The following is a 55,962-nucleotide window of genomic DNA, read 5'->3' on the forward strand; positions in this document are numbered from 1 at the left end:
CCGTTACCAATATCCAGCGTGTCGCCGGTTTTCACGGTGTGGAAATTCCACTCCGGATGGTGATGGTGACCATTGATGGAGTCGATGGCGTTGGTGGTGCAGTAGATCGGGGTATCCGGAATGTGGGACATCAACTCGGTCAGCGCCCCGGCGTGATCCTCTTCCGCGTGGTTGATGATGATGTAGTCGATATCGTTCAGATCGATTTCGCTGCGCAGGTTCTGCACGAACTCGCGGCTGAATTTGTGATCGACGGTATCGATCAGCACGTTTTTACCTTCTCGGATGAGATAGCTGTTGTAGCTGCTGCCGCGCAGCGTTTTGTATTCCGTCCCGTGGAAATCACGCACTTCCCAGTCACGTTGACCGACCCAATGAATGTTATTTTTAACCAGAATAGACATAGCAACCTCAAATAATACGGCGTGTTGAATAAGATGTTTTGTCTATATCAACTTGCGTGCCAACTTTTATTTTATTGATTTTTATGGGTTAAAATTTTTATTCCCCGGAATGGGTAGTCATTATGACTATTGTTAAAGATGTCAATATGACACTATGTATTGTCAAAATGACAGCGAGGCAGACATGAGCTTTTCCGTAGACGTGCTGGCGAAGATCGCCATTGAACTGCAAACCGGCATCGGGCATCAGGATCGTTTTCAGCGGCTGATTTCCACGCTGCGCCACGTGCTGGACTGCGATGCATCGGCGCTGCTGCGCTATGAAGGACGACAGTTTATACCTCTGGCTATCGACGGGCTGGCGCAGGACGTTCTTGGAAGGCGTTTTACCCTGGAAGGCCACCCGCGGCTGGAGACCATCGCCCGGGCAGGTGACGTGGTGCGTTTTCCGGCTGACAGCGATCTGCCCGACCCGTACGACGGCCTTATACCGGGGCAGGAGAGCCTGAAGGTGCACGCCTGTATCGGGCTGCCGCTGTTTGCCGGACAAAACCTGATTGGGGCGCTGACCCTTGATGGGATGTCGCCTGACCAGTTCGATACCTTCAGCGACGAAGAGTTGCGCCTGATTGCGGCCCTCGCCGCCGGGGCGCTGAACAATGCCCTGCTGATTGAACAGCTGGAGAGCCAGAATATTCTTCCTGGCAGCCCGGCGGCGTTTGAACAGGTCGCGCATACGGAGATGATTGGCCTCTCGCCAGGCATGGTACAACTCAAAAAAGAGATTGAGATCGTCGCGGCATCCGATTTGAACGTGCTCATCTTCGGTGAGACCGGCACCGGTAAAGAGCTGGTGGCGAAATCCATTCACGAAGCTTCACCTCGTGCGGCCAACCCGCTGGTCTACCTTAACTGCGCCGCACTGCCGGAAAGCGTGGCGGAAAGCGAGCTGTTTGGTCATGTTAAAGGGGCATTTACCGGCGCCATCAGCAACCGCAGCGGTAAGTTTGAAATGGCCGATAACGGCACGCTGTTCCTCGATGAAATAGGCGAGCTTTCGCTGTCGCTGCAGGCCAAGCTGCTGCGCGTATTGCAGTACGGCGATATTCAGCGCGTGGGGGACGACCGCAGCTTACGGGTCAACGTGCGCGTGCTGGCGGCAACCAACCGCGACCTGCGCGAAGCGGTGCTTAACGGCAATTTCCGCGCCGATCTGTTCCATCGTCTGAGCGTTTTTCCGCTTACCGTGCCGCCGCTGCGCGAGCGTGGGGACGATGTGGTGCTGCTGGCGGGTTTTTTCTGCGAACAGTGTCGGCTCAAAATGGGCTTGTCGCGCGTGGTATTGAGCCCGGGGGCGCGGAGCCATCTGCTGACTTACGGCTGGCCGGGTAACGTACGCGAGCTGGAGCACGCCATCCATCGCGCGGTGGTGCTGGCACGGGCGACGCGCTCAGGGGATGAAATCGTGATTCATGCGCGGCATTTTGCGCTGCATGAGGAAAGTGCCCCGTTCGTGAAGCCCGCAACGCCTGAGAGCGTGAACGAGAACCTGCACGAGGCGACAGAAGAATTTCAGCGCCAGATGATTACCCGCGCGCTGGAACAGAACAACCGCAGTTGGGCGGCGTGCGCGCGGGCGCTGGAAATGGACGTCGCCAACCTGCACCGGCTGGCGAAGCGCCTGGGACTGAAGGGTTAAATAATGCCTGCCTGGTAGAAATCCTGCAGGTTGATGGCGCCGCACAGGCGGCCAGCGTCATCCACCACCGGTGCGGCGGTGATTTTACGTTTCATCAGCACCTCTTTGGCTTCAATGGCGCGGCTGCTGGCATTCAGCGTTAACCCGCCCGGGGTCATCGCTTCTGACACGCGTGCCTCCAGCTTGCCGCCGCCCACCAGCCAGCGGCGCAGGTCGCCGTCGGTAAAGACGCCTTTCACCTGACGCATATCGTCGCAGACGGCGACCAGTCCCAGCCCGGTGCGGCTCAGTTCCAGCATCGCGTCCATCACGCTGGTGTCGAGTTTGACCTGCGGGATGGCATCGCCGGTACGCATCAGATGGTGAACGTTATTCAGCAAGCGGGCGCCGAGTGCCCCGGCAGGGTGTGAACGGGCGAAATCTTCTTCATTGAAACCGCGCGCCTGCATGACCGCCATCGCCAGCGCGTCGCCCATCATCAGGGTGTTGACGGTGCTGGAGGTGGGGGCGAGGTGCATCGGGCAGGCTTCGCGCTCCACGGCAATATCCAGCACCGCTTTGGCCGCCAGTGCCAGCGGCGAGCGGGATTTACCGGTCATGGCCAGCAGGGCGATCGATTTTTCCTGCAGACGCGGGATGATGAGATCCAGCTCTTTGGCCGAGCCGGAGTAAGAAATAAACAGCATTACGTCGCGGCTTTCGATCATCCCCAGATCGCCATGCAGGGCTTCAGCCGGGTGCACGAAGAACGCCGGTGTCCCGGTGCTCGCCAGCGTCGCGGCAATTTTCTTGCCGATGTGGCCGGACTTGCCGATCCCGGAGACAATCACTTTGCCTTTGCACTCAATAATAATATTGGCGGCGCGCACAAAATCTTCACCCAGCCGTTCCGGCAGCCGGCTGGCCTCCTGCAGTTCCAGCATCAGGGTCTGACGGCCAGCGTTTAACAGAAAATCACTCATCTTTCTCTCCAGTTACGATTACATCGATGCCTTTCTCTTCCAGCGCTTTTTTGAACGCCGGATCGATCCCTGCGTCGGTGATCAGCTTATCGACGCTTTCAAGGCTACAGACTATGTTGGGGCTTTTACGGCCAAACTTCGAGGAGTCCGCCATTAAAATCACTTCCCGGGCGGCGTTGCACATGGCTTTACTGACGCTGAACACTTCGTTGAAGGTGGTAACACCGGCATTCAGGTCGATGCCGTCGGTACCCATAAACAGTTTGTCAAAGCTGAAGTGCTCGAAGGCATTTTCTGCCAGCTGGCCGTGAAATGACGCTGATTTTTTACGGAAAGTCCCGCCGGGCATGAGAATGGTTTGTTCACTGTCAAACTCCGAGAGAGCGTTGACGATATGCAGGCTGTTGGTCATCACCGTGATGTTGTTAAAGCGGCTGAGCAGCGGGATCATCTGCAGGACGGTACTGCCCGCATCAAGAATAATAGAGTCGCCATCATGGATAAATTTCACGGCGGCTTCGGCAATCAGCGCTTTCTGGTGGGTGTTGATCAGCGTTTTGTGATCGATAGGCGGGTCGGCTTCGTCTTTGTTGAGCATCACCCCGCCGTAGGTTCGAATGACTGCGCCAGCGTTTTCGAGCAATACCAGGTCCTTGCGTATTGTTGTGCCGGTGGTGTCAAAGTAGTGGGCCAGCTCCTCTACCGAGCATTTTCCCTGCTTTTGCAGATGCTCAAGAATGGCCGCCTGCCGCTGACGTGGTTTCATAGGCGCTTCGTTCCTTAGGTTGCGAAATGATAATTTCGCAAGTCTATAGCTTTCACAACGAAATTATCCATGTTTCAGATTAAGCGCTAATGATAGTGCATTCTGACAGAGTGGATCATGGGGAAAGATCACATTAGGCCGCAATTCCTGCAAAGAAATGCCGTTGATTGCCCGGATTTTCACCGGTCGGGCAAAGACGGTCATGCCGCGCATGATCAGGGAATCGCAGACGTTATTGTTTTCATCCAGCGCAACGGCGACAACGACGCGTGGTTTGAAGCGTCCACCGGAACGCCCGACGCCCACGCGACCTTGATGACACAGAGCGTCAAACGCGCGGTTAAACTGGTGGATTTGCCAGCCGCCAAACGCCAGCTGGCAGAGCCAGGCGAGGGCGGCGACGGTGATGAGTGCGGTTACCATATCGGCTCCTTGTTATATTCCCTCTCCCTGTGGGAGAGGGGTAGGGTGAGGGCATCAGCCTGCTCGATCAGAACATCACCTGCCCACCGGTGACGTTAATCGACTGCCCGGTGCAGTAAGAGGCTTTCGGGCTGGCATAGAACAGCAGGATATTCAGCACATCCTGATAGTCGCACCCGCGCTTCAACGGCACTTTGTCGATGTAATACTGCTCCACTTCATCTTCTTTGATGCCAAGCTTGGTGGCGTACTGCGGCAGAAGCGACTGGAACATTGGCGACTTCAGCAGGTTGCCCAGCATCAGCGAGTGAACGGTAATTCCGTATTCGGCCAGATCCAGCGCCAGAGACTGCGTCAGCCCTACGCCGCCAAACTTCGCCGCGCTGTAGCCGGAGTTGTGTTTGCTGCCCACTTTTCCCGATTTGGAGTTGATCTGAATGATGCGCCCCTGAATGCCGTCGCGGATCATCAGACGGGAAAACTCACGGGCGCAGAGGAAGTAGCCTACCAGATTGACCTGCAGGGAACGGTCAAAATCCCCCAGCTCGACATCGCTGATAAACGCCGCTTTGGCAATCCCGGCACTATAGACCAGCAGGTCGGTACGGCCAAAAATCTCGTCTACCCCGCGGGCCAGCGCCATGACGCTCTGCTCGCTGGTGGCATCGGCACCAAACCCGTATGCCATTCCTTCACCAAATTCGGTGTTGATGGTATCCGCCACGCGGGCGGCTTTCTCACTCTGAATATCCACTACCGCCACGCGGTAACCTTCTGCGGCAAGCCCACGGCAGAGAAACTCTCCTAAGGTTTGTCCTCCACCAATGACAACGGCAACCTGACTCATAACGCTCTCCTTAAATTACGCAACAAATTTTAATGTGCAGCCTGGGGTAACAGCCTGCGGAACTGGGCCATCCACGTGAACCGTGCCGGGATATTCCGCCTGCGCCTGGCCATCGAACCGCAGGGTGATGTGGCCCAGCTCGCGCAGATTTTGCTCGGCCACGTCGCCCACGGCGGTGACGGCATAGCGGGTATCACCCAGCTCCAGCTGGCTTCCCGCTTTCAACTCTCCGTGCAGTTCGCCGTGGCAGTGGATAAAACAAAACTCTTCGATATCTGCCGGGGCGCCTTCGCGGAAAGTGATCAGCATCTGGTCGCTTAAGGCATCGGCCGCGCTCTGGCCGATGCGGGTAATGGTGGTCTGGTAAATCACGGTCATTGCAGGCACCTCTTATTGATAAATAAAGCCGGAAACAAACCAGGCAATCAGCACCGTCGGTGCGCCTGTCAGGAAACGGCTGACCAGCACAGACGGGACACCCACGCGCACGGTGTCCTGACGCGCTTCGGCAAGTGACAAGCCAACGGGAATGAAGTCGCATGCTGCCTGGGCGTTAATGGCAAACAGCGCAGGCAGGGCCAGATGCGGAGGAATGTTACCCAGACCAATCTGTACGCCAATCAGCACGCCGATGACCTGAGCAATCACCGCCCCCGGGCCGAGGAACGGCGACAGCAGCGGGAAGGAGCAGATCAGCGCCAGCGTCACCAGACCGAGTGCGTGGCTGGCAAGCGGGGCGAGGCCGTGGGCGATCCAGTCTCCCAGACCGGACGCCATGATGATGCCGATTAACGCGGAGACGAAGGCCATAAACGGCAGGATGGTTTTCAGCACCGTGTCGATGGTGTCGCGCCCGGACTGGAACAGTACCGCCACGGCGGAGCCCATTCCCATGCCGACCTTCGCCAGCAGGCCGTCGCTCTGCTCGGTGATCTTCTTACTGGTGTCGTAGTCGCGCGGTGCGGTTTTTTGCGGGGCGGAAGTCCCATTCACCAGCGTGATGTTCTCCTCCTTCACGCCTGACACATAAATGTCTTCAAGGATGTACTGCGCCAGCGGGCCTGATTTCCCGGTGGAGTGAATATTCACCGTCGGAATGCGACGCTTCGGATAGATACCGCAGCGCAGCGTGCCGCCACAGTCGATGACCGCCACGCCGATTTCCGCCTCCGGTGGTTCGCCTTCTTTGAAGCCGTCCACCGCTTCCCAGCCGGTCAGATCGCGTAGCTTGTCGACAATTGCCGGACGTGTGCCTGCGGTGATATAGACGATTTTTTTGCCTTCGGTGGCGTCGAACTCCAGCGGGCCGCCCCAGCCGCCCGTGCCTTTCTCAATGCGGATCCGGCTCATGCTGTTGCTCCTGACAGGTGAACATTTTGCTCAAGCTGGATGCCCATTTTTTTCTCGAAAATGGTGGTGGTGAGATCGGTCACCCAGCCACGGAAGAAATTGGTGACCAGGCCGACCAGCAGATAGCTCACCGCCAGGGGGCCAAGCGGCAGGCCAAGCGTGGTCAGGCCGCTGGCAATACCGAGATAAACAAACAGCTCACCCGGGTTGATATGGGGGAACAGGCCGTTCATGGAGTGGCAGCTATATGAGGCGGCGGCGTAGTAACTCGGTTTGTACTTTTCTGGCATAAAGCGGCCGAGGCTTAAGGTCATGGGGTTACAGAAAACGAAGGTACCAATGCAGGGCAACAGCAGGTAACGGGATAACGGGTTCCCGGCACAGCGTTGGGCGAAGCGTTCAATGCGTTGCTGGCCGATAAAGTTAATCAGCGCATTCATGATCACCAGCAGGCTGATCAGCAGCGGCAGGATCCCGGTCACCATACCGGTGAAGACCTCTCCGCCTTTCTGAAACAGCCCGATGAACCACTCGGCGCCGTGGGTGATGGTTTCTATCATTCTTCTCTCCTGTGGGGCTTTTTTGTTTTGTATTACCTGGACTAATAATAATCACTTTGAAAGGTTTTAAAGTGTTAATCAGATCTCACAATGAAAGAAAAATGGATTATTTTGAAAGTTAATGGGTGAGAGTGGCGCATTTTGGTTGAAAAAAGCGCAGATTTGCGTTGAGGAGCGTAAAGATTTGGTGGGGAAGGCGCGTACCGCTTCCTTGAGGTGTTGCGGATGCTTTACCATACTGGGTTCTTATCGAACCCGTTAAATGGATGCCCCATGTTCAAGCGTCGTTATGCAGCGTTGTTACCTGCGCTTATTCTGCTGTCCGCCTGTAGTAGTAAACCCAAGACTGAAGCCGCTGTGCAGACGGCTGGCGCGCCTTCCGGAGGATTCCTGCTGGAGCCGCAGCACAATATGATGCAGATGGGTGGCGACTTCGCGAATAACCCGGCGGCCGAACAGTTCATCGATAAAATGGTGAGCAAACACGGCTTTGACAGACAGCAATTGCATGAAATTTTGTCGCAGGCGAAACGTCTGGACTACGTGCTGCGCCTGATGGACAGGCAGGCACCGACAGCGCAAGTGCCAACCGGGCCAAACGGTGCGTGGTTGCGCTATCGCAAACAGTTTATTACCCCGGACAACGTGCAAAATGGCGTGGTGTTCTGGAATCAGTATGAAGATGCCCTCAATCGCGCGTGGCAGGTTTACGGCGTGCCACCTGAAATCATCGTCGGCATTATCGGTGTGGAAACCCGCTGGGGTCGCGTGATGGGCAAAACCCGCATTCTCGATGCGCTGGCCACGCTCTCGTTTAACTACCCGCGTCGTGCCGAATACTTCTCTTCCGAGCTGGAAACCTTCCTGCTGATGGCGCGTAACGAACAGGATGACCCGCTCGATCTGAAAGGCTCGTTTGCCGGTGCGATGGGCTATGGTCAGTTCATGCCGTCTTCCTACAAGCAGTATGCCGTCGACTTTAACGGAGACGGACACATCAATCTGTGGGATCCGGTCGATGCCATCGGCAGCGTGGCGAACTACTTCAAGGCACACGGCTGGACGCCGGGTGGGCAGGTAGCCGTACAGGCCAATGGCGAGGCGTTTGGTCTGGAAAACGGCTTTAAAACCAAATACAGCGTTGCGCAGCTGACGGCGGCAGGTTTAACGCCAACGCAGCCGCTGGGTAATGTCGATCAGGTGAGCCTGCTGCGTCTGGATGTAGGAACCGGGTATCAGTACTGGTACGGTATGCCAAACTTCTACACTATCACCCGCTATAACCACAGCACGCACTATGCGATGGCCGTATGGCAACTGGGCCTGGCGGTATCGCAGGCGCGTGTCCCTGCGGCGTCACCGTTTAGTCAGTAAGTCGCTTTATTCCTCCCTCTCCCTGTGGGAGAGGGTTCCCCACAAAATAATGCCTGCACGGAGGACTCCCTCTCCCTTGAGGGAGAGGGCTGGGGTGAGGGGGAACATATGGCTGTAGAGGTCATTCCGTTCACTTTATGTTCCTTGCTACTCTGTAACAACATGACCCGTGAACGTGCCAGGGCGGCTCAATCGCCGCCGCCCTGGCGACCCGGGCTCCCGGCGGTAAATCGCCGCTTCGCGGTGCCCTCGGCTTATTCCTTCCGGCTTATCGGGGACGGGCGGATGTAACGTCCCTGTAAAGCCGCCCTCTCGGCGCATCCATGCGCCTCGCCCCGGCCTGCAGGAAACGCCTCAGCGATTTACAGCCGGACCAGGGCGTCGCTGTAAATCATTTATTTTCCTGAAGCAACATTCATCGCTTTCGGTAAATAATTACTGGGGATCCCTCAGCCCTGTGGGAGCGGGCCCCCCGCAGAAACATTTCGCCACACTCCCTTTGCAAACGCGCCATTTACATCTCAATCGCCTTTCATTATTGTTACGTTATAACATTTAATGTGGTGTCAAAATGTCAACGACCCTTTTCTCTTTGTCTGCGGCAGTTAGGTTTCTGCTGGCGCTGGTCATTATCGTGTTTATCGGGCTGGCCGTGCGCTGGGCGGTGGCATTGCCATGATCGTCATGGATGAACTGATTGCGGGTTACGACCGTGTCCCCGTCACGCGTGCGATATCCGGCGTGATTGAACGCGGAAGCATGACCGCCATTATCGGGGCCAACGGATGCGGAAAATCCACGCTGCTGAAAACGCTCGCCGGGTTTATTCCGCCCGTGAGCGGCCATTTTCGCTGGCAGGGTAAACGCCCGGTCATTGGCTGGCTGGCGCAGCGTCACGCGCTGGAGGCGCAATTCCCGCTGACGGTTCAGGATGTGGTGAGCATGGGCTGCTGGCCGCGTGTGTCGCTCTTTTCCGGCTTTCGTCGGGAAACACGCTCGCGCATTGCCAGCGCGCTGGAGCGTGTCGGGCTGGACGCCATGGCGTTATCTACCATCGATGCACTCTCCGGCGGCCAGTTTCAGCGCATGCTGTTTGCCCGGATCCTGGTGCAACAGGCGCCGCTGGTCATGCTTGATGAGCCCTTTACCGGCGTCGATGAAGCCACCTGTAACGTGTTGATGGATCTGATGCTTGAGATGTACATGCAGGGCCAAACCCTGCTCGCGGTATTGCATGACAGCGAGCGCGTTTCGCGTCATTTTCCGCAAACCCTGCGGCTGGATACGGCTATTCCCCACTGGAAAACCGAGCGGGTGAGGGTGGCATGATCTGGCATCTCTTCTTTCAGCCGTTTATCGAATACGGCTTTATGCGTCGCGCGCTGGTGGTGTGCCTGGCGCTGTCCGTCAGCACCACGGCACTGGGTGTTTTCCTGCAACTGCGCCGGATGAGCCTGATGGGCGATGCCCTTTCACATGCCATTTTACCCGGCGTTGCGGTGGGCTATCTGCTGAGCGGTATGTCACTGCTGGCGATGAGTATCGGCGGGTTTATCGCCGGGATCGCCGTGGCGCTGGTGGCGGGGTTGGTCAGTCGCCGTACGCCGCTCAAAGAGGATGCCAGTTTTGCCGGGTTCTATCTCGGCTCGCTGGCGCTGGGCGTGACGCTGGTGTCGCTGCGCGGTTCGAACGTCGATCTGCTGCACCTGCTGTTTGGTTCCATTCTGGCGGTGGATAACGACGCCGCGCTGTTTGTGGCTGGCGTGTGCATCTTCACGCTGGTGACGCTGGCAGTTTTCTATCGTGGGCTGGTGACCGAGGCGTTCGATACCGCCTGGCTACAGGTTAACGCCCGCTGGCTGCCCGGCCTGTTGCACGGACTGTTTCTGGCGCTGCTGGTGCTTAACCTGGTGGCCGGATTTCAGGTTCTCGGCACGCTGATGGCCGTCGGGCTGATGATGTTGCCGGCAGTGGCGGCACGCTGCTGGGTGCGCACCCTTCCGGGGTTGCTCTGCCTGGCGGGCATCAGCGGCGTTTTTTGTGCATGGCTGGGGTTAAGCCTCTCCTGGGCGGTGAGTTTACCCGCCGGGCCGTCCATCGTGCTGACCGCCAGCGTGCTGTTCTTTATTTCGGTTTTATTTGGCACACGAAGCCACCTGGCTGGCAGCCTGCGTGCGCTTTTTTAACGCAAGGGGAAATGATGAAACGTACAGGGTTAATAATGGCGCTCGCGCTCGGGATGATGTCACAGGGCGTGATGGCAAAAACGCTTAATGTGGTCACCAGTTTTTCCATTCTGGGAGACATCACCCGGGAGGTGGGGGGCGATCGGGTCAACGTGACTACGCTGGTAGGGCCGGACGGTGATCCGCATACCTTCGAACCGTCCCCAAAAGACAGTGCGGCGCTCAGCAAGGCCGATGTGGTGGTGGTAAACGGTCTGGGGCTGGAGGGCTGGCTCGACCGGCTGGTGAAGGCCTCCGGATTTAAAGGCCAGCTGGTGGTGGCCTCGACCGGGGTGAAAACCCATACGCTTGAAGAGGACGGGAAAACCGTGACCGATCCGCATGCCTGGAACAGTGCGGCGAACGGAGCACGGTATGCGCAAAATATCCTCGCCGGGCTGGTAAAAGCCGATCCTGATGATAAGGCGGCGCTGGAGGCGACAGGTAAACCTTATATTGCGCAACTGACTCAACTGGATAGCTGGGCCAAAACGCAATTCAGCCAGATCCCGCAGGCAAAACGTAAAGTACTCACCAGCCATGACGCCTTCGGCTATTTCAGCCGCGCCTATGGCGTGACCTTTATTGCGCCGCAGGGCTTGTCGTCAGAGAGCGAAGCCAGCGCGGCGCAGGTGGCTGAGATTATCAATCAGATAAAAGCGGACGGGGTGAAAACCTGGTTTATGGAAAACCAGCTCGACCCGCGCCTGGTTAAACAAATTGCCACGGCCACCGGTGCGCAGCCGGGGGGCGAACTTTATCCGGAAGCACTGTCGGCCAAAGGCGGCGTGGCGGATACCTACGTGAAGGCGTTTCGCCATAACGTGAATACCCTCGCCAGGAGCATGAAGTAACCTTCTTCTCAGCCGGTGCCTTCGCATCGGCTTTTTTCTGAAGCCCCCTCGTAAAACATGATCCACATCTCCATATCTGACGAGAAAGTGCTATCTTGTGCTGCACGTTTTTCTGATGCCCGGAGCGAGAATGACTGACCATGAATTGATGCAGCTTAGCGAAGTCGTAGGACTGGCGCTTAAGCAACGTGGCGCGACTATCACGACTGCCGAATCCTGTACCGGTGGCTGGGTTGCTAAAGCGATTACCGATATTGCAGGCAGTTCCGCCTGGTTTGAACGCGGCTTTGTGACCTACAGTAACGAAGCTAAAGCGCAAATGATTGGCGTGCACGAATCCACACTTGAACAGCATGGTGCGGTCAGTGAGCCGGTGGTGATTGAGATGGCAATTGGTGCGCTAAAAGCGGCGCGCGCGGATTATGCCATTTCTATTAGCGGTATCGCGGGCCCGGACGGCGGCAGTGACGTGAAGCCTGTCGGCACCGTCTGGTTTGGTTTTGCCACCTCTAAAGGTGAGGGGATCACTCGCCGGGAGTGCTTTAGCGGCGATCGTGAAAGCGTGCGTCGTCAGGCCACCGTTTATGCGTTAAAAACGCTCTGGCAACAATTTCTACAAAACACTTGATACTGTATGACCATACAGTATAATTGCACCAACAGAACAGAAATCCACGGTGAAGCACAGTCGCTTCTCCCGGCATGACAGGAGTAATAATGGCTATCGACGAAAACAAACAGAAAGCGTTGGCGGCAGCACTGGGCCAGATCGAAAAGCAATTCGGTAAAGGCTCCATCATGCGCCTGGGTGAAGACCGTACCATGGATGTGGAAACGATCTCCACCGGTTCGCTTTCTCTGGATATCGCGCTGGGCGCGGGCGGTCTGCCAATGGGCCGTATCGTAGAGATCTACGGGCCAGAATCCTCCGGTAAAACCACCCTGACGCTGCAGGTGATTGCCGCGGCGCAGCGCGAAGGTAAAACCTGTGCCTTTATCGATGCCGAGCACGCGCTGGACCCTGTTTATGCTCGTAAGCTGGGCGTGGATATCGATAACCTGCTGTGTTCTCAGCCAGACACGGGTGAGCAGGCGCTGGAGATTTGTGACGCGCTGGCGCGTTCCGGTGCGGTTGACGTTATCGTGGTCGACTCCGTTGCTGCGCTGACGCCAAAAGCGGAAATCGAAGGCGAAATCGGCGACTCTCACATGGGCCTCGCGGCACGTATGATGAGCCAGGCAATGCGTAAGCTGGCCGGTAACCTGAAGCAGTCCAACACGCTGCTGATCTTCATCAACCAGATCCGTATGAAAATTGGCGTGATGTTCGGTAACCCGGAAACCACCACCGGTGGTAACGCGCTGAAATTCTATGCTTCTGTCCGTCTGGATATCCGCCGTATCGGGGCGGTGAAAGAGGGTGAGAACGTGGTGGGGAGTGAAACCCGCGTGAAGGTCGTGAAGAACAAGATCGCCGCGCCGTTCAAACAGGCTGAATTCCAGATCCTCTACGGTGAAGGTATCAACTTCTTCGGCGAACTGGTTGACCTGGGCGTGAAAGAGAAGCTGATCGAAAAAGCAGGCGCATGGTACAGCTACAACGGCGACAAAATTGGTCAGGGTAAAGCGAATGCGATCTCCTGGCTGAAAGAGAACCCGGCTGCAGCGAAAGAGATCGAGAAGAAAGTGCGTGAGCTTCTGCTGAACAACCAGGACTCTAAACCTGATTTCGTGGTTGATGGTGCGGATGCTGAAGAAACTAACGAAGACTTTTAAGGCTTTCGTTTAAAAATGAAGGGCTGCTGATGCGGCCCTTTTTGCATTTCTGAACCAGCAGGTTTTTTATGAGTGAATCCACAACGCGTCGACCCGCTTATGCGCGATTACTGGACCGCGCGGTGCGGATCCTTGCCGTGCGTGACCACAGTGAACAAGAGCTGCGGCGTAAACTGTCGGCCCCGGTGATGGGTAAAAATGGGCCGGAAGAGATTGATGCCACCGCGGAAGATTATGACCGGGTGATTGCCTGGTGCTATGAGCATCACTATCTGGATGATGACCGTTTTGCTTCCCGGTTCCTGGCCAGCCGTGGCCGTAAGGGATACGGTCCGGCGCGTATCCGTCAGGAGTTGAACCAGAAGGGCGTTGCCCGTGAGTCCATTGAAAAAGCGATGCGCGACTGTGACACGGACTGGTGTGCGCTGGCAAAAGAGCAGGCGATTCGTAAATACGGTGAACCGCTGCCGCGTGAATTTTCAGAAAAAGTCAAAATCCAGCGCTTTTTGCTCTACCGCGGCTTTCTGATGGAAGATATTCAGGATATCTGGCGTAATTTTGCCGATTGAACGCATGCGGGATTTTACTTCCCACCAAAGAAAACTTATCTTATTCCCACTTTTTCCAGTAGCAGGTCTGTCCAGGGGTTTACCGATACCGGCTTGCTACGACATTTCGTTAGCTTGATTTCAGGATAATTATGAGCAAGAGCACCGCTGAGATCCGTCAGGCGTTTCTCGATTTTTTCCATAGTAAGGGACACCAGGTTGTTGCCAGCAGCTCCCTGGTACCGAACAACGACCCAACTCTGCTGTTTACCAACGCCGGGATGAACCAGTTCAAGGATGTGTTCCTTGGTCTCGACAAGCGTAATTATTCCCGCGCCACAACCTCACAGCGTTGCGTGCGTGCGGGCGGTAAACACAACGACCTGGAAAACGTCGGTTACACCGCACGCCACCATACCTTCTTCGAAATGCTGGGTAACTTCAGCTTCGGCGACTATTTCAAACACGATGCGATTCAATACGCGTGGGAACTGCTGACCGGTGAAAACTGGTTCAACCTGCCGAAAGAGCGTCTGTGGGTTACCGTCTATGAAACCGATGACGAAGCCTACGAAATCTGGGAAAAAGAAGTCGGTATCCCGCGCGAACGTATTATTCGCATCGGTGATAACAAAGGCGCACCGTACGCGTCTGACAACTTCTGGCAGATGGGTGACACCGGTCCTTGCGGTCCGTGCACCGAGATCTTCTACGATCACGGCGACCACATCTGGGGCGGCCCTCCAGGCAGCCCGGAAGAAGACGGCGATCGCTACATTGAGATCTGGAACATCGTCTTCATGCAGTTCAACCGTCAGGCCGACGGCACCATGGAGCCGCTGCCGAAGCCGTCCGTGGATACCGGTATGGGCCTGGAGCGTATTGCGGCTGTTCTGCAGCACGTTAACTCCAACTACGAAATTGATCTGTTCAGCACCCTGATCAAAGCCGTTGCAGAAGTGACCGGCGCGACCGATCTGAACAACAAATCACTGCGCGTAATCGCAGACCATATCCGTTCCTGTGCGTTCCTGATTGCGGACGGCGTTATTCCGTCGAATGAAAACCGTGGCTATGTGCTGCGTCGTATCATTCGTCGTGCTATCCGTCACGGCAACATGCTGGGCGCGAAGGACACCTTCTTCTATAAACTCGTTGGGCCACTGATTGGCGTAATGGGTTCTGCAGGTGACGAGCTGAAACGCCAGCAGGCGCAGGTTGAGCAAGTTCTGAAGACTGAAGAAGAGCAGTTTGCACGTACACTGGAGCGCGGTCTGGCGCTGCTGGATGAAGAACTCGCTAAGCTTAAGGGCGACACGCTGGATGGCGAAACTGCTTTCCGCCTGTACGACACCTACGGTTTCCCGGTTGACCTGACGGCGGACGTTTGCCGTGAGCGCAACATCAAAGTGGACGAAGCGGGCTTTGAAGCGGCGATGGAAGAGCAGCGTCGTCGTGCGCGTGAGTCCAGCGGTTTTGGCGCAGACTACAACGCGATGATCCGCGTAGACAGCGCGTCTGAATTCAAAGGCTATGAAGCACTGGAACTGACCGGCAAAGTGACCGCCCTGTTTGTTGACGGCAAAGCCGTGGAGAGCATCAGCGCAGGTCAGGATGCGGTTGTCATTCTGGATAAGACCCCGTTCTATGCGGAATCCGGTGGTCAGGTTGGTGATAAAGGCGAACTGAAAGGCAACGGTTTCAGCTTCAGCGTGAGCGACACCCAGAAATACGGCCAGGCGATTGGTCATCTGGGTAAACTGGTTTCAGGCTCCCTGAAAGTGGGCGAGGGCGTTCAGGCTAATGTCGACGAAGCGCGTCGTGCACGCATCCGTCTGAACCACTCGGCAACGCACCTGATGCACGCTGCACTGCGTGAGGTTCTGGGAACGCATGTTGCACAGAAAGGTTCTCTGGTTAACGACAAAGTGCTGCGTTTCGACTTCTCGCATTTTGAAGCGATGAAACCGTCTGAAATCCGTGCGGTGGAAGATCTGGTGAACGCGCAAATCCGCCGTAACCTGCCAATCGAAACCCACATTATGGATCTCGACGCGGCGAAGAAAAAAGGTGCGATGGCCCTGTTTGGTGAGAAATATGACGACCGTGTTCGCGTATTGAGCATGGGCGACTTCTCTACCGAGCTCTGCGGTGGTACTCACGCATCACGTACCGGTGATATTGGTCTGTTCCGCATCGTTTCCGAATCCGGGACGGCGGCAGGGGTACGTCGTATTGAAGCGGTGACCGGTGAAGGCGCGATTGCCAGCCTGCATGCGCAGAGCGACCAGTTGCACGACATTGCGCAGCTGTTGAAAGGCGATACCCAGAACCTGGGCGAGAAAGTGCGTGTTGCGCTGGATCGCACCCGCCAGCTGGAAAAAGAGCTGCAGCAGCTCAAAGAGCAGGCTGCGGCGCAGGAGAGTGCAAACCTCTCCAGCAAGGCTGTAGACATTAAGGGCGTTAAACTGCTTGTCAGCGATCTGGCAGGTGTTGAGCCTAAGATGCTGCGTACCATGGTCGACGATCTGAAGAACCAGCTTGGTTCGACAGTTATTGTGCTGGCAACGGTGGCAGAAGGTAAGGTTTCTCTGATTGCGGGCGTCTCTAAGGATGTGACCGACCGCGTTAAAGCAGGGGAATTGATTGGTATGGTCGCCCAGCAGGTGGGTGGCAAAGGTGGCGGTCGTCCGGACATGGCGCAAGCCGGTGGTACGGATGCGGCGGCACTTCCTGCGGCATTGGCCAGCGTTGAAAGCTGGGTAAGCGCGAAACTGTAATAACTACAAAGCACAAACAGACGCCATAGCGGTAACGTTATGGCGTCTTGTTCACTGCACTATCGATAACGATAAAGTCAGGTTGAGTTTGTGTATATCGGCTAAACTTACGTTTAACAGAATGTGATGCCGTGACTGCTTACACTTTACGTGTTTGTCATCGCTTACTTTTTGGCGTTATATGATGGATAATGCCGGGATACAAGAGACCCGACTCTTTTAATCTTTCAAGGAGCAAAGAATGCTGATTCTGACTCGTCGAGTTGGTGAGACCCTCATGATTGGGGATGAGGTCACCGTGACAGTTTTAGGGGTGAAGGGTAACCAGGTACGTATTGGTGTTAACGCTCCTAAAGAAGTATCTGTCCACCGTGAAGAGATCTACCAGCGTATCCAGGCTGAAAAATCCCAGCAGTCCAGTTACTGATATTATCGCGTCTCGCTGTCGGGCGAGACGCAACCCCTCTTGTCATTTTTCCTGCTCAAAGTTACCGTTTAATTTCAATCGCTCTCTTTTTAACCACTCCGTTACCCTTAACTCGTCGCAACACCGCCATTTCTGCACAGGTTTTCTGTGAAGATGCCAGCAAAATCCGCTTATAAAACACCCTCTTTGCGGCTTTTACATGCGAATTGCCTGTGATTTGTGCAAACGATAAAAGCTTTTGGAAAATTGTTTGACTTATAAGTCCCAGAAAGTAATATATGCGCCACGCAGCGACGAGAAGCTCTTAACGAGTCACTCGAAGCACTCGAAAGAGGCGTTGTGTGGTGAGGTGGCCGAGAGGCTGAAGGCGCTCCCCTGCTAAGGGAGTATGCGGTCAAAAGCTGCATCCGGGGTTCGAATCCCCGCCTCACCGCCATTTTGCATCCGTAGCTCAGCTGGATAGAGTACTCGGCTACGAACCGAGCGGTCGGAGGTTCGAATCCTCCCGGATGCACCATCTATTACTTCATATTGCTTTAGAAGTGATATGAATATCGAGCAGTACAGTAGTAAATCCCGATGCATCCGTAGCTCAGCTGGATAGAGTACTCGGCTACGAACCGAGCGGTCGGAGGTTCGAATCCTCCCGGATGCACCATTTACTATTTCTGAAAGCAGTACCCTGATGCATCCGTAGCTCAGCTGGATAGAGTACTCGGCTACGAACCGAGCGGTCGGAGGTTCGAATCCTCCCGGATGCACCATTTACTGTTTCTAAAAGCATTTCCCCGATGCATCCGTAGCTCAGCTGGATAGAGTACTCGGCTACGAACCGAGCGGTCGGAGGTTCGAATCCTCCCGGATGCACCATCTCTTCTGATGTTCCCTTCGATGTTTAGTTCTTAATCACTCTCGTTGTTATCACTTCGCAATCAGCGACAAAAACCCCCGTTTACGATAAAGTAATCCTTTGTTAATCGGTTAGCGAGAGCACGATGTACGCACAGTATGACGGTTTGATCTTCGATATGGATGGCACCTTGCTGGATACCGAACCCACGCACCGTAAAGCCTGGACAGACGTCCTTGGTCGTTACGGTATGCGCTTCGATCTCCAGGCGATGATTGCCCTCAACGGATCCCCTACCTGGCGTATCGCACAGGCCGTCATTGAGCTTAATCAGGCCGATCTCGACCCGCACCTGCTGGCGCGCGAAAAAACCGATGCAGTCAAAGCAATGCTGCTGGACACCGTGCGGCCTCTGCCGCTTGTTGAGGTGGTAAAAGCGTGGCACGGACGTCGCCCGATGTCGGTTGGCACGGGCAGCGAAAGTGCCATTGCCGAAGCGCTACTCAACCATCTTGGCCTGCGCCACTATTTTTCTGCTGTGGTTGCCGCCGATCATGTTAAAAATCACAAACCCGCACCGGACACCTTTCTGCTTTGCGCAGAACGAATGGGGGTGCCGGCAGCGAAATGCGTTGTGTTTGAGGATGCTGACTTTGGCATTCAGGCCGCGCGTGCAGCCGGAATGGATGCTGTGGATGTGCGCTTACTGTGAGTGACGCGCTGTCACTTTTATCATTATTCGCCAGCAGTTTTTTAAGCGCTACGCTCTTACCGGGAAATTCGGAAGTGGTGCTGGTGGCGATGCTGTTGTCTGGCGTGAGTCAGCCCTGGTTGCTGGTGTTAATAGCAACAATGGGTAATAGCCTTGGAGGGCTGACTAACGTTATTCTTGGGCGTTTCTTTCCGCTGCGTGAAAAATCGCGCTGGCAGGAAAAGGCAGTCGGCTGGCTAAAACGCTATGGCGCTGCCACGCTGTTATTAAGCTGGATGCCTGTAATAGGCGATTTACTGTGTCTGCTGGCGGGATGGATGCGCATCTCCTGGGGGCCGGTGCTCTTTTTTTTGTGCCTTGGCAAGGCGTTGCGCTATGTTCTTGTGGCGTGGGCAACACTACAGGGTATGACGTGGTGGCACTAATTGGTGGAATGAATACGCGACCTTCAATCGTCAACCATTACAATTATGCTGAGTAACATTACTTTGACAGGCGGGAGGTCAATTTGATCCCGGACGTATCACAGGCGCTGGCCTGGCTGGAAAAACACCCTCAGGCACTGAAGGGTATTCAGCGTGGTCTTGAGCGTGAAACGCTGCGCGTAAACGCGGATGGCAGCTTAGCGACGACGGGTCACCCGAAGGCGTTAGGCTCGGCGCTGACACATAAATGGATCACTACCGATTTCGCTGAAGCACTGCTGGAGTTTATCACTCCGGTGGACGGTGATATTGATCATATGCTGACGATTTTGCGCGATATCCATCGCTACACCGCCCGTAATATGGGTGATGAGCGCATGTGGCCGCTCAGCATGCCCTGCTATATTGAGCAAGGGCAGGAGATTGAGCTGGCGCAATACGGCACCTCGAATATCGGTCGACTGAAAACGCTATATCGCGAGGGTCTGAAAAACCGCTACGGCGCGTTGATGCAGACGATCTCAGGCGTACATTACAATTTCTCGTTGCCGATGGCTTTCTGGCAGGCGAAATGCGGTGAAACGGATAAGGACGCGATCTCCGCGGGCTACTTCCGCCTGATCCGCAACTATTACCGTTTTGGCTGGGTTATTCCTTATCTGTTTGGTGCATCGCCGGCAATATGCTCCTCGTTCCTGCAGGGGAAACCGACGACGCTGCCGTTCGAGAAGACCGAGTGCGGGATGTACTATCTGCCGTACGCCACCTCTCTGCGCCTGAGCGATCTTGGCTATACCAATAAATCGCAAAGCAATCTCGGTATTACGTTTAACGAATTGCAGGAATATGTGGCAGGATTGAAGCGGGCGATCAAAACCCCGTCGGAAGAGTACGAGAAAATCGGCCTCGAAAAAGACGGCAAACGTCTGCAAATCAATAGCAATGTGCTGCAGATTGAAAACGAACTGTACGCACCAATTCGTCCGAAGCGTGTGACGCGTAGCGGGGAAACCCCGTCGGATGCGCTGCAGCGCGGCGGGATCGAATACATTGAAGTGCGCTCACTGGATATCAACCCGTTCTCGCCGGTTGGTGTTGATGAGCAGCAGGTTCGTTTCCTGGATCTGTTTATGGTCTGGTGTGTGCTGGCCGATGCGCCGGAAATGAGTTCAGACGAACTGCTCTGTACCCGCACTAACTGGAACCGCGTGATTCTCGAAGGGCGCAAACCGGGCCTGACGTTGGGTATTGGCTGTGAAACGGCGCAGTTCCCGCTGCCGAAAGTGGGTAAAGATCTGTTCCGCGACCTGAAGCGAGTGGCCCAGACAATGGACAGCCTTTACGGTGGCGAAGCGTATCAACAGGTCTGCGACCAGTTAGTGGAATGCTTTGATAACCCGGAGCTGACTTTCTCGGCGCGTATTCTGCGTTCTATGATTGATCAGGGCATCGGCGGAACAGGGCGTGCCCTCTCTGCGGAGTACCGTGAGATGCTGATGCATGAGCCATTAGAGATCCTGAGCGAAGCGGATTTTGTCGCGGAACGGGATGCGTCTGTTGTACGTCAGAAAGAGGTTGAAGCGGCAGATACGGAGTCGTTTGACGCGTTTCTGGCAAGGCAGGCTTAAGCAGAAAAGAAAAAGGCCACATCGCTGTGGCCAAAATATACATCTCTGAATTCAGGGATGATGATAACAAATGCGCGTCTTTCATATACTCAGACGTGCATTCTGTAGAAGAGTTCAGTTTATTTTAAAAAAAATCACTATCGGAGGTGACGTATGCCGTTATTAGATAGCTTTACTGTCGACCATACCCGTATGGAAGCACCTGCAGTCCGTGTGGCGAAGACCATGCACACTCCGCACGGCGACACGATCACCGTATTTGATCTGCGCTTCTGCGTGCCTAACAAAGAAGTGATGCCGGAAAAAGGCATTCATACGCTGGAACACCTGTTTGCAGGTTTTATGCGTGACCACCTGAACGGTAACGGCGTTGAGATTATCGATATCTCTCCGATGGGCTGCCGTACCGGTTTCTACATGAGCCTGATCGGCCAGCCGGAAGAGAAGCGTGTCGCAGATGCGTGGAAAGCGGCCATGCAGGACGTGCTGAAGGTAAAAGAGCAGAACCAGATCCCAGAGCTGAACGTCTACCAGTGCGGCACCTACCAGATGCACTCTCTGGAAGAAGCCCAGGAGATCGCGCGTCACATCATCGAGCGTGATGTTCGCGTCAACAGCAACGAAGAGCTGGCCCTGCCAAAAGAAAAACTGCAGGAACTGCACATCTAGTGCACCTTTTCCCTCTCCCGACGGGAGAGGGTAGGGTGAGGGTTGCTTAACCCCATGACCACAACGTCTACCTTCTCTTTTACCCATCGTCCCCTCGTTCCGTTTGCCCATGATTACGTTCATGGTGACAGCGAGCCGTGGCACCACCACGACTGTGCCCAGCTGCTGCACACCCTGAGCGGGGTGGTACGGGTAGATACCGCATCGGGCTGTTGGGTGGTTCCGCCGGGCCGGGGCGTCTGGCTACCAGCAGGAACGCAACACTCGCTTCGCATCACCGGCAACGTAGCGGCGCGCACGCTGTTTATCGATCCGCTGGCGCGGGCCGATCTCCCTGCGACCTGCCAGATCGTGCAGATCTCGTCGCTATTACGCGAACTGATCCTTGTCTCCCTGCAGCTTGAGGAGTCTTACTCACCGGGAAGCCGGGACGAGCGGGTGTATGAGCTGATTCTGGATGAGATCCGTTTGATGCCAGTGCTGCCGTTTCATCTGCCGGAGCCGGAAAGCGAGCCGTTACGCCAGCTTTGCCAGCGGATCCGCCAGGCACCCGGCGAAAGCTGGAGCAGTACTGAGGCCGCGAGCACCGCAGGCATGAGCGAGCGCACGATGAACCGCCACTTTCAGCAGCAGACCGGTTTACGCTACGCAGAGTGGTTGAGAAGGGCGCGCTTGCTGGAGGCGTTACAACGGCTGGCACAGGGCCAGCCTGTGTTACGCGTGGCGCTGGATCTGGGCTACGGTAGCCACAGCGCCTTTACCGCGATGTTTCGCCGGGTGATGGGGATCTCACCCAGCGATTACTTCAAAGACAGCTAACCGCATTGAACAGCGCCTGAAGCGAGGCGCGCGCCACGTCACTGTCAATGCCCACACCCCAGCGGCTGCTGCCGTCCTGGAACAGGCAGCGAATATAGGCCACCGAACGGCTGTCGCTGCGTTCCCCCAGCGTGTGTTCGTGGTAGTCCTTAATCACAAACGGGGTGGTGATCCAGCGGCTTAAGCCACTGGCGGCCGCGGATAACAGCCCGTTGCCCTGGCCTTCAAGCTGGCGCGTTGCGCCCTGCGTCACGACACTTGCCGTCAAACGTAACTGACCATCCTGCTGACTGTCGCTGCGATAAGATTGCAGGGCAAAGTGCGGGTCTGCGACCAGCCCGTAGCGGCTGCGAAACAGCTGCCACAGGGCGTGTTGCGTCATCTCTTTACCGTGGCGATCGGTCTCCTGCTGCACGTGCTGGCTAAAATCCTGCTGCAGCGCGCGGGGTAATTTCAGACCATGATTCTGCTCGATGAGCCAGGCGCTACCGCTTTTCCCGGACTGACTGTTAACCCGGATCACCGCTTCATACGTGCAGCCGATATCCTGCGGATCGACAGGCAGGTACGGCATCTCCCAGCGCTCGCCCGGTTTGCGGGCATCAAAGCCTTTTTTGATGGCGTCCTGATGAGAGCCCGAGAAGGCGGTATAGGCCAGCCGTCCCGCCCACGGATGGCGCGGATGCACCGGCAGCTGGTTGCAGGTTTCCACCACTTCTACCATCCGGTTCATATCGCTAAAGTCGAGATTCGGGCTGATCCCCTGGCTGTAGAGATTCATCGCCAGCGTCACCAGACAGACGTTGCCCGTGCGTTCGCCGTTGCCAAAAAGGCAGCCTTCCACGCGATCTGCGCCCGCCAGTACCGCCAGCTCTGCGCTGGCCACGCCGGTGCCGCGATCGTTATGCGGATGAACGCTGATGCAAACATCAGCGCGGCGGCTAAAGCGGCGGCAGAAATACTCGATCTGATCGGCGTACACGTTCGGCGTGCTGACCTCCACGGTGGCCGGTAAGTTGATCACCATTGGCCGTTCGGCGCACGGCTGCCAGATCTCCGCCACCGCTTCACAAATCTCCAGGGCAAACTCCGGTTCGGTAAAGCAGAAGGTTTCCGGGGAGTATTCGTACTGCCAGCGGGTTTCCGGGTTCTCTTCGCAGAGTTTGCGGATAAGCCGCGTGTAGCGTGTTGCCAGCTCAACGATTTGCGCTTTCTCCAGGCCGAACACCAGGCGGCGGAACAGCGGGGCGGTGGCGTTATACAGATGGACGGTGGCCTGTTTCGCCCCGCGTAACGATTCAAAGGTGCGGACGATCAGGTCTTCCCGTGCCTGGGTTAATACCTGAATCGTGACGTCATCCGGGATGCGGTTCTCTTCAATCAACTGGCGAACAAAGTTGAAGTCGGTCTGCGAGGCGGAAGGAAAGGCGACCTCAATCTCTTTGAACCCGCAGCTCAGCAGCAGATCCCAGAACTGCAGCTTGCGCGAGCTGTCCATGGGTTCGGCAAGGGCCTGGTTACCATCGCGTAAATCGGTTGAGAGCCAACGCGGCGCGTGGGTGATGCGTTGCTCAGGCCAGCGGCGGTCAGGAAGAGAAATAACGGGGTAAGGCTGGTACTTGTCGGCGGGTGTGTTCAGCATGATGCGCTCCTGTTGTCTTTTCACTATCGTGAATCGATTTCAGGCGCGCTGCTTTATCGGACGTGACAATCGCTGTCGCGTTTTAGACAACAGCGCGGGTTTTGCCGGATGTGCACAAATCGTAGGCCCGGTAAGCGAAGCGCCACCGGGCATTTCACGCAGAGGGCTAGTGCGCGCCACCACCCCCACCACCGGCACCAAACGGCGGTCTGGCAAACCACACCAGTCCCAGCAGGACGATAAAGATCCCCGCCGATATCCAGAAAATCTCGTTGGCCGAGATAATCAGCCCCTGGCTGGTGATCTGCTGGGCAATCCAGCCGGACGCCTGCTGCTCCGTCATGCCCATCCCCTGAAGCTGGCTATACATCTGCTGCGCATTCGGGTTGTACGGGTTCACCGCTTCGGTCAGCTGCGCATGGTGCATCGATTCCCGGTTTGTCCACAGGGTGGTGGTAATCGAGGTCCCGATGGAGCCCGCCAGCGTACGGGTGAAATTCGACAGGCTCGACGCGGCCGCCAGACGCTCAGGCGGTAAGCCAGACAGCGTGATGGTGGTCAGCGGCATAAAGAAGCACGCTACCGCGAAGCCCTGAATAAACTGCGGCCACGCAGAAGCGCCAAAGTCCATCCCCGGTTCAAAGGTATACGCACGCCAGTAGAAGCACACCGCATACATAATGAAGCTGAAGGTCACCAGCCGACGCATGTCGAGCTTATGGGCAAAGCGGCCAATGATTGGCGACAGCAGCACCGGGATCACCCCAACAGGCGCAGACGCCAGACCCGCCCAGGTCGCGGTATAGCCATACACCTCCTGCAACAGCTGCGGCAGCAGAACAATCGCGCCGAAGTAGAGCATATAGGCGAGGCTGATACACAAACAGCCGATGGTAAAGTTTCGCGACTTAAACAGCGAGAGATCGACTATCGGGTTGTCGTCCGTCAGCTCCCAGACAATCAGGAAGCTTAGCGACACCACCGCGACAATGGTCAGGATGATGATCTCCTGCGAGTTGAACCAGTCCAGCTCTTTACCCCGGTCGAGCATGATCTGCAGACTGCCGATACCCAGGATCAGCAGCGCCAGCCCAATACTGTCGATTCGCCGCTGTTCGGTGCGGGTCTCGCGACCGCGCAGGGATTGCAGCGTCATCAGCACCACGACAGCGCCAATCGGGACGTTGATGAAGAAGATCCAACCCCAGTGGTAGTTATCGCTGATGTAACCGCCCAGAATCGGTCCGCAGATAGGCGCGACGATCACGGTCATTGACCAGAGCGCCAGCGCGACGGATCGTTTCGCGGGCGGGTAGTTGCTCAGCAGCAAACTCTGGGAGAGAGGGATCAGCGGCCCGGCGACAATCCCCTGGATGACGCGGAAGAAAATCAGCATCGTCAGGCTGCTGGACATGCCGCACGCCCAGGAGGCCAGCACAAATGCCACCGTTGACCACAGGAACAACTTCACTTCCCCGACGCGCTTCGCCAGCCAGCCGGTAATCGGAATGGAGATGGCATTCGCTACCCCGAACGAGGTAATGACCCAGGTCCCCTGGCTCAACGACGAGCCAAGGTTCCCGGCGATCGTCGGGATCGCCACGTTTGCGATGGTGGAGTCCAGCACCTGCATGAATGTCGCCAGCGACAGCGCAATGGTCATAATGACCAGCTGCGCGCCTTCCAGCGGTTTTTGCGGCTTTTGCTGTTGCATAACGCTCACCTTCGGATTAACCGGCGTTTGCCTTCACGATGTCATCGATCAGCTTGTTGACCGGATCGAGGCTAATTTCACGGGCGTTACTTTCATAAGCCGGGGTGCTACGAACCTGGCTTGCCAGAATCTGACCGTCGCGGTTGGCGGTATCCACCGTCACCAGCGTGGAGAGGCCAATACGCAGCGGATGGTCAGCCAGCTGTTTGGCATCCAGCTCGATACGCACAGGCAGACGCTGAACCACTTTGATCCAGTTACCGGTGGCGTTCTGCGCAGGGAGTAGCGAGAAGGCGCTGCCGGTACCCATATCCAGACCCACCACTTTACCGGTGTACTTCACGTCATCACCGTAAATGTCGCTGATAACGGTCGCCGTCTGGCCGATACGCATATGGGCGAGCTGCGTCTCTTTGAAGTTCGCATCAACCCACAGATTGTCCGCCGGCACGACCGCCATCAGCGGCGTGGTTGGGCTAATCTGCGCGCCGGGCTGTACGGAACGACGGGAGACATAGCCGGTCATCGGGCTGACGATTTTGGTACGCTGCAGGGCAAGCCATGCGTTACGGACTTCGGTCGCCGCCTGTTGTACCGCAGGCTGGTTTTCAAGGCTGGTGCCGAGAATCATCGCCTGGTTGGCGTTGTACTGCTGAATGGCCACATCCAGCTGCGCCTGGGCGCTGGCAACGGCGTCGCGGGCGTGCTGCAGCTCTTCACGGCCAATCAGGTTGGCGGTGCCGAGCGGCACACGGCGGTTAAGGTCGCTCTGTGCCTGGGCGAGTGCGGTTTTCTGCACGTCGATGTTGGCCTGCAGCTGCTTACTGTTGATCATCAGCTGACGGGTCTGACGCACGCTGGAGGCCAGCGCGGTCTGTGCTTTTTCAAACGCCTGTTGGGCGTCGGTCGGATCCAGCGTGACCAGCACATCCCCTTTTTGCACAAAGTCGGTATTATCAGCCCAGACTTTCGTCACGCTGCCCGACACCTGCGCCATAATTTGTACCTGGTTCCCTGCCACGTATGCGTCGTCAGTCTCTTCAGCATGACGCAATACTAAAAACCAATAGATCCCATATGCCACGGCAATAATGATAAAGAGCAAGGTCAACAGAAGAAGGGCGCCCTTACGTTTGCCTTTCTTGTTGGCCGGTTGCTGCGGGGTTGTGTTCTCCGCATTTGCGCTCATTGTTGTTCTCCACGATCTTCTTATTTTCACATCGGCTGCGCCGACCTGTTGTCAGAAAGGCCAGCAGTGTCACGTGCTGGCCTGTCAGTTTTCTTTTTTAAATCTGGATATTCGAGCGTGTCGTCGCGTTAGCGCAGCGCCTCAAGGATAGCGCCGTCTTCATCCATCTGATCCAGACGGGTGAGCAGCTTGCGAGTGATGTGCTCAAGCTGGTCGCGCTCGGCGGTGCTGAGGACAGACCAGAGTTTGTGCAGGCAGTTATGCTGAGGTGGCAGCACCTCACGCAGGAATTGGTGACCTTTGTCGGTCAGTTGCAGATGCAGACAACGGCGGTCGTTGTCGCTTTCACGGCGCTCAATCCAGCCGCGTTTTTCCAGCTCATCAGCGATACGGGTGGCGTTAGTACGGGACGAACCCAGCGCGCAGCTCAACTCCGACGGCTGAATACTGTGATTTTCCTGAGACTCCAGCGTAATCAACGCCATAAACAACGTCTCGTTAATCCCTTGAGCTTTCAGCATCTTATTACGGTTATCCAGCAGTTTCCCCTGCATGTGCATGCACAGGCGGGTCAGCAGGATTTCCTGATACGGGAAGTCCTCATGACGACTGGCGCGGAATTTAAGCATTTGTTCAATGGGCGTAAACGAACTATCCATTTGGGCATAACCTCATTAATTACAGCCGATATAGTAACGATAGTGACAAATAATGTAAATGAATTATTTGTGCGGTTAAATCCGCCAAACTTATGCCACTATCAGAAAGCGCCGGGTAAGTCCGTGACCCGGTGAGCACAGAAAGAGAGGGGGGTGAACCCGCGAAAGAGAGGATGTGAGGACAGGGGTCTGAACTATTCATGCCGTTTGAAAATATGTCACCCACATTAAAATTTCTGGGATAAATGATTACGTTTACATTAACAGACTGAGGGGCCCCTTTACACCCTAAGAGGCCCAAAGCTATGTAAAACTTAGTGAATGGCTTCCTGACGATGGTATCCGCGCCACCATACTACCAGGTTTAGCGCGGCGACAACGGCCCCTGTCGCGCACACCCCTGACCACCCGCCATGCTGCCACGCCGAGGCGGAAATTAACGAGCCCGCAGCACCGCCAATAAAGTAGCTGGTCATGTAACCGGCGGTGAGGCGATTTCGCGCCTCCGGCTTCACGCGGTAGATAACGGTCTGGTTTGTGATATGCACCCCCTGCACGGTGAGATCGAGCACCAGAATGCCGACGATCAGCGCCAGCACGGAGGTATGACCGTACCAGATGGCCGCCCAGGAGAGCAGAAGCAGCACCAGCCCGGCGCTGGTGGTCATGTGGGATTTGCCCTTATCGGCCAGCCCGCCAGCCGGACGTGCGCCGAGCGCCCCCGCCGCACCGGCCAGACCAAACAGACCAATCACCCCTTCGGAATAGTTAAACGGCGGTGCGGCCAGCAGAAAGGCCATCGACGTCCATAAGATGCTGAAGTTGGCGAAGGTGAAGCAGCCCAGCAGCGCGCGGGTACGCAGGAGTTTATCCCGGGTAAAGAGGCTGAACACGGAGGCCAGAAGCTGAGGATAGTTCAGGTGGTTTTCCTGCTTCACCTTTGGCAGGCCGCGCCAGAGCGCCAACGCCATCACCACCATCAGCACGCTTGCCACCCAGTAGACGGTGCGCCAGCCGCCAAGGCTTGCCAGTAATCCTGCGACGGTACGCGCCAGCAAAATCCCCAGCAGCAGGCCGCTCATAATAGTGCCCACCACTTTGCCACGCTTTTCCGGTGCGGCGAGGGTGGCGGCCAGTGGGACCAGAATTTGCGCCACCACGGAGAACAGACCCGTCAGCGCGGTGCCGATAATCATCATTGTTAAAGAATGGCTGCTGGCGGTGATCAGCATGCCGCCTGCGGCCAGCAGGGTCATGGAGACAATCAGCATCCGGCGCTCAAACATATCCCCGAGCGGCACCAGGAACAGCAGCCCGGCGGCATAGCCGAGCTGCGCGGCGGTGACAATAAAGCCGGCCGAGCTGGCTGAAAGGTTGAACGCCCGGGCGATGGTATCGAGCAGAGGTTGCGCGTAGTAGTTACTGGCGACCGCCAGACCCGTTGCCACGGACATTAAAAGAATAAGCGCGGGGCTAAGCCCCTGAGATGTTTTTGTCATGAGTTTAAGAAATCATTAGTTAAGTGATTATTTTTCCGGAAACAATAATAACCAATGATTGTGAAGGATGGGGGATTGTCGGGTGATGGATTGTGCGGTTTTGGGGATGGTGCGGTCTGGTGCCCTCACCCTAACCCTCTCCCACAGGGAGAGGGAACGATTAAGAGGGCCGGGGTGAGGGGAAAAACTTACTTCTGCGCCTCAAGCGCTTCCTTCACCCAGCCATCAAACTGCTGCTGGTGGGCTTTAATCCAGCCGTCAACATGGCCCTTCACATCCGCCTCAGACGATTTGCCCGCGTGCATCATCGCATTCTGGGCGTTGATGTCCGCCAGCGGCAGCTTCATTACCGAGAACAGTTTTGCCGCGGCCGGGTTTTTCTCCGCCCAGGCTTTGTTGGCGACGATATGCATCGTATTCACCGGGAAGCCGTAGTTCATGCCGTTCGGCAGTTTGGTGTCGATATCTTTCTGCTCGCCCGGCAGGGAGGAGAACGGCACCTGCAGCCACACCACATCTTTACCTGGCTTCAGCACGTCGCTCACCCAGTACGGGGTCCAGGTGTAGTAGATCACCGGTTTGCCCTCTTTAAAGCGGGCGATGGTGTCGGCCATCATCGCCGAGTAGTTGCCGTGGCTCACATCGACGGTTTTCGCCAGACCGTACGCCTTGTTCTGGTGGTTAATCACCGCTTCACAACCCCAGCCCGGCGAGCAGCCCATCATATCGGCTTTGCCGTCGCCGTTAGTGTCGAACAATCTGGCGATCTTCGGATCTTTTAGCTGCTCAATATTGGTGATGTGGTACTGGTCGGCGGTTTTCTTGTCGATCAGATAACCCTGCGCCGCACCGGTCACGAAGGTGCCTTCACGGTAGAACTTCTTATCACCGCCAGCCGCGGCGTACATATCGTCGTGCAGCGGCTGCCAGTTGACGGCAGTGAATGTCGCATCACCGGAGGCAATCGAGGTGTAGCCAACGTTGTAATCCACTTCGCTCGGCGTATTGACCGTATAACCCAGCTTCTCCAGCGCGCGGCTGACGATCAGCGTCTGGAAGCTCTCTTCCGAAATGGTGCTCTGAACCGGCTGTACGGTAATGCCTTTACCCGGCAGGTCCGCGGCGAATGCGCTGGTGGAGACAAGGGTGGCAAACGCTGTGGCAAAAAGTACCTTATGTCGCATCGTTGTTCCTTATTATCTGATGAATGGACGGGTGATTAATCCGACAGGGCCGGTGGTATACCAGCGACGGTTGCCGCGACTGCGTGAATCACGACCGACAGCCTGGGTCAGGCGGTCAAGAATAATGGCGAGGATCACAATGCCGACGCCGCCGACGGTCGCCAGACCCATATCGAGACGGCCAATCCCGCGCAGCACCATCTGGCCCAGCCCGCCAACGGCAATCATTGAGGCAATCACCACCATCGACAGCGCCAGCATCAGCGTCTGGTTAACCCCCGCCATGATGGTGGGCATCGCCAGCGGGAGCTGAACTTTAAACAGCATCTGCCGCGGGCTGGCACCGAACGAACGGGAGGCCTCGATCAGATCCGCAGGTACCTGATTAATCCCGAGTATCGTCAGACGAATAATCGGCGGCAGGGCGAAGATAATGGTCACCACCACGCCCGGCACGTTGCCGATGCCGAACAGCATCACGATCGGCACCAGATAGACGAACGCTGGGGTGGTCTGCATCGCATCCAGCAGCGGCCGAACGATCTTCGCCGCTCGTGGACTGCGCGCCAGCCAGATCCCCATCGGCAAACCGATGACAATGCAGAAGAGGAGGGCGGTCAGCACCAGCGCCAGGGTGATCATCGCCTGCGACCATGCGCCAATGGCACCAATCGCAATCAACGAGATCAGCGTGGCGATCCCCATGCCTGCGCTACCAAACTGCCAGGCGATCAGCGAGAACAGCACAATCGCCACCGGTGCGGGCATGCCCAGCATCAGCTGCTGGAAGCCGTTGAGAATGTAATCCACCGGGACGCGGATCCCCTGGAAGACCGGACGGAAATGGGTGACCACCCAGTCGATCCCCTCCGTCACCCAGCTGTCCAGGGGGATCAGCGTTTTGTGGAACGGATCCATAATATTGAAGTGCTCTGGCGCCGGTGCTGGCGCATTATTGAGCCAGTCTGCCGCGCCACCGCCATCGGTCGGTGCTGGCGTGGAACCCCACGCATCGGCAGATTGTGCAGCACTGTCTGCTGCCTCTGTGGTGCCCCACGGGTTAGATTGATCAGCCATTGTTTGCCCCCTCGCGATCTAAAGCCTGCAGCAACATTCGTTTTGAAATGATGCCGACGTACTGTTGTTCTTCCCCAATAACCGGCACGGCACACGGTGCCTGGCCGACGTGAGAGAGCAACTCGCTGAGCGGCGTTTCGGCATCCACGGCGAGCGGAGCGTCAATTAACGCCGCATCAATTCCCTGGTTTTCGCTGAGCGCGGTTTTGAGAGAATCGATGGAGACAACGCCGACAAATTTATTGCCGCGTTCAACCAGATAACCGTATTCGCGGTCTTCGTCCTGCAGAAGCTTAAGGGCAGAGCGCGGACCGAAGCCTGGCGTTTTACGAATAATGCCGTTCGGGGTACGGCGGGCAATATCTTTGGCGCTAAACACTTGGCTAATATCCACGCCGCGGAAGAAGGTCCGCACATAATCATTTGCCGGATTATTCAGAATTTCATCCGGTGTACCGACCTGCACCACTTCGCCATTTTGCATAATGGCAATGCGGTCACCAATACGCATGGCCTCATCGAGATCGTGAGAAATAAAGACAATGGTGCGCTGGTGTCTGGCCTGTAATTTTACCAGCTCATCCTGCATCTCGGTGCGAATTAAAGGATCAAGCGCCGAGAAGGCTTCATCCATTAATAAAATATCGGGATTAATGGCTAATGCGCGGGCTAAACCCACACGCTGACGCATACCGCCGGAAAGCTCATCCGGATACGCATGGGCATAATTTTCCAGCCCTACCTGGCGCAATGCATCCAGCGCTTTTTCCTGACGTTCACTGGCGGCAACGCCCGCTAATTCCATACCAAAGGCGGTATTATCCAGTACCGTCATATGCGGCATCAGGGCGAACGACTGGAAGACCATCGCAATCTTTTTTCTGCGCACCTCGCGGAGTTCGGCCTCTGATATTTTGGCAATGTCTACACCATCAATCAGGACCTGCCCACGGGTGGGTTCAATCAGGCGATTGAGAAGGCGAACCATAGTGGATTTACCCGAACCGGATAACCCCATGATGACAAAAATCTCGCCTTCTTCAATGGCCAGACTGGCGTCTTTAACGCCAAGCGACAGCCCGGTTTTTTCCAGAATTTGCTCTTTCGAAAGGCCTTTCTCAATATATTTGAATGCGCGCTGTGGATGCTCGCCAAATATTTTATAAAGATTCTTCACTTCTAATTTAATTGCCATGCAATAGAGAGTGTCCTGTTATTTGTTTATGTCGATATGATTACCATGGTAAATTGTTAACGGGCATAACCCTAACATACTCAGATTCTGAGGCAACCCTGGGTTTGCTTATGGGTTGAATTTTGCAGTAAGCGAAACGGCTGAATTTCCCATGAGTAAAGGGCTGAGCGCGATCTGCATTTTTCTGAATTTTTTGCTGCGCCATTGGGAGAATTCGCCTGGATCGGAGTGATTCAGGCGAATATGTCGTGGAGATGACAGTGTAGCTGAAGGAGAAATATCCGGAAGGAAACTGGAATAGTTATATTTAATTAATGAACGTTAAGGCGCTCATTAAAAATCCCAGTCCTCATCTTCCGTTTCCACCGCTTTGCCCATCACATACGATGAACCGGACCCGGAGAAGAAGTCGTGGTTTTCATCAGCGTTAGGGGAAAGGGCCGCCAGAATTGCCGGGTTCACGTCGGCCATTTCCGGTGGGAACAACGCCTCGTAGCCGAGGTTCATCAGCGCTTTGTTGGCGTTGTAGCAGAGGAAGGCTTTTACCTCCTCTTCCCAGCCGGTTCCGGCGTACAGTTCTTCGGTATAGCTCAGCTCGTTATCATAGAGATCCATCAGCAAATCAAGGGCAAACCCTTTCAGTTCCTCGCGTCTGGCATCACTGACTTTCTCCAGCCCTTTCTGGTACTTATAGCCGATGTAATACCCGTGCACCGCTTCATCCCGGATGATGAGACGAATGAGATCGGCGGTGTTGGTGAGTTTGCCGCGGCTCGACCAGTACATCGGCAGCCAGAAGCCGGAGTAGAAGAGGAAAGATTCCAGGAACACGCTGGCGATTTTCTTCTTCAGCGGCTCATCGGCCTGATAATAATCCAGCACCAGGTTGGCTTTACGCTGCAATGACTCGCTCTCTTCACTCCAGCTGTAGGCCGCATCCACATCTTTGGTCTGGCACAGCGTCGAGAAGATCGAACTGTAGGAGCGGGCGTGCACCGCTTCCATAAAGCTGATGTTCGACATCACCGCCTCTTCATGCGGCGTCAGCGCATCGGCCATCAGCGCGGGGGCACCGACGGTATTCTGAATGGTGTCCAGCAGCGTCAGGCCGGTAAAGACGCGGATGGTCAGCTGTTGCTCGGCGTGACTCAGGGTTTGCCAGGCCGGAATATCGTTAGAAAGCGGCACTTTTTCCGGCAGCCAGAAGTTGCTGGTCAGGCGGTTCCACACCTCCAGGTCCTTATCATCCTGAATGTGGTTCCAGTTAATCGCACTCACGCGTGACAGTTTCATCCTTTCTCCTTACAGCGCGCAGGACACGCAGCCTTCGATTTCGGTGCCTTCCAGCGCAAGCTGGCGCAGGCGAATGTAATAGAGCGTTTTAATGCCTTTCTTCCAGGCATAAATCTGCGCTTTGTTGATATCCCGCGTGGTGGCCGTGTCCGGGAAGAAGAGCGTCAGCGACAGACCTTGATCCACGTGTCGGGTCGCCTCGGCGTAGGTATCGATGATTTTTTCCGGGCCAATCTCATACGCGTCCTGATACAGCGCCAGGTTCTCGTTGGTCATAAACGGGGCAGGATAGTAAACGCGCCCGGTTTTGCCCTCCTTGCGGATCTCAATTTTCGACACAATCGGGTGGATGCTCGACGTGGCGTGGTTGATGTAGGAGATAGAGCCGGTGGGCGGTACCGCCTGCAGGTTCTGGTTATAGATGCCGTGGCGCATGACATCGTCACGCAGCTGCTGCCACATTTCCCGCGTCGGCAGGGTAATCCCTGCACGGGCAAACAGTTTGCGCACTTGTTCGGTTTTCGGCTGCCAGTCACCCTCCAGATACTGACTGAAATATTCCCCGCTGGCATAGCGCGACTGTTCAAAGCCCGCGAAGCGCTGGTTGCGCTCGCGCGCCAGCATCATTGAGGTATGCAGCGCATGCCAGGTGATGGTGTAAAAATAGAGATTGGTGAAATCCAGCCCTTCCGGGCTACCGTAGGCGATGCCTTCCCGCGCCAGATAGCCGTGCAGGTTCATCTGCCCAAGACCGATGGCGTGCGATGCGGCGTTACCCGCCTCAATGGATGGCACGCTACGGATGTGGCTCATGTCGGACACCGCCGTCAGCCCGCGAATGGCCGTTTCTACCGTGCGGCCAAAATCCGGTGAATCCATGGTGTGGGCGATATTCAGCGATCCGAGGTTGCAGGAGATATCTTTGCCGATGTCGGCGTAGTCCAGATTCTCGTCATAGGCAGACGCACTGTTGACCTGCAAAATCTCCGAACAGAGGTTGCTCATGTTGATACGCCCGGCAATCGGGTTCGCACGGTTTACCGTGTCTTCATACATGATATACGGATAGCCGGACTCAAACTGAATTTCGGCAAGCCGCTGGAAGAAATCGCGGGCGTTGATGTATTTTTTGCGAATGCGATCGTCGGCAACCAGCTCGTCGTACAGCTCGCTTATCGCCACGTCGCCAAATGCCTTGCCGTAGAGGCGTTCAATGTCATACGGCGAGAAGAGCGCCATGTCGGCATTCTCTTTGGCCAGTTTAAAGGTGATATCCGGGATCACCACCCCAAGCGACAGGGTTTTGATACGGATTTTTTCGTCGGCGTTTTCGCGTTTGGTATCCAGAAAACGCAGAATGTCCGGATGGTGCGCGTGCAGGTAGACCGCCCCGGCCCCCTGACGGGCCCCAAGCTGGTTGGCATAGGAGAAGGCATCTTCCAGCATCTTCATCACCGGGATCACGCCGGACGACTGGTTCTCAATGCGCTTAATCGGCGCACCCGCTTCACGCAGGTTAGACAGCAAAAACGCCACGCCACCGCCGCGCTTTGAGAGCTGCAACGCCGAGTTCACCGCGCGGCCAATCGACTCCATATTGTCTTCTATACGCAGCAGGAAGCAGGAGACCAGCTCGCCGCGCTGGGACTTACCGCAGTTGAGGAAGGTTGGCGTGGCCGGCTGGAAGCGCCCGGAGAGGATCTCATCCGTCAGTTGTTCAGCCAGGGATTCGTCGCCCTGGGCCAGCGTCAGCGCCACCATCACCACGCGATCTTCAAAGCTTTCAAGATAGCGTTTGCCGTCGAAGGTTTTCAGGGTGTAGCTGGTGTAGTACTTCCAGGCGCCAAGAAACGTCTGGAACCGAAAACCGCTGGCGTGGGCCCGCTCAAATAACCTGACCACAAAGGCGCGGTCGTAGCGGGCGAGCACGCGTTCTTCGTAATACCCTTCGTTGACCAGATAGTCGAGACGTGCGTTCTGGCTGGCGAACGTCATGCTGTTGGGACGGACGTGGGCGGCAAAAAAGGCGTCCACGGCGTCATGATCTTTACCAAACTGGATGCGCCCCTCGCGATCGTAGAGGTTAAGCATCGCGTTTAAGGCGTGGTAATCAGGTGTCGCCTGCATTACGCGTTCTGCGGTTGTCGTTGCCAAAATTCGTTTACTCCTTTACGCACGTTCTCTACGTCCTGCTGTGTCCCCATCAGTTCAAAGCGATAGAGATACGGCACGCCGCATTTTTGAGAGATGACATCCCCGGCGCGACCGAAGGCGTCGCCGAAATTACGATTGCCCGCCGCAATCACGCCGCGGATAAGCGCGCGGTTGTGGGGATCGTTGAGAAAGCGGATCACCTGACGCGGTACTGCGCCTGCCGTACCGCCGCCGCCATAGCTGGGAACCACCAGGATGTAAGGGTCGTCTACCCGAATACGCTCCCGCTCGTTGAGCGGAATGCGTACCGCAGGCAGCCCGACGCGCTCGATAAAGCGAAGCGTGTTTTCCGAGCTGCTTGAGAAGTAGACCAGCCCGCTCATGCCCTTGCGGCCTGCGCGGCGAGGCGGTTAATCATATCCGGGCGGAAGCCAGACCAGCTGGTTTCCCCGGCCACTACCACCGGCAGCTGGCGAAATCCCTGGGCGCGCAGGGTATCGGCCGCCTCGGGCACCAGATCGATATTCACCATCTCAAAATCCACCCCGCGGCTTTCCATAGCGCGTTTGGTCGCGTGGCACTGAACACAATCGTTACGAGTGTAAATAATAATGCTCATGATTCGTATTTCCATTTAAAATGAGAGAACGGCGCGAAGCATCGCGTCAGGTTGTGTGTGTCTTGCTAAAAGGAATACTAGATGTAGTTGTGATAAGTTTCAACCATACAAGATATGGGAAATTTAGATTGATGACGCCCCAATGATGAGCACAGCGGGGCAGGGCGGGCTGTACGGATTTTTCAGGCTTTCAGGCAAAGAAAAGCCCCGGCACCAGAGGCAACCGGAGCTGATAACGCGCGCGCTTACTTACGCAGGCTAAGCAGGGCGCCAACAAAAATGCCGACCGCCGCGACCGTGCCGAGCGTACACAGCGGTTTTTCACGGACGAAGGTTGTCGCGCAACTCGCCATGTCGCAGGCAGCCTGGGTGGCGCGTGAACGGCCATGCATACGGGCACGGGTTTCACGCAGCAGAGACTGAGCCTTACGTTTTGCGGCCTCCGCATCGTCCTTCGCATCGGAGCCCCAGGATTTCAGTACCTCTTCCAGCGTGTCCGCTAATTTGCTGACATCATTACGAATATCCTGAGCGTCGTCGTTAATATCGTTTCGGTTCGGTCTGTTAAACATACGATCCTCCATAATTTTGTCTTCCGGTTTAGTTTAGTTCAGAAATTTAATATCTGAAGCGAGTCACGACTCATCAGGCCGTTTATGGAATATTCTGAAAGCCCTGCTAATGCTGAATACTGTAAGGTTGCCGGGCAGGAAAAGATAACGAGGAAAAGATATGTATTTACGACCGGATGAGGTGGCACGCGTTCTTGAAAAAGCGGGATTCACCATGGATGAAGTGACGCCAAAAGCGTATGGCTATCGCCGTGGCGAGAATTATGTTTACGTGAATCGTGAAGCCAGAATGGGGCGTACCGCTCTCATTATTCACCCGACACTGAAAGACAGAAGTCTGTCATTTGCTGAGCCTGCCTCGGATATTAAAACCTGCGATCACTACCAGCAATTTCCGCTCTATTTAGGCGGCGAGACGCATGAGCATTATGGTATTCCGCATGGTTTTAGCTCGCGTATGGCGCTGGAGCGGTTTCTGAAAGGGCTGTTTGGCGACGCACAATAACTCTGCGACTGGCATACGCCAGTCGCTTCATATCATGCTTTTGCCTGGCTGTACTGGCTGACCCTGAAAAGGCGACGACAGTAGTCGAGGAAATAGCCGTACACCGCGCCCATCAACATCGAAACCACGATATTCGAGCTCACCGCCGCGGCAATCTGATGCCAGTCTGCACCTACCGTCAACAGGATTGCCACATACACCGGCGACTGAAACGTCACATAAGCCAGCACATCCGCCAGGTTTTTCATCCAGCCAGACGGGCTGATGCGGCGGGCGAAGCGCATCACGGCATCACGGTATAAACCATAAGGCCATGCGATAATAATGTTGACCGGGATCGCCACCAGACGAGATGAAAGTGACTGCTCAAAGGTCATCCCGGAGAGGAATATTTCAATCAGCATGTTCACGACGGAACAGTAGACAACCATCGCGAAAGTATCCGCTACCGCGTGGCGCAGGCGAGATTGCGGTGAGAACATGGCTGAACTCCTTGAGACGCACAAAAGTGATGTTCTTAGTGGTTTGGGTTGGTTTGTTTGACGTGTATAGCGTATCTCTCTGTCTTTAAACTAACAACTAGTGATAAATTTTTATTTATGCGCGTTTTATCCACAAAATCCTCTTAAGTTGGTTGTTTTTTGCTCGCTTCGTTATTTTGTTTCTCGTATGTCTTTTTGTCGAGAAAAATCAATCAGTTGATTGGTTTGTTACAGAGGCGATAACGCGGAGCTCCGTGTGCAGTACACCGTTCTGTGATTTGTCTTAAAACTGACCGTTTATATTGGTGTAATGATTTATTTCACACACGCTGGCAACGCTTTTAGCGGATATATAAATGGCGTCTTTTAAGATATTTACAATAATGACAAAAAGCGTCGATGGGTGGATATTGCGTGAGAAATGAATTATTCTTCCCTTTGATTATACGACTCACCACTTAAAAGGTTTTCAAATAATATGTCTTTGACGTTACAGAATCTTAATAATATCCGAACTCTGCGTGCGATGGCGCGTGAATTATCCCTGGACGTTCTTGAGGAAATGCTGGAAAAAGTCAGGGTCGTTGCTGAAGAGAAACGTAGTGAGCAGGCGGAATTAGAGCAACAGCGTGCTGAGCAGCAGGAGAAAATTAATGCTCTGCTGGAACGGATGAAAGCCGATGGTATTTCACCGTCCGATCTGCTGGGTTCAGAGCTGGCGCACGCAGGTAAGACCGCGAAAAAACGTAAAGCCCGTGAAGCGAAATATCGCTTTATTGACCAGAATGGCGAAGAGAAAACGTGGACCGGCCAGGGCCGCACGCCGAAGCCTATTGCCAACGCGCTGGAAAACGGTAAATCACTGGATGATTTTCTGATTTAATGCGTGAGCCGGGCGGAAGACTCCGCCCGGTTGTCTGTTTAGCAGACGCCGAAATCCCCTTCTTCGGTGTACAGCGCAACATCCGCTGCTTTCAGGGTATATTTCTCGCCCTGCTCATTGCTGGCCTGAACGGCCACAATGCTATCTCCATTCACTTCGAGCACTTTCAGTTTCGGGCCGCCCTGGCGCGGTTGCACATAATCACCGACAGAAAACATAGAACCTCCTCATCGTTTTAGCGATCTTCACTGTAGCCCACGTCACACGCCGGGTACAGTCTGGTTCATCGATTACTGCTTATGAAGTATGCCTGTTCCACGGCATTACCTTGAGCAGTCTTGCCATGCCGCAAAAACCGGTCAGGCCAGCAAACAGGAGCCCGGCACCGACAAAACCGCTCAGCAGGAAAAAGCCGCTGGAGAGCGTATAGCCCAGCACCACGCCGCACAGAATCAGCAGCCCGGCAGCAATCTGCACCTGACGCATCAGCGGCAGCGGCTGGGATTTATCTTCCACGGTCGGCAGCCCGGCCTGTTTCCAGCCCTGAATACCGCCCTCGACCACCAAGGCCTGAGCAGGCGACGCCGCCTGGGCAAGCCGTGCGGCGTTGTTAGATGTTCTGGCCCCGGACTGGCAGTGAAAAATCACCGTTTCACCCGCCCCGGCGTTCAGTGCGCCGGGTAAGGTGTCCAGCGGCACGGACTGTGCGGCGGGAATATGCTCGCGGGCATATTCGTCAGGATCGCGAATATCAATCAGTTTTGCGCCGTCATTAATAAGCGTATTTGCCTGCTGTGGCGTAATCAGAGGAAGAGACATGGTGTTTCCTTACGGTCGTGTTTTGTGTAGTAGAGCATTTAAGGAAGGATTTAAGCCAGTTTAAAGAGGGTAAAGGCAGGTAAAAGCGCGCCAGTCGAATGGCAGTTACCCGTAAACTGGCTACGCTTAAAGAAGTGTCTTTTATAATTTTCAATTGGTTAGCTTGCACGGAGTCTTTATGGGTTTTTGGCGTGTTGTTTTTACGATTATTCTCCCGCCGCTGGGCGTACTGCTTGGCAAGGGCCTGGGCTGGGCATTTATCCTGAACATCCTTCTGACCATACTGGGCTACTTCCCAGGACTTATCCACGCGTTTTGGGTTCAGACGAGAAGCTAGGTACGCCACAGTAAGTCGCTGTAGATCCCGGTCAGTACGCCCTGCGGGCCGAACTGCTGTTTGATCCAGCGCGTAACCTGGCCGGTCGCCGCATGCTGTGTGGCAAGCAGCATGCGCGAATCCTGACGTGGGTTATTAATGCGTCGCGTCACCAGCATCCCGTCTGCCACGGCCTCCCGGGCCATGTATTCCGGCAAAAAGCCGATCCCTTCCCCCAGAATCTGACACTGGCACTTAGTGTTAAAATCCGGCACCAGAATCGCCTCCTGCCCGTGCAGCAGCCAGCCCACCTTCTTATTAATGGTGTGCGCAGTGTCCTCCACCATGATGTTCGGGTAGAGGCGCAGCTGGCTTTCCGCGATCGGTTCCGGGACAAACGCCAGCGGGTGTTCCGGCGCGATGGCGAATACCCAGCGGATAGCGCCAATCTCCGTGTAATCAATGCCGCCGCCGTCAAGAAGCGTATCCGGCGCGCCAATCGCGATATTGGCCTGGTTATTAATGATTGAGTCCCAGACGCCGTTATAGACCTCCGTGGTGACGGTGATCTGGCAGGTGGGAAACTGCTTTTTCAGCACCTGCAGCAGCCGCGCGGTATGGCGTGGGGTATACAAAAGCTGATTGATGCAGATGCGTACCCGCGCCTCGATGCCCTGAGAGATGGTGTCTATCCCACGCCTGATGGCATAGAAATCGTTCAGCAGATCGGTGGCCTTGCGGTAAAAGTAAAAGCCGGACTCGGTCAACTCAATGCTGCGGGTGTTACGCACAAACAGCACCACATCCAGCCGGGTCTCCATTCGTTTGATGGTGTAACTGATGGCCGACGTGGTCACACCCAGCTCGGCGGCGGCTTTGCTGAAACTGCCAAAACGCGCCGCCGTGGTGAAGGCCAGCAGATTCTCTTCAGTAAAGATGGAATTCATATTACGGCTCCGGGTTGCCATCAGTTTTGAACATATTTTAACAGCGGCGCAACAACGCATTTGACGGCGGTCACAGTTCTGATGTTTAGCTACAGGCCTTGTTATACAAGGCTTCTTTGGTCATAAGCAAAATGCCGTGAATGGCCTGAAAAAACGCTTACCCATAAGAAAAAGGTTGCACAGACGCACGTTTTAGCTGAACTGTTGAATTTAACTCAACAATGAATTGACTGTCGATGAATGATTTTTAAGCGGATTCTTTTCTGAAAGGGCTGTTGCTATTCTCAGGTCATCAGCAACACACCATCGGGAGTCTGTATGTTTGCGAATGAACTCGTGACGGAATTTTTACTGGCGGCAGAGCAGGGTAATGTCGACGCGCTAAAAGCCTGCCTGGAGAAAGGTGTCGATATTAACGCCACCAACCGTCAGAAAAGAACCGCCATTGTTATTGCCAGCCTGAAAAAACATTACCCCTGTGTCGCGTTATTAATTGACGCCGGTGCGGATATCGATAAACAGGACCAGACCTGTTTTAACCCCTTCCTGATCAGCTGCCTGACCAATGATTTAACCCTGCTGCGGCTTGTTCTGCCCGCCAACCCGGATCTGGACCGTTTGACGCGCTTCGGCGGGGTGGGAATTACGCCCGCCAGTGAGAAAGGGTATGTGGAGATTGTCCGCGAGCTGCTGGAAAAGACCGATATCAACGTTAATCACACCAACTTTGTCGGCTGGACGCCGCTGCTGGAAGCTATCGTCCTGAATGACGGCGGCCCGAAACAGCAGGCGATCGTGAAGCTGCTGCTGGACCACGGTGCGAATCCGCACATGACCGATAAATACGGTAAAACCCCGCTCGAACTGGCGCGGGAAAAAGGCTACCACGCGATAGCTGACCTGCTGCTGGCGGCGGGCGCGTAATTTATTCGGCCAGCCTGTTTCCGGCTGGCCCTCATTTCAAACGTATTTTTCCGACGTGCATTTTGCACGACGGCGGCCCCCTTTTATCCGCATTCAGGAGAAAATAATGCCCACAAAAATCGTGATTAAAAAGAACACGTATTTTGACTCCGTCTCATTAATGTCCGTTTCCACCAAAGCCAATAAATTGCCAGGCGTTGAGCAGGCGTTTGTGGCGATGCCGACGGAGATGAATAAAGGCGTATTAAAAAATCTCGGGCTGTTAACGCCAGAATTAGAGGATGCGAAAAACGGCGATCTGATGATCGTCATTAAAGGCGACGCGGCTAATGATGAAACCCTGGCGGCGATTGAAGCGTTATTCACCCGAAAAGAGCGCGAGGGCACCCATGAAGCACGCTACGCGACTCTGGCCAGCGCGAAAGCCCACCGTCCCGACAGCAACCTGGCGGTGATTTCAGTAAACGGCATGTTTGCGGCACGCGAAGCGCGCAAGGCGCTGGAAAACGATCTCAACGTGATGCTCTTTTCCGATAACGTATCCCTCGACGACGAGCTGGCGCTCAAGCAGCTGGCGCACCAGAAAGGGCTGCTGATGATGGGGCCGGACTGCGGCACCGCCATCATCAACGGCGCGGGACTGTGCTTTGCTAACGCGGTGCGCCGCGGCTCGATTGGCATCGTCGGCGCTTCCGGCACCGGCAGCCAGGAGCTGAGCGTGCGCATTCATGAATTTGGTGGCGGCGTGTCGCAGCTGATAGGCACCGGCGGGCGCGATCTCAGTGAAAAGATCGGCGGTCTGATGATGCTCGACGCCATCGACATGCTGGAGGCCGACGATGCCACCCAGGTCATCGTGCTGATCTCCAAACCGCCTGCACCCGCGGTGGCAGAAAAAGTGCTGGCGCGCGCCCGGGCCTGCCGCAAACCGGTCATCGCCTGTTTCCTTGGCCGCAACGAACCGCCCGCCGATGAAGACGGCCTGCAGTTTGCCCGCGGCACCAAAGAGGCGGCCCTGAAGGCCGTGCTGCTCACCGGTATCAACAAAGCGTCCCTTGACCTGCATCCGCTCAACTGGCCGCTGATTGAAGAGGTGCGCGCCCGTCTCACTCCGCAGCAAAAATACATTCGCGGTCTGTTCTGTGGCGGCACTCTGTGTGATGAAGCCATGTTCGCCGCGCTTGAGAAGTACGACGACGTCTACAGCAACATTCAGCCCGATCCGGCGAAACGCCTGCGCGACATTAACGTCAGTCAGGCTCACACCTTCCTCGATTTTGGGGATGACGATTTCACCAACGGCAAGCCGCACCCGATGATCGACCCAACCAACCGCATCAGCCGCCTGCTGCAGGAGGCGCGCGATCCGGAAGTGGGCGTGATTGTTATGGACTTCGTGCTGGGCTTTGGTGCGCATGAGGATCCGGTCGGCGTGATGCTCGATGCCATTAAAGAGGCGCAGGCGATTGCGAAAGCCGACAACCGTCCGCTGGAGATCCTCGGTTACGTGCTGGGTACCGACCAGGATCCCCAGTCACTGGCGCAACAGTGTCAGCTTCTGACCGATGCCGGCGTGATCTGGGCCAGCAGCAGTACCAACACCGGATTACTGGCACGCGAATTTGTCTGCAAAGGGGAGAACGCCTGATGACCACCTTATTCAACCAACCGCTGAACGTCATTAACGTCGGTATTGCGCTGTTCAGTGACGATCTTAAAAAACAGCACGTCCCCGTTACCCAACTCGACTGGGCACCGCCGGGGCAGGGCAATATGCAGGTCGTCGACGCGCTCGACCAGCTGGCCGCGGAGCCGCTGGCAGCGAAGATCGCCGCCGCCAACAAGATTGCGCTGGAGCGCATCATTCAGTCCCACCCGGTGCTGGTGGGGTACGACCAGGCGATTAACGTTGTGCCGGGGATGACCCGTACCACCATTCTGCATGCCGGTCCTCCGGTGAGCTGGGAAAACATGTGTGGCGCGATGAAGGGGGCGGTGACCGGCGCGCTGGTGTTTGAAGGTCTGGCGGACGATCTGGAGGCGGCGGCAAAGCTGGCGGCTTCAGGCGACATCACCTTCTCGCCGTGCCACGAGCACGACTGCGTGGGCTCGATGGCAGGCGTCACCTCCGCGTCGATGTTTATGCATATCGTTGAGAACAAAACCTACGGCAACCGTGCTTATACCAACCTCAGCGAGCAGATGGCGAAGATCCTGCGCATGGGCGCCAACGACCAGAGCGTCATTGACCGTCTGAACTGGATGCGCGACGTGCTCGGCCCGATGCTACGCGATGCCATGAAGATTATCGGCGAAATCGATCTGCGCCTGATGCTGGCCCAGGCGCTGCACATGGGGGACGAATGCCACAACCGCAACAACGCGGGCACCACGCTGCTGATCCAGGCGCTGACGCCGGGGCTGATTCAGGCGGGTTATCCGGTGGCGCAGCAGCGCGAGGTGTTTGAGTTTGTCGCCAGCAGCGACTACTTCTCCGGCCCGACGTGGATGGCGATGTGTAAAGCCGCGCTGGACGCCGCCCACGGCATTGAGTACAGCACCGTGGTCACCACCATGGCGCGCAATGGCTACGAGTTTGGTCTGCGCGTCTCTGGCCTGCCAGGGCAGTGGTTCACCGGCCCGGCGCAGCAGGTGATTGGCCCGATGTTCGCGGGTTACAAGCCGGAAGACTCCGGGCTGGATATCGGTGACAGCGCCATCACGGAAACCTACGGTATCGGCGGCTTTGCGATGGCGACGGCCCCGGCGATTGTCGCGCTGGTGGGCGGCACGGTGGAAGAGGCCATCGACTTCTCCCGCCAGATGCGCGAAATCACCCTCGGTGAAAACCCGAACGTCACCATTCCGCTGCTGTCGTTTATGGGGATTCCAACCGCCATCGACATCACCAAAGTCGCGGGCAGCGGCATTCTGCCGGTGATTAACACCGCCATTGCCCACAAAGACGCGGGTATTGGCATGATTGGCGCGGGCATTGTGCACCCGCCGTTTAGCTGTTTTGAAAAGGCGCTGTTGACCTTCCGCGATCGCTACTTTTTATAAGGCAAGCATCCATGAAAAACATGAAACTGGAGTGGAAAAGAGGTGACTGGGCGGCATATTTCGGGTTGATGACCAACAACCTGACCAATTTGCTGACCATGATGGGGTTGCTCATTTTTGTCGTCGGCATCCCGAAGGAGATTGTTTATGGACGCATCGCGCCGGCCTTCGGGCTGGCGGTGCTGGTGGCGAGCGTCTGCTACGCGTGGTTTGGCCTGCAAATGGCGCGCGCCACCGGACGAACGGACGTGACTGCGCTACCGTCTGGCCCGAGCGCGCCGTCGATTTTTACCGTCACCTTTCTGGTCTTAATGCCGGTCTACCAGCAAACCGGTGACGCGGATTTTGCCATCCAGATTGGTCTGGTGTGGTGCTTTGTCGAGGCGATGATTCTGGCGGGCGGCTCTTTCCTCGGGGAGACCATCCGCAAGATGATCCCGCGAACCGTGCTGCTCTCGTGTCTGTCAGGGCTGGGCCTGCTGCTGCTGGCGATGAACCCGATGCTGCAGGCGTTTGAAGCGCCCACCGTGTCGTTCATCGTGCTGCTGCTGATCTTCATTAACTGGTTTGGCAAAAAACCGATCTTCGCCAGGATCCCGACCGGTCTGCTGTTGTTGATTGCTGGCACGGTGTTAGCGTGGATCTCCGGCCTGCAAAGCCCGGAGGCAATTAAAGCCTCGATGTCCTCTTTCGGCTTTAACCCGCCCGAAGTGCATGTAGAAGGTTTCCTGCAGGGCTTGCCGCACGCGCTGCCGTACCTGGCGTCTGCCGTACCGCTGGGGCTGGCGAACTACATATTTGATCTGGAAAACATTGAAAGCGCCCACGCGGCGGGAGACGAGTACCCGACCCGCAAGGTAATGCTGGCGAACGGTCTGGCCTCCATGCTCGGCTGCCTGATGGGCAATCCGTTCCCGGTGACGGTCTACGTGGGTCATGCGGGCTGGAAAGCGATGGGCGCCAGCATCGGCTACACGCTGGCCTCCGGCGTGACCATGTTTATCGTGCCGCTGTTCGGGCTGGGGGCGTTTATGCTCGCCATCATTCCGATGACCGCCATCGTGCCGATCCTGGTGTTTATCGGCGTTGTCACCGCCAACCAGGTGGTGAGGGAAACGCCCAACGTGGAGGTGCCCGTGATTTTCATCTGCCTGTTCCCGTGGATCGCCAACTGGGCGTTGACCATGATGAACAGCGTGATGGGCGCGGCGGGCACCAGCGCGGCGAAAATCGGCACCGACGTGCTGCACAGTAAAGGGATCTACTACGAGGGGCTGGTGCATCTGGGCAGCGGCGCACCGCTCGCCAGCATGCTGTGGGGGTGTATCGCCATCTTCGCCATCATCAACAAACCGCTGCGCGGGGCCGTTGCCGCCGCCGGTGGCGCGCTGCTGGCGCTGTTTGGCGTGATCCACGCCCCGGTGGTGGGCTTTGCCGAAGGCAGTTCGCTGATGTTCGTGACCGCGTATCTGATGATGGGCGGCATGTTTGTGGTGAAGCATGTTCTCGACAGTCGGGAAGTGGCGAGCGCTGAATCTGGCACCGTTGCGAAGGAAAACGTATGAAAGAGCTTATGGTCGTCGCCATTGGCGGCAACAGCATTATCAAAGACAACGCCAGCCAGTCGGTAGAGCATCAGGCGCAGGCGGTTAAAGCGGTGGCAGAGTCGGTGCTGGAGATGCTGGCATCCGACTATGACATTGTGCTCACCCATGGCAACGGCCCCCAGGTGGGGCTGGATCTCCGCCGCGCCGAAATCGCCCACGAACGGGAAGGGCTCCCGCTGACGCCTCTGGCCAACTGCGTGGCGGATACGCAGGGTGGTATCGGCTACCTGATCCAGCAGGCGCTCAATAACCGGCTTGCCGCGCGCGGCGAGCAAAAAGCGGTCACGGTCGTCACGCAGGTAGAGGTGGATAAAAACGATCCCGGCTTTACGCACCCGACGAAACCGATCGGCGCGTTCTTCAGCGAGGCGCAGCGGGATGAACTGCAGCAGGCGCACCCGGACTGGCACTTTGTTGAGGATTCTGGCCGGGGCTATCGTCGCGTGGTTGCCTCGCCGCAGCCGTTACGCATTGTTGAAGCCGATGCCATCAAGACCCTGACGCAAAAAGGCTTTGTGGTGATTGGCGCGGGCGGCGGCGGTATTCCGGTGGTGCGCACTGAGCAGGGCGATTACCAGAGCGTTGACGCGGTGATTGATAAAGATCTCTCCACCGCGCTGCTGGCGCGCGAGATCCGTGCCGACGTGCTGGTGATCACCACCGGGGTGGAGAAGGTGTGCGTCAACTTCGGCAAGCCGAACCAGCAGGTGCTTGACACCGTAACCGTGGCGCAGATGGCGCGCTACATGGAAGAGGGCCATTTCCCGGCGGGCAGCATGCTGCCCAAAATCGTCGCCTCGCTGGCGTTTTTACACCACGGCGGCAAGCGCGTGATCATCACCTCGCCAGACTGCCTGCCCGCCGCGCTGCGCGGGGAAACCGGTACCCATATTGTTAATGAAGGAAGATAAGATGAGTGAAAATAAAAGCCGCCGTGAATTCATCAGCCAGAGCGGCAAAATGGTCACCGCCTGTGCGCTGTTTGGCGCGACCGGTTCCGTCGCGTATGCTGCCGATTCCGCAAAACCAACCTGCGAGACGGGCAAACCGATGAACATCACCGCTAAACACTACTACCTGGACAACGTGCTGCTGGAGGCCGGATTTAACGTCGACGGCGGCGTGGCGACGAGCACCCGCACCGAGCTGAAAACGCTCGAAATCAAAGACGGGAAGATCGTCGCCCTGCGCGACAATAAAAACCACGCGGACGCCACGCTGCCGCACTATGACGCGGGCGGCAAGCTGATGCTCCCGGCGATGCGCGATATGCACATTCACCTGGATAAAACCTTCTACGGCGGTCCGTGGCGTTCGCTCAACCGCCCGGCGGGTACCACCATTCAGGATATGATCCGCCTTGAGCAGAAGCTGCTCCCCGAACTCCAGCCTTATACCCAGGAGCGCGCCGAAAAGCTGATCGATCTGATCCAGTCGAAAGGCTCCACCCTCGCCCGCAGCCACTGCAATATTGAGCCGGTCTCGGGCCTGAAGAATCTGGAGAACCTGCAGGCGGTGCTGGCGCGCCGCAAGCCCGGATTTGACTGCGAGATCGTGGCGTTTCCACAGCACGGCCTGCTGCTGTCGAATTCCGAAAAGCTGATGCGCGAGGCGATGCAGGCCGGGGCGCACTACGTGGGCGGGCTGGACCCAACCAACGTTGACGGGGCGATGGAGAAATCTCTCGACACCATGTTCCAGATTGCGCTGGATTACGACAAAGGGGTGGATATTCACCTGCACGAAACCAGCCCGGCGGGCGTGGCGGCGGTGAACTACATGGTCGAAACCGTGGAGAAAACCCCGCAACTGAAGGGCAAACTGACCATCAGCCACGCCTTTGCGCTGGCCACGCTCAACGAGCAACAGGTGGATGAGATTGCCACCCGCATGGCGGCACAGCAGGTGACTATCGCCTCCACCGTACCCATCGGCACTCTGCATATGCCGCTGAAGCAGCTGCGTGAGAAGGGCGTGTTCGTGATGACGGGGACCGACAGCGTGATCGACCACTGGTCACCGTACGGTTTAGGGGACATGCTGGAAAAAGCGAATCTCTACGCCCAGCTCTATATCCGCCCTAATGAGCAGACGCTGTCCCGCGCTTTAGGTATCGCGACCGGTGACGTGCTGCCGCTGAACGACAAAGGTGAACGCGTCTGGCCGAAAGCGCAGGACGACGCCAGCTTTGTGCTGGTGGACGCCTCCTGTTCCGCCGAGGCGGTGGCGCGCATATCTCCACGCACCGCGACCTTCCATAAGGGGAACCTTGTGTGGGGCTCTGTGGGTTGATGTGCATTTCTCCCTCTCCCTGTGAGGAGAGGGATCCCCAGTAATTTTTTACCGAAAGCGACGAAAGTTGTTTCAGGAAAATGAATGACTTACAGCGACGCCCTGGTCCGGCTGTAAATCGCTGAGGCGTTTCCTGCAGGCCGGGGCGAGGCGCAGGGATGCGCCGAGAGGGCGGCTTTACAGGGACGTTACATCCGCCCGTCCCCGATAAGCCGGAAGGAATAAGCCGAAGGCACCGCGAAGCGGCGATTTACCGCCGGGAGCCCGGGTCGCCAGGGCGGTGGCGATTGAGCCGCCCTGGCACGTTCACAAGTCATGCCGTTACAGAGTAGCAAGGAACATAAAGTGAACGGAATGACCTCTACAGCCATATGTTCCCCCTCACCCCAGCCCTCTCCCTCAAGGGAGAGGGGGTCCTCCGTGCAGGTATTATTTTATGAGGATCCCTCAACCCTGTGGGAGAGGGTTGGGGTGAGGGCATCAGGCCGCAGATTTTGTACGTCGGGCAAGGCGAAGCCGCCACCCGACGTTACAGATGATAGCCCGACAATCGCAACTCCCGGTCAATCCACTCAACGAACTGCTGGATCTTCCACGCGCGTTCATTCATATGCGGCATCACCAGATGGTGCGCATTAATGGCGATCCCCATCTCATCCGGCAGTACCTGCACCAGTGAGCCATCTTTCAGGTGGTCTGTCGCCATCATTTTGCTCTCAAGAATAAATCCCAGCCCCATGCGCGCCGCCTCAAAGCTCATATAGGAGCGGTCAAAGCTGAGGCTGAAGTTGAGCCAGGGCCTGTCGATATTGTGCCATGCGAACCATTTTTCCCAGTTCACCAAAGTGCTGGTGGACGAGATGAGTGACTGTTGCAGCAGATCGGTGGGGGTGCTGATGGGGTATTTTTCCGCATACTCCGGCGAGGCCAGCACCACCAGCGTGTCGTTTTTAATGGTCATCACCCGGTAAGCATCCCAGTCCGGGATACCGTGGCGGATATCAATATCAATATTATCTCTGGCGAATTGCAGATTCTCATAGGAGCAGGTGAGATTGATGGTGATATCGGGATATTCGGCGCGAAACTTACCCAGGCGGCGCAACAGCCATGACAACCCGAAGGTGGGCGAGGAGTGCACCCGAAGCACGGCGTTATCTTTCTCTTTGACGATCTGATCGGTGGCGCGTCCGATGGCGCTCATCGCCGCCGAGACCTCCCGCAGATATTTTTCTCCCGTCGGGGTGAGCTGAACCCCTTTGCCGCTGCGGATGAATAATTTCTTGCCCATCCACGACTCCAGCGACGCGATCTGATGGCTGACCGCGGAGGGGGTGACATTGAGCTGTTCGGCCGCCTGATGGATGCTCAATGCGTTAGCGACGGCGATGAATGCCTGCAAATTTCTGAGCGAGGGCAGTGATAACGTCTGGCGATCCTGCGCGGACATAGCCTACTCCTGTCATGTTTATTGATAAAAAACATAACATTGAGACGGCATGCGGGCAATTTTATCCCGATGTTATTTTTTTGAGCTGTATCGCGAATCAAATTTATCTCAGCAATAAATGAGGTTTATTGAATGGTGTTTCATTTATGAGCCGATATATTGACCTTGAACGTAAAAATAAAACGACTCACGTTGTTCGAATAATGAGGTAAGTTATGTCTCGTATAGAACAAGCTGTCCCCTACATAAACACGAAAAAAACCAATTACCGTTTCGTTGTGCTGGCATTAATTTTTATTGTGTATGCCATTAACTATGCTGACCGGACAAATATTGGTGCAGTACTGCCCTTTATCATTGATGAGTTTCATATCAATAATTTCGAAGCCGGTGCCATCGCCAGTATGTTCTTTTTGGGATACGCATTGAGCCAAATTCCGGCGGGCTTTTTTATCGCCAAAAAGGGTATTCGCGGCATGGTGGCGCTGTCGATATTCGGTTTCTCGGCGTTTACCTGGCTGATGGGTACGGCGACCTCTGTTCTGGGTCTGAAGTGTATTCGGCTGGGCCTGGGGCTAACGGAGGGGCCGTGCCCCGTCGGACTGGCCTCCACCATCAATAACTGGTTTCCCCCCAGGGAGAAGGCGACGGCCACGGGGGTCTACATCGCGGCCACCATGTTCGCGCCGATCCTCGTGCCGCCGCTGGCGGTGTGGATCGCCATGACCTGGGGCTGGCGTTGGGTCTTCTTCTCCTTCGCGATCCCCGGTCTGGTCATTGCCGTTCTGTGGTATCTGCTGGTGCGTACCAGACCCTCGGAGAGCACATTTGTCTCTAAAGCCGAACTGGAGACCATTACTGCGGGCCAGGAGACGCTGGACGCCAGGCGGGAAAACATCGTGATTTCACCGGGCTTTGCACGTCTTGACCGCCTGATCCGCGTGCGGGACTTAGCCCCGGTGAACACAGTGAAAGGGCTGTTTACCTCGAAGAATATCCTCGGCGACTGTCTGGCCTATTTCATGATGGTCAGCGTGCTGTATGGCCTGTTGACGTGGATCCCGCTCTATCTGGTGAAAGAGAAAGGCTTTACGTTTATGAGCATGGGGCTGGTCGCCAGTATGCCGTGCATCGGCGGATTTATCGGGGCGATCTTTGGCGGTTACGTATCCGACAAACTGCTCGGCCGCCGGCGTAAACCAACCATGATGTTTACCGCCATCAGCACCGTGTTAATGATGGTCATCATGCTGAATATCCCGCAAAGCACCGTTGCGGTTTGTGTGGGGCTGTTTTTTGTCGGCCTCTGTCTGAATATCGGCTGGCCTGCTTTTACGGCTTACGGTATGGCGGTTGCAGACAGTAAAACCTATCCCATTGCCGCGTCAATTATCAATAGCGGCGGGAATCTCGGCGGATTTGTTTCCCCGATGCTGGCGGGTTATCTGCTGGATAAAACAGGAAGTTTTAACTCTGTCTTTATTTATTTCGGTATTTGTGCAGCGATTGGCTTATTTATGATTATGTTGCTGGATGAGCCGAAATAAAAAATAAATCCCTTTTATCAGAATGGAGTAAATATATGCTACTGAAAGATAAAGTCGCCGTTATTACCGGCGCGGCTTCTGTACGCGGTTTGGGTTTTGCCACGGCTAAATTATTTGCCGGGCAGGGTGCGAAGGTGGTGATTATCGATTTAGATGCCGAAGCCAGTCGGGCTGCGGCGGCGAATCTGGGGGAAGAGCATCTGGGCCTGGCGGCGAACGTCAGCAATGAATTACAGGTCAACGCCGCCATTGAGCAGGTGCTGGGAAAATACGGGCGTATCGATATTCTGGTGAATAACGCCGGTATTACTCAGCCGATTAAGCTGATGGAGATTAAACGCGAGAATTACGACGCGGTGCTGGACGTCAGCCTGCGCGGCACGCTGCTGATGTCCCAGGCGGTGATCCCCACCATGCGTGCGCAGAAGTCGGGCAGCATTGTCTGCATTTCATCGGTATCAGCCCAGCGCGGCGGCGGTATTTTCGGTGGCCCCCATTACAGCGCGGCTAAAGCCGGTGTGCTGGGCCTGGCGAAAGCGATGGCCCGCGAGCTGGGACCGGATAACGTACGCGTCAACTGCATCACTCCTGGCCTTATCCAGACGGACATCACCGCAGGCAAGCTCAGCGATGAGATGAAAACCACCATCCTGGCGGGCATTCCGCTTAACCGCCTCGGCGACGCGCAGGATATTGCCCGCGCCGCGCTGTTCCTCGGCAGCGACCTTTCGTCTTACTCCACCGGTATCACGCTCGACGTGAACGGCGGCATGCTGATCCATTAAGGAGACCCGACGATGACGGATACCACAGTTCAACAGGTTGAGGCGGCGGCATGGCGCATTCGCCGCTATGCGCTGCGCATGGGCGAAGTGCAGGGGCAGGGCTACATCGGGCAGGCGCTGGGCTATGCCGACGTACTGGCCACCGCGTTTGCCCACGGTATGAACCTCAAGCCGGACGAGCCGGAGTGGGAAGGCCGTGACCGTTTTCTGCTTTCTCACGGTCATTACGCCATTGCCTGTTATGCCGCCCTGATTGAAGCGGGGATCATTCCTGAAGAGGAACTGGAGACCTACGGCTCGGACGACAGTCGCCTGCCAATGTCCGGTATGGCAACTTACACGCCTGGCATGGAGATCTCCGGTGGTTCGCTGGGGCAGGGGTTAAGTATTGGAGTCGGCATGGCGCTGGGGCTGAAGCACAAGCAGAGCCCGGCATGGGTCGTTAACTCCATGTCGGACGGTGAGCTTGACGAAGGATCAACCTGGGAAGCGGCTATGTCTGCAGCGCACCATGGCCTGTCGAACCTGATCGTGCTGGTGGACATTAACCGTCAGCAGGCAGACGGCAACTCGCACAAAATTCTTGGCTTTGAGCCGCTGGAGGATAAATGGACCTCGTTCGGCTGGTACGTGCAGCGAGTAAATGGCAACGATGTCCCTGCGCTGGTTGCGGCGTTTGATAACGCCAGACGCTATCCCGAAAACCAGCCACGCGTCATTTTGTGCGACACGCTGATGGGCAAAGGTGTGCCTTTCCTCGAACAACGTGACAAGAACCATTTTATTCGCGTGGATGCTGACGAGTGGCAAAAGGCACTCGCCGTGCTGGATGCCAACAAACCTGAAGGAGTGCTGTAATGAGCCAGATAACGGAGAAAAAACCGCGTTTAACCACGTCGGCCATGATTGCCTCTATTGCGGAAGACGGCCAGGAGACGCGCTCTGCACCGTTCGGCCATGCGCTGGTGAAGCTGGCGGAACAGCGCCCGGAAGTTGTCGGTATGACGGCGGATTTGTCGAGATATACCGATCTGCATATCTTTGCCCAGGCGTATCCGGAACGTTTCTTCCAGATGGGGATGGCGGAGCAACTCTTAATGGGCGCGGCCGGGGGAATGGCAAAAGAGGGGTTTATTCCCTTTGCCACGACGTATGCGGTCTTTGCCACCCGTCGTGCCTACGATTTTATTCATCAGGTTATCGCCGAAGAGCATCTCAACGTGAAGATATGCGCTGCACTGCCGGGGTTAACCACGGGCTACGGTCCGAGCCACCAGGCGACGGAAGATATTGCGATTATGCGCGGTATTCCGGGGATGACTATCATCGATCCCTGCGACGCGATAGACACCGAACAGGCTGTACCGGCGATCGCGGCGCACAATGGGCCGGTGTATATGCGACTGCTGCGTGGCAAGGTGCCGGTGGTGCTGGACCAGTACAATTACCGGTTTACGCTGGGCAAAGCCGTGTTGCTGGAAGAGGGGAGCGACGTTTTGATCATCGCTTCAGGGCTGATGACCATGCGCGCGCTGGAGGCCGCAAAGCAACTGCGTAAGGATAATGTCAGCGTGGCGGTACTGCATTCGCCCACCATTAAACCGCTGGATGAGGAGACTATCCTGGCGCAGGCGGCGAAACCTGGGCGGCTGGTGGTGGTCGCCGAAAACCACAGCACCGTAGGGGGGCTTTGTGAGGCCGTGGCGTCGCTGCTGATGCGTCATCGCGTGCATGTCGACTTTGATACCGTTGCGCTACCAGATGCTTTCCTGGATGCAGGTGCGCTCCCGACGCTTCACGATCGCTACGGGATCTCAACGGCAGCCATGGTGGAGAAGATCCGGCGCAGGCTTTGATTCGCCAGACGGTTTAGTTGTCAACGGGCGAGGGGTGTTTTACCCTCGCCTCTGTTGCAATGAAGGAGTCCGTGATGGCACAAAATATCTACGACAACCCCGCCTTTTTTGAAGGTTACGCCCAGTTGCCGCGCTCGGTAGACGGCCTGAATGGCGCGCCGGAGTGGCCTGCGCTGAAAAGCATGCTGCCGGATTTACACGGCAAATCGGTTATCGATCTCGGCTGTGGCTATGGCTGGTTCTGCCGCGCAGCGCGTGAGCTGGGCGCTTCTGCGGTAACCGGCGTTGATATCTCCGAAAAAATGCTCGCCCGTGCGGCAGAGCTGACCCACGATGACGGGATTGTGTATCAACGTAGCGATCTGGAATCGCTGGCGATGAAAGCGAACAGTTTCGATCTGGTCTACAGCTCGCTGGCGCTGCACTATCTGCCCGAGCTGAACACCCTGTTTGGCAACGTTCAGCGTGCGCTGAAACCTGGCGGCAGCCTGGTCTTTTCCATGGAGCACCCGATTTACACCTGCGCGACGCGTCAGGGCTGGCTGACCGATGACGCCGGCGTGCGTTTCTGGGGCGTGAACCACTATCAGGACGAAGGCCAGCGCGTCAGCAACTGGCTGGCAGACGGCGTGATCAAGTATCACCGCACGCTGGGCAGCACGCTTAACGCGCTGATCACCGCCGGGTTAACGGTAAGCGAAGTGAACGAATGGGGACCAACGCAGGCACAGATTGACGCCTGGCCCGCGCTGGCCGAAGAGGCAGACCGCCCGATGCTGGTGCTGATTTCCGCCCGTAAGGATCAGTAACCGACCTTGTAAACGCGGCCGCTCTGCACGCCTTCCACGCTGCGGCGATAGGCTTGCGCCACGGTGGCGGCCGGCACGCTTTCAAAGCCCGGGAAGAAGCCGTCGTACGTTTCGACCGATTCGGTGAGGACCGTCGGGCTTATCAGGTTGATGCGGATCCCACGCGGCAGCTCGCAGGCGGCAGCGCGAACAAACCCTTCCAGCGCGGCATTCACCGTGGTGGCATTGACGCCCTGCGCGATGGGCTCGTGCGCCACAATCCCGCTAATCAGGGTAATGGAGCCGCCATCGTTCAGGTAGTGCTGGCCGGTCAGCGCCAGGCGCACCTGTCCGAGCAGTTTATCCTGTAACCCCTGATTGAAATCGCTGTCCTTCATGGTGGCGAGGGGGCCAAAGTACAACCCGCCGCTGGCGGAGACAATCGCATCCACCGGGCCAACCTTTTCAAACAGCGCCTGGACGCTCGCCTGCGAGGTGATATCCACCTGATAGTCCCCCTGCGTGCGGCCGACGCGGATGACCTCATGACGACGACCCAACTCTTCCGCTACTGCACGACCAACCGTACCGCTGGCACCAATAATGACGATTTTCATAGCCGACTCCTCATGTTATGAGCCTTCATTCTTTAATAAATTAAAAGTCGGATAAACTGGGCTAAAGTTAGAAGATTGCTAACCAGAGGTTTGTAATATGGATAAGCTTCGCGGCATGGAAACGTTTATCGCCGTGGTGGAAAGCGGCAGCTTCACCGGTGCGGCGTCCCGGCTGGATATGTCGTC

The 55,962-nt window shown here is 56.2% G+C and carries 57 protein-coding genes and 5 tRNA genes (2 of these 62 running past the window's edge); 35 read left to right on the forward strand and 27 right to left on the reverse strand.

Going from position 1 to position 55,962, the window contains the following annotated elements; all coding sequences use genetic code 11:
- Window positions 1-404 carry the beginning of an anaerobic nitric oxide reductase flavorubredoxin gene (gene norV, locus ACTJJI_RS18275; RefSeq protein ID WP_440655099.1) on the reverse strand. The gene continues 1,030 nt to the left of window position 1, outside the view, so only the first 404 of its 1,434 coding nucleotides appear in the window; the start codon lies at window positions 402-404; its stop codon lies off the left edge, out of view.
- Window positions 405-588: 184 nt separating this feature from the next.
- Between norV and norR the strand changes: the two genes are divergently transcribed.
- Window positions 589-2,103, forward strand: a complete 1,515-nt coding sequence (norR, locus tag ACTJJI_RS18280) for a nitric oxide reductase transcriptional regulator NorR (protein ID WP_440655101.1) — start codon at window positions 589-591, stop codon at window positions 2,101-2,103.
- On the opposite strand, the gene gutQ is transcribed toward norR, so the two are convergent.
- The 7 genes from gutQ to srlA all read right to left on the reverse strand — a co-directional run bounded on the left by gutQ (window position 2,100) and on the right by srlA (window position 7,011).
- Entirely contained in the window at window positions 2,100-3,065 is a 966-nt protein-coding gene (gene gutQ, locus ACTJJI_RS18285) for an arabinose-5-phosphate isomerase GutQ (RefSeq protein WP_083020744.1), read from the reverse strand. The two genes, norR and gutQ, sit on opposite strands and share 4 nt — an antisense overlap.
- Entirely contained in the window at window positions 3,058-3,831 is a 774-nt protein-coding gene (gene srlR, locus ACTJJI_RS18290; RefSeq protein ID WP_248041629.1) for a glucitol operon DNA-binding transcriptional repressor SrlR, read from the reverse strand. Before srlR ends, gutQ begins: the two co-directional genes overlap by 8 nt.
- 63 nt (window positions 3,832-3,894) lie before the next feature.
- Window positions 3,895-4,254 (reverse strand): transcriptional regulator GutM, encoded by a 360-nt coding sequence (gene gutM, locus ACTJJI_RS18295; RefSeq protein ID WP_440655104.1) that lies wholly within the window; start codon window positions 4,252-4,254, stop codon window positions 3,895-3,897.
- A 67-nt stretch (window positions 4,255-4,321) separates the two neighbouring features.
- Complete coding sequence (gene srlD / locus ACTJJI_RS18300; RefSeq protein ID WP_014833032.1) at window positions 4,322-5,101, reverse strand: sorbitol-6-phosphate dehydrogenase; 780 nt, start codon at window positions 5,099-5,101, stop codon at window positions 4,322-4,324.
- Window positions 5,102-5,116: 15 nt separating this feature from the next.
- On the reverse strand, window positions 5,117-5,479 hold the full coding sequence (gene srlB / locus ACTJJI_RS18305; RefSeq protein ID WP_014833031.1) for a PTS glucitol/sorbitol transporter subunit IIA: 363 nt from the start codon (window positions 5,477-5,479) through the stop codon (window positions 5,117-5,119).
- A gap of 12 nt (window positions 5,480-5,491) precedes the next feature.
- Window positions 5,492-6,451 carry a PTS glucitol/sorbitol transporter subunit IIB gene (gene srlE / locus ACTJJI_RS18310; protein ID WP_440655106.1) on the reverse strand — a complete coding sequence of 320 codons (960 nt, stop codon included), beginning with the start codon at window positions 6,449-6,451 and terminating at the stop codon, window positions 5,492-5,494.
- Window positions 6,448-7,011: a PTS glucitol/sorbitol transporter subunit IIC gene (srlA, locus tag ACTJJI_RS18315; RefSeq protein ID WP_014833029.1), complete on the reverse strand. Its 564-nt coding sequence runs from the start codon at window positions 7,009-7,011 to the stop codon at window positions 6,448-6,450. Before srlA ends, srlE begins: the two co-directional genes overlap by 4 nt.
- Window positions 7,012-7,284: 273 nt before the next feature.
- Here srlA and mltB point away from each other — a divergent pair, with 273 nt between their 5' ends.
- From mltB to ACTJJI_RS18410, 19 genes are all read left to right on the forward strand, one after another.
- On the forward strand, window positions 7,285-8,385 hold the full coding sequence (mltB, locus tag ACTJJI_RS18320; RefSeq protein WP_014833028.1) for a lytic murein transglycosylase B: 1,101 nt from the start codon (window positions 7,285-7,287) through the stop codon (window positions 8,383-8,385).
- A 675-nt stretch (window positions 8,386-9,060) separates the two neighbouring features.
- A complete protein-coding gene (locus tag ACTJJI_RS18325; RefSeq protein ID WP_047361460.1) occupies window positions 9,061-9,714 on the forward strand; it encodes a metal ABC transporter ATP-binding protein in 654 nt (217 codons plus the stop codon).
- Window positions 9,711-10,571: a metal ABC transporter permease gene (locus tag ACTJJI_RS18330; RefSeq protein ID WP_046889282.1), complete on the forward strand. Its 861-nt coding sequence runs from the start codon at window positions 9,711-9,713 to the stop codon at window positions 10,569-10,571. Before ACTJJI_RS18325 ends, ACTJJI_RS18330 begins: the two co-directional genes overlap by 4 nt.
- Before the next feature lie 14 nt (window positions 10,572-10,585).
- Entirely contained in the window at window positions 10,586-11,464 is an 879-nt protein-coding gene (locus tag ACTJJI_RS18335; protein ID WP_047361462.1) for a metal ABC transporter substrate-binding protein, read from the forward strand.
- A gap of 130 nt (window positions 11,465-11,594) precedes the next feature.
- The gene (gene pncC / locus ACTJJI_RS18340) at window positions 11,595-12,092 is read left to right on the forward strand and encodes a nicotinamide-nucleotide amidase (RefSeq protein ID WP_013098439.1); all 498 of its coding nucleotides are present in this window, start codon (window positions 11,595-11,597) and stop codon (window positions 12,090-12,092) included.
- Between the two features lie 89 nt (window positions 12,093-12,181).
- Window positions 12,182-13,240, forward strand: a complete 1,059-nt coding sequence (recA, locus tag ACTJJI_RS18345; RefSeq protein WP_013098438.1) for a recombinase RecA — start codon at window positions 12,182-12,184, stop codon at window positions 13,238-13,240.
- Between the two features lie 68 nt (window positions 13,241-13,308).
- Window positions 13,309-13,809 (forward strand): recombination regulator RecX, encoded by a 501-nt coding sequence (recX, locus tag ACTJJI_RS18350; protein ID WP_046889280.1) that lies wholly within the window; start codon window positions 13,309-13,311, stop codon window positions 13,807-13,809.
- Window positions 13,810-13,940: 131 nt separating this feature from the next.
- Window positions 13,941-16,568, forward strand: coding sequence for an alanine--tRNA ligase (alaS, locus tag ACTJJI_RS18355; RefSeq protein WP_047361465.1), 2,628 nt, complete (start codon window positions 13,941-13,943; stop codon window positions 16,566-16,568).
- Window positions 16,569-16,809: 241 nt separating this feature from the next.
- Window positions 16,810-16,995, forward strand: a complete 186-nt coding sequence (gene csrA / locus ACTJJI_RS18360; protein WP_000906486.1) for a carbon storage regulator CsrA — start codon at window positions 16,810-16,812, stop codon at window positions 16,993-16,995.
- A 343-nt stretch (window positions 16,996-17,338) separates the two neighbouring features.
- A tRNA-Ser gene (locus tag ACTJJI_RS18365) sits at window positions 17,339-17,431 on the forward strand.
- Window positions 17,432-17,435: 4 nt separating this feature from the next.
- Window positions 17,436-17,512: transfer RNA gene (locus ACTJJI_RS18370), tRNA-Arg, on the forward strand.
- A gap of 64 nt (window positions 17,513-17,576) precedes the next feature.
- Window positions 17,577-17,653 (forward strand) — tRNA-Arg (locus tag ACTJJI_RS18375).
- 29 nt (window positions 17,654-17,682) lie between these two features.
- Window positions 17,683-17,759, forward strand: a tRNA-Arg gene (locus ACTJJI_RS18380).
- Between the two features lie 29 nt (window positions 17,760-17,788).
- Window positions 17,789-17,865: transfer RNA gene (locus tag ACTJJI_RS18385), tRNA-Arg, on the forward strand.
- A gap of 125 nt (window positions 17,866-17,990) precedes the next feature.
- The gene (gene yqaB / locus ACTJJI_RS18390; RefSeq protein WP_014833022.1) at window positions 17,991-18,557 is read left to right on the forward strand and encodes a fructose-1-phosphate/6-phosphogluconate phosphatase; all 567 of its coding nucleotides are present in this window, start codon (window positions 17,991-17,993) and stop codon (window positions 18,555-18,557) included.
- Window positions 18,554-18,982: a YqaA family protein gene (locus ACTJJI_RS18395; RefSeq protein ID WP_014833021.1), complete on the forward strand. Its 429-nt coding sequence runs from the start codon at window positions 18,554-18,556 to the stop codon at window positions 18,980-18,982. Before yqaB ends, ACTJJI_RS18395 begins: the two co-directional genes overlap by 4 nt.
- A gap of 83 nt (window positions 18,983-19,065) precedes the next feature.
- Window positions 19,066-20,610, forward strand: a complete 1,545-nt coding sequence (gene gshA / locus ACTJJI_RS18400) for a glutamate--cysteine ligase (RefSeq protein WP_014833020.1) — start codon at window positions 19,066-19,068, stop codon at window positions 20,608-20,610.
- A gap of 153 nt (window positions 20,611-20,763) precedes the next feature.
- Window positions 20,764-21,279: an S-ribosylhomocysteine lyase gene (gene luxS / locus ACTJJI_RS18405; protein WP_014833019.1), complete on the forward strand. Its 516-nt coding sequence runs from the start codon at window positions 20,764-20,766 to the stop codon at window positions 21,277-21,279.
- A 54-nt stretch (window positions 21,280-21,333) separates the two neighbouring features.
- Window positions 21,334-22,098, forward strand: a complete 765-nt coding sequence (locus ACTJJI_RS18410) for an AraC family transcriptional regulator (protein WP_440655112.1) — start codon at window positions 21,334-21,336, stop codon at window positions 22,096-22,098.
- Here ACTJJI_RS18410 and leuA read toward each other — a convergent pair.
- The 13 genes from leuA to ACTJJI_RS18475 form a co-directional block, all read right to left on the reverse strand.
- A complete protein-coding gene (gene leuA / locus ACTJJI_RS18415; protein WP_440655114.1) occupies window positions 22,085-23,740 on the reverse strand; it encodes a 2-isopropylmalate synthase in 1,656 nt (551 codons plus the stop codon). The genes ACTJJI_RS18410 and leuA overlap by 14 nt on opposite strands.
- A gap of 166 nt (window positions 23,741-23,906) precedes the next feature.
- The gene (gene emrB, locus ACTJJI_RS18420) at window positions 23,907-25,454 is read right to left on the reverse strand and encodes a multidrug efflux MFS transporter permease subunit EmrB (protein WP_014833016.1); all 1,548 of its coding nucleotides are present in this window, start codon (window positions 25,452-25,454) and stop codon (window positions 23,907-23,909) included.
- A gap of 16 nt (window positions 25,455-25,470) precedes the next feature.
- Window positions 25,471-26,643, reverse strand: coding sequence for a multidrug efflux MFS transporter periplasmic adaptor subunit EmrA (gene emrA / locus ACTJJI_RS18425; RefSeq protein WP_014833015.1), 1,173 nt, complete (start codon window positions 26,641-26,643; stop codon window positions 25,471-25,473).
- A 128-nt stretch (window positions 26,644-26,771) separates the two neighbouring features.
- Window positions 26,772-27,302 carry a transcriptional repressor MprA gene (mprA, locus tag ACTJJI_RS18430; protein ID WP_014833014.1) on the reverse strand — a complete coding sequence of 177 codons (531 nt, stop codon included), beginning with the start codon at window positions 27,300-27,302 and terminating at the stop codon, window positions 26,772-26,774.
- A 314-nt stretch (window positions 27,303-27,616) separates the two neighbouring features.
- Entirely contained in the window at window positions 27,617-28,801 is a 1,185-nt protein-coding gene (locus tag ACTJJI_RS18435; protein WP_046889275.1) for an MFS transporter, read from the reverse strand.
- A gap of 188 nt (window positions 28,802-28,989) precedes the next feature.
- The gene (proX, locus tag ACTJJI_RS18440; protein ID WP_047361474.1) at window positions 28,990-29,985 is read right to left on the reverse strand and encodes a glycine betaine/L-proline ABC transporter substrate-binding protein ProX; all 996 of its coding nucleotides are present in this window, start codon (window positions 29,983-29,985) and stop codon (window positions 28,990-28,992) included.
- A 12-nt stretch (window positions 29,986-29,997) separates the two neighbouring features.
- A complete protein-coding gene (proW, locus tag ACTJJI_RS18445; protein ID WP_014833011.1) occupies window positions 29,998-31,062 on the reverse strand; it encodes a glycine betaine/L-proline ABC transporter permease ProW in 1,065 nt (354 codons plus the stop codon).
- On the reverse strand, window positions 31,055-32,257 hold the full coding sequence (gene proV / locus ACTJJI_RS18450; RefSeq protein ID WP_014833010.1) for a glycine betaine/L-proline ABC transporter ATP-binding protein ProV: 1,203 nt from the start codon (window positions 32,255-32,257) through the stop codon (window positions 31,055-31,057). Before proV ends, proW begins: the two co-directional genes overlap by 8 nt.
- Window positions 32,258-32,590: 333 nt before the next feature.
- On the reverse strand, window positions 32,591-33,550 hold the full coding sequence (gene nrdF, locus ACTJJI_RS18455; RefSeq protein ID WP_020684925.1) for a class 1b ribonucleoside-diphosphate reductase subunit beta: 960 nt from the start codon (window positions 33,548-33,550) through the stop codon (window positions 32,591-32,593).
- A 9-nt stretch (window positions 33,551-33,559) separates the two neighbouring features.
- On the reverse strand, window positions 33,560-35,704 hold the full coding sequence (nrdE, locus tag ACTJJI_RS18460) for a class 1b ribonucleoside-diphosphate reductase subunit alpha (RefSeq protein WP_047361476.1): 2,145 nt from the start codon (window positions 35,702-35,704) through the stop codon (window positions 33,560-33,562).
- Complete coding sequence (gene nrdI / locus ACTJJI_RS18465; RefSeq protein ID WP_046889272.1) at window positions 35,677-36,087, reverse strand: class Ib ribonucleoside-diphosphate reductase assembly flavoprotein NrdI; 411 nt, start codon at window positions 36,085-36,087, stop codon at window positions 35,677-35,679. Before nrdI ends, nrdE begins: the two co-directional genes overlap by 28 nt.
- A complete protein-coding gene (gene nrdH, locus ACTJJI_RS18470; RefSeq protein ID WP_013098419.1) occupies window positions 36,084-36,323 on the reverse strand; it encodes a glutaredoxin-like protein NrdH in 240 nt (79 codons plus the stop codon). The genes nrdI and nrdH overlap by 4 nt, the downstream gene beginning before the upstream one ends.
- Window positions 36,324-36,568: 245 nt before the next feature.
- Window positions 36,569-36,895 carry a DUF883 domain-containing protein gene (locus ACTJJI_RS18475; protein ID WP_046889284.1) on the reverse strand — a complete coding sequence of 109 codons (327 nt, stop codon included), beginning with the start codon at window positions 36,893-36,895 and terminating at the stop codon, window positions 36,569-36,571.
- 160 nt (window positions 36,896-37,055) lie between these two features.
- Here ACTJJI_RS18475 and ACTJJI_RS18480 point away from each other — a divergent pair, with 160 nt between their 5' ends.
- A complete protein-coding gene (locus tag ACTJJI_RS18480) occupies window positions 37,056-37,400 on the forward strand; it encodes a DUF2002 family protein (protein WP_013098417.1) in 345 nt (114 codons plus the stop codon).
- A gap of 32 nt (window positions 37,401-37,432) precedes the next feature.
- On the opposite strand, the gene alaE is transcribed toward ACTJJI_RS18480, so the two are convergent.
- Window positions 37,433-37,882, reverse strand: a complete 450-nt coding sequence (alaE, locus tag ACTJJI_RS18485; protein WP_014833005.1) for an L-alanine exporter AlaE — start codon at window positions 37,880-37,882, stop codon at window positions 37,433-37,435.
- A gap of 478 nt (window positions 37,883-38,360) precedes the next feature.
- Between alaE and stpA the strand changes: the two genes are divergently transcribed.
- Window positions 38,361-38,765, forward strand: coding sequence for a DNA-binding protein StpA (gene stpA, locus ACTJJI_RS18490; protein ID WP_014833004.1), 405 nt, complete (start codon window positions 38,361-38,363; stop codon window positions 38,763-38,765).
- A gap of 38 nt (window positions 38,766-38,803) precedes the next feature.
- Here stpA and ACTJJI_RS18495 read toward each other — a convergent pair whose 3' ends face one another.
- Both ACTJJI_RS18495 and ACTJJI_RS18500 read right to left on the reverse strand, forming a co-directional pair.
- Window positions 38,804-38,983 carry a hypothetical protein gene (locus ACTJJI_RS18495; RefSeq protein ID WP_014833003.1) on the reverse strand — a complete coding sequence of 60 codons (180 nt, stop codon included), beginning with the start codon at window positions 38,981-38,983 and terminating at the stop codon, window positions 38,804-38,806.
- A 79-nt stretch (window positions 38,984-39,062) separates the two neighbouring features.
- Window positions 39,063-39,584, reverse strand: coding sequence for a rhodanese family protein (locus ACTJJI_RS18500; RefSeq protein ID WP_063425498.1), 522 nt, complete (start codon window positions 39,582-39,584; stop codon window positions 39,063-39,065).
- Between the two features lie 178 nt (window positions 39,585-39,762).
- Between ACTJJI_RS18500 and ACTJJI_RS18505 the strand changes: the two genes are divergently transcribed.
- Complete coding sequence (locus ACTJJI_RS18505) at window positions 39,763-39,921, forward strand: YqaE/Pmp3 family membrane protein (RefSeq protein WP_014833001.1); 159 nt, start codon at window positions 39,763-39,765, stop codon at window positions 39,919-39,921.
- On the opposite strand, the gene ACTJJI_RS18510 is transcribed toward ACTJJI_RS18505, so the two are convergent.
- A complete protein-coding gene (locus tag ACTJJI_RS18510) occupies window positions 39,918-40,847 on the reverse strand; it encodes a LysR substrate-binding domain-containing protein (protein ID WP_440655122.1) in 930 nt (309 codons plus the stop codon). The two genes, ACTJJI_RS18505 and ACTJJI_RS18510, sit on opposite strands and share 4 nt — an antisense overlap.
- A gap of 318 nt (window positions 40,848-41,165) precedes the next feature.
- Here ACTJJI_RS18510 and ACTJJI_RS18515 point away from each other — a divergent pair, with 318 nt between their 5' ends.
- From ACTJJI_RS18515 to ACTJJI_RS18540, 6 genes are all read left to right on the forward strand, one after another.
- Window positions 41,166-41,771, forward strand: a complete 606-nt coding sequence (locus tag ACTJJI_RS18515; RefSeq protein ID WP_440655124.1) for an ankyrin repeat domain-containing protein — start codon at window positions 41,166-41,168, stop codon at window positions 41,769-41,771.
- 106 nt (window positions 41,772-41,877) lie between these two features.
- A complete protein-coding gene (gene fdrA, locus ACTJJI_RS18520; protein WP_440655126.1) occupies window positions 41,878-43,419 on the forward strand; it encodes an acyl-CoA synthetase FdrA in 1,542 nt (513 codons plus the stop codon).
- Window positions 43,419-44,834: a DUF1116 domain-containing protein gene (locus ACTJJI_RS18525; RefSeq protein WP_046889268.1), complete on the forward strand. Its 1,416-nt coding sequence runs from the start codon at window positions 43,419-43,421 to the stop codon at window positions 44,832-44,834. Before fdrA ends, ACTJJI_RS18525 begins: the two co-directional genes overlap by 1 nt.
- 11 nt (window positions 44,835-44,845) lie before the next feature.
- On the forward strand, window positions 44,846-46,399 hold the full coding sequence (locus ACTJJI_RS18530; RefSeq protein ID WP_348579773.1) for a xanthine permease: 1,554 nt from the start codon (window positions 44,846-44,848) through the stop codon (window positions 46,397-46,399).
- Window positions 46,396-47,352 carry a carbamate kinase family protein gene (locus ACTJJI_RS18535; protein WP_440655129.1) on the forward strand — a complete coding sequence of 319 codons (957 nt, stop codon included), beginning with the start codon at window positions 46,396-46,398 and terminating at the stop codon, window positions 47,350-47,352. The genes ACTJJI_RS18530 and ACTJJI_RS18535 overlap by 4 nt, the downstream gene beginning before the upstream one ends.
- Before the next feature lies 1 nt (window position 47,353).
- Window positions 47,354-48,733 carry an amidohydrolase family protein gene (locus ACTJJI_RS18540; RefSeq protein WP_440655131.1) on the forward strand — a complete coding sequence of 460 codons (1,380 nt, stop codon included), beginning with the start codon at window positions 47,354-47,356 and terminating at the stop codon, window positions 48,731-48,733.
- 529 nt (window positions 48,734-49,262) lie between these two features.
- On the opposite strand, the gene ACTJJI_RS18545 is transcribed toward ACTJJI_RS18540, so the two are convergent.
- Window positions 49,263-50,183: a LysR substrate-binding domain-containing protein gene (locus tag ACTJJI_RS18545; RefSeq protein WP_050860976.1), complete on the reverse strand. Its 921-nt coding sequence runs from the start codon at window positions 50,181-50,183 to the stop codon at window positions 49,263-49,265.
- Between the two features lie 215 nt (window positions 50,184-50,398).
- Between ACTJJI_RS18545 and ACTJJI_RS18550 the strand changes: the two genes are divergently transcribed.
- From ACTJJI_RS18550 to ACTJJI_RS18570, 5 genes are all read left to right on the forward strand, one after another.
- Window positions 50,399-51,730 carry an MFS transporter gene (locus tag ACTJJI_RS18550; RefSeq protein WP_440655133.1) on the forward strand — a complete coding sequence of 444 codons (1,332 nt, stop codon included), beginning with the start codon at window positions 50,399-50,401 and terminating at the stop codon, window positions 51,728-51,730.
- 35 nt (window positions 51,731-51,765) lie between these two features.
- Window positions 51,766-52,515: an SDR family NAD(P)-dependent oxidoreductase gene (locus tag ACTJJI_RS18555; RefSeq protein ID WP_014832991.1), complete on the forward strand. Its 750-nt coding sequence runs from the start codon at window positions 51,766-51,768 to the stop codon at window positions 52,513-52,515.
- 12 nt (window positions 52,516-52,527) lie between these two features.
- On the forward strand, window positions 52,528-53,373 hold the full coding sequence (locus ACTJJI_RS18560; protein WP_396000071.1) for a transketolase: 846 nt from the start codon (window positions 52,528-52,530) through the stop codon (window positions 53,371-53,373).
- Window positions 53,373-54,371 carry a transketolase family protein gene (locus ACTJJI_RS18565; RefSeq protein ID WP_440655136.1) on the forward strand — a complete coding sequence of 333 codons (999 nt, stop codon included), beginning with the start codon at window positions 53,373-53,375 and terminating at the stop codon, window positions 54,369-54,371. The genes ACTJJI_RS18560 and ACTJJI_RS18565 overlap by 1 nt, the downstream gene beginning before the upstream one ends.
- Before the next feature lie 74 nt (window positions 54,372-54,445).
- Window positions 54,446-55,180: a class I SAM-dependent methyltransferase gene (locus ACTJJI_RS18570; RefSeq protein WP_014832988.1), complete on the forward strand. Its 735-nt coding sequence runs from the start codon at window positions 54,446-54,448 to the stop codon at window positions 55,178-55,180.
- Here ACTJJI_RS18570 and ACTJJI_RS18575 read toward each other — a convergent pair.
- A complete protein-coding gene (locus ACTJJI_RS18575; protein WP_014832987.1) occupies window positions 55,174-55,776 on the reverse strand; it encodes a short chain dehydrogenase in 603 nt (200 codons plus the stop codon). The two genes, ACTJJI_RS18570 and ACTJJI_RS18575, sit on opposite strands and share 7 nt — an antisense overlap.
- A gap of 97 nt (window positions 55,777-55,873) precedes the next feature.
- Between ACTJJI_RS18575 and ACTJJI_RS18580 the strand changes: the two genes are divergently transcribed.
- A protein-coding gene (locus tag ACTJJI_RS18580) for a LysR family transcriptional regulator (RefSeq protein ID WP_046888501.1) crosses the window boundary here: on the forward strand, window positions 55,874-55,962 show its 5' end (the start). Its footprint extends 799 nt past the window's final position; only the first 89 of its 888 coding nucleotides appear in the window; the start codon lies at window positions 55,874-55,876; the stop codon falls past the right edge of the window.

This window comes from Enterobacter sp. 22466, assembly GCF_052044775.1.
Lineage (GTDB): Bacteria > Pseudomonadota > Gammaproteobacteria > Enterobacterales > Enterobacteriaceae > Enterobacter > Enterobacter dissolvens.

Coding starts and splice junctions, on each gene's coding strand:
- nrdH (WP_013098419.1), bottom strand. CDS start 36,323: ATGAGCATTATTATTTACACTCGTAACGATTGTGTTCAGTGCCACGCG.
- leuA (WP_440655114.1), bottom strand. CDS start 23,740: ATGCTGAACACACCCGCCGACAAGTACCAGCCTTACCCCGTTATTTCT.
- ACTJJI_RS18325 (WP_047361460.1), top strand. CDS start 9,061: ATGATCGTCATGGATGAACTGATTGCGGGTTACGACCGTGTCCCCGTC.
- ACTJJI_RS18570 (WP_014832988.1), top strand. CDS start 54,446: ATGGCACAAAATATCTACGACAACCCCGCCTTTTTTGAAGGTTACGCC.
- proV (WP_014833010.1), bottom strand. CDS start 32,257: ATGGCAATTAAATTAGAAGTGAAGAATCTTTATAAAATATTTGGCGAG.
- ACTJJI_RS18505 (WP_014833001.1), top strand. CDS start 39,763: ATGGGTTTTTGGCGTGTTGTTTTTACGATTATTCTCCCGCCGCTGGGC.
- proW (WP_014833011.1), bottom strand. CDS start 31,062: ATGGCTGATCAATCTAACCCGTGGGGCACCACAGAGGCAGCAGACAGT.
- ACTJJI_RS18535 (WP_440655129.1), top strand. CDS start 46,396: ATGAAAGAGCTTATGGTCGTCGCCATTGGCGGCAACAGCATTATCAAA.
- ACTJJI_RS18335 (WP_047361462.1), top strand. CDS start 10,586: ATGAAACGTACAGGGTTAATAATGGCGCTCGCGCTCGGGATGATGTCA.
- ACTJJI_RS18515 (WP_440655124.1), top strand. CDS start 41,166: ATGTTTGCGAATGAACTCGTGACGGAATTTTTACTGGCGGCAGAGCAG.
- ACTJJI_RS18495 (WP_014833003.1), bottom strand. CDS start 38,983: ATGTTTTCTGTCGGTGATTATGTGCAACCGCGCCAGGGCGGCCCGAAA.
- ACTJJI_RS18435 (WP_046889275.1), bottom strand. CDS start 28,801: ATGACAAAAACATCTCAGGGGCTTAGCCCCGCGCTTATTCTTTTAATG.
- ACTJJI_RS18540 (WP_440655131.1), top strand. CDS start 47,354: ATGAGTGAAAATAAAAGCCGCCGTGAATTCATCAGCCAGAGCGGCAAA.
- csrA (WP_000906486.1), top strand. CDS start 16,810: ATGCTGATTCTGACTCGTCGAGTTGGTGAGACCCTCATGATTGGGGAT.
- recX (WP_046889280.1), top strand. CDS start 13,309: ATGAGTGAATCCACAACGCGTCGACCCGCTTATGCGCGATTACTGGAC.
- alaS (WP_047361465.1), top strand. CDS start 13,941: ATGAGCAAGAGCACCGCTGAGATCCGTCAGGCGTTTCTCGATTTTTTC.
- ACTJJI_RS18330 (WP_046889282.1), top strand. CDS start 9,711: ATGATCTGGCATCTCTTCTTTCAGCCGTTTATCGAATACGGCTTTATG.
- alaE (WP_014833005.1), bottom strand. CDS start 37,882: ATGTTCTCACCGCAATCTCGCCTGCGCCACGCGGTAGCGGATACTTTC.
- ACTJJI_RS18525 (WP_046889268.1), top strand. CDS start 43,419: ATGACCACCTTATTCAACCAACCGCTGAACGTCATTAACGTCGGTATT.
- srlA (WP_014833029.1), bottom strand. CDS start 7,011: ATGATAGAAACCATCACCCACGGCGCCGAGTGGTTCATCGGGCTGTTT.
- srlR (WP_248041629.1), bottom strand. CDS start 3,831: ATGAAACCACGTCAGCGGCAGGCGGCCATTCTTGAGCATCTGCAAAAG.
- emrB (WP_014833016.1), bottom strand. CDS start 25,454: ATGCAACAGCAAAAGCCGCAAAAACCGCTGGAAGGCGCGCAGCTGGTC.
- luxS (WP_014833019.1), top strand. CDS start 20,764: ATGCCGTTATTAGATAGCTTTACTGTCGACCATACCCGTATGGAAGCA.
- norR (WP_440655101.1), top strand. CDS start 589: ATGAGCTTTTCCGTAGACGTGCTGGCGAAGATCGCCATTGAACTGCAA.
- srlE (WP_440655106.1), bottom strand. CDS start 6,451: ATGAGCCGGATCCGCATTGAGAAAGGCACGGGCGGCTGGGGCGGCCCG.
- ACTJJI_RS18565 (WP_440655136.1), top strand. CDS start 53,373: ATGAGCCAGATAACGGAGAAAAAACCGCGTTTAACCACGTCGGCCATG.
- gutQ (WP_083020744.1), bottom strand. CDS start 3,065: ATGAGTGATTTTCTGTTAAACGCTGGCCGTCAGACCCTGATGCTGGAA.
- ACTJJI_RS18475 (WP_046889284.1), bottom strand. CDS start 36,895: ATGTTTAACAGACCGAACCGAAACGATATTAACGACGACGCTCAGGAT.
- fdrA (WP_440655126.1), top strand. CDS start 41,878: ATGCCCACAAAAATCGTGATTAAAAAGAACACGTATTTTGACTCCGTC.
- ACTJJI_RS18555 (WP_014832991.1), top strand. CDS start 51,766: ATGCTACTGAAAGATAAAGTCGCCGTTATTACCGGCGCGGCTTCTGTA.
- yqaB (WP_014833022.1), top strand. CDS start 17,991: ATGTACGCACAGTATGACGGTTTGATCTTCGATATGGATGGCACCTTG.
- gutM (WP_440655104.1), bottom strand. CDS start 4,254: ATGGTAACCGCACTCATCACCGTCGCCGCCCTCGCCTGGCTCTGCCAG.
- ACTJJI_RS18545 (WP_050860976.1), bottom strand. CDS start 50,183: ATGTCCGCGCAGGATCGCCAGACGTTATCACTGCCCTCGCTCAGAAAT.
- ACTJJI_RS18480 (WP_013098417.1), top strand. CDS start 37,056: ATGTATTTACGACCGGATGAGGTGGCACGCGTTCTTGAAAAAGCGGGA.
- proX (WP_047361474.1), bottom strand. CDS start 29,985: ATGCGACATAAGGTACTTTTTGCCACAGCGTTTGCCACCCTTGTCTCC.
- nrdI (WP_046889272.1), bottom strand. CDS start 36,087: ATGAGCGGGCTGGTCTACTTCTCAAGCAGCTCGGAAAACACGCTTCGC.
- emrA (WP_014833015.1), bottom strand. CDS start 26,643: ATGAGCGCAAATGCGGAGAACACAACCCCGCAGCAACCGGCCAACAAG.
- ACTJJI_RS18575 (WP_014832987.1), bottom strand. CDS start 55,776: ATGAAAATCGTCATTATTGGTGCCAGCGGTACGGTTGGTCGTGCAGTA.
- ACTJJI_RS18410 (WP_440655112.1), top strand. CDS start 21,334: ATGACCACAACGTCTACCTTCTCTTTTACCCATCGTCCCCTCGTTCCG.
- ACTJJI_RS18510 (WP_440655122.1), bottom strand. CDS start 40,847: ATGAATTCCATCTTTACTGAAGAGAATCTGCTGGCCTTCACCACGGCG.
- srlD (WP_014833032.1), bottom strand. CDS start 5,101: ATGAGTCAGGTTGCCGTTGTCATTGGTGGAGGACAAACCTTAGGAGAG.
- mltB (WP_014833028.1), top strand. CDS start 7,285: ATGTTCAAGCGTCGTTATGCAGCGTTGTTACCTGCGCTTATTCTGCTG.
- stpA (WP_014833004.1), top strand. CDS start 38,361: ATGTCTTTGACGTTACAGAATCTTAATAATATCCGAACTCTGCGTGCG.
- ACTJJI_RS18530 (WP_348579773.1), top strand. CDS start 44,846: ATGAAAAACATGAAACTGGAGTGGAAAAGAGGTGACTGGGCGGCATAT.
- ACTJJI_RS18500 (WP_063425498.1), bottom strand. CDS start 39,584: ATGTCTCTTCCTCTGATTACGCCACAGCAGGCAAATACGCTTATTAAT.
- nrdF (WP_020684925.1), bottom strand. CDS start 33,550: ATGAAACTGTCACGCGTGAGTGCGATTAACTGGAACCACATTCAGGAT.
- mprA (WP_014833014.1), bottom strand. CDS start 27,302: ATGGATAGTTCGTTTACGCCCATTGAACAAATGCTTAAATTCCGCGCC.
- recA (WP_013098438.1), top strand. CDS start 12,182: ATGGCTATCGACGAAAACAAACAGAAAGCGTTGGCGGCAGCACTGGGC.
- srlB (WP_014833031.1), bottom strand. CDS start 5,479: ATGACCGTGATTTACCAGACCACCATTACCCGCATCGGCCAGAGCGCG.
- ACTJJI_RS18560 (WP_396000071.1), top strand. CDS start 52,528: ATGACGGATACCACAGTTCAACAGGTTGAGGCGGCGGCATGGCGCATT.
- ACTJJI_RS18550 (WP_440655133.1), top strand. CDS start 50,399: ATGTCTCGTATAGAACAAGCTGTCCCCTACATAAACACGAAAAAAACC.
- pncC (WP_013098439.1), top strand. CDS start 11,595: ATGACTGACCATGAATTGATGCAGCTTAGCGAAGTCGTAGGACTGGCG.